This window comes from Streptomyces sp. NPDC046727 (assembly GCF_040645635.1).
GTDB lineage: Bacteria > Actinomycetota > Actinomycetes > Streptomycetales > Streptomycetaceae > Streptomyces.
In genome coordinates, this window is record NZ_JBEYYR010000007.1 from 55,789 (window position 1) to 112,965 (window position 57,177).

The 57,177-nt window shown below is 73.1% G+C and carries 50 protein-coding genes (2 of these 50 cut by a window edge); 14 read left to right on the plus strand and 36 right to left on the minus strand.

From position 1 onward, the window contains the following. The 4 genes from ABZ937_RS10720 to ABZ937_RS10735 all read left to right on the plus strand — a co-directional run. Positions 1–1,115, plus strand: the 3' portion of a protein-coding gene (locus tag ABZ937_RS10720) for an NAD(P)/FAD-dependent oxidoreductase (protein WP_361688750.1). Its footprint begins 73 nt before the window's first position; 1,115 of the gene's 1,188 nt are visible here — the last part of the coding sequence; its start codon lies off the left edge, out of view; its stop codon occupies positions 1,113–1,115. Between the two features lie 89 nt (positions 1,116–1,204). After that, entirely contained in the window at positions 1,205–3,424 is a 2,220-nt protein-coding gene (locus ABZ937_RS10725) for an acetate--CoA ligase family protein (RefSeq protein WP_361688753.1), read from the plus strand. Beyond that, on the plus strand, positions 3,421–4,206 hold the full coding sequence (locus tag ABZ937_RS10730) for an enoyl-CoA hydratase-related protein (RefSeq protein ID WP_361688756.1): 786 nt from the start codon (positions 3,421–3,423) through the stop codon (positions 4,204–4,206). The genes ABZ937_RS10725 and ABZ937_RS10730 overlap by 4 nt, the downstream gene beginning before the upstream one ends. A gap of 19 nt (positions 4,207–4,225) precedes the next feature. Beyond that, entirely contained in the window at positions 4,226–4,819 is a 594-nt protein-coding gene (locus ABZ937_RS10735; RefSeq protein WP_361688759.1) for a flavin reductase family protein, read from the plus strand. 4 nt (positions 4,820–4,823) lie between these two features. Here the strand turns inward: ABZ937_RS10735 and ABZ937_RS10740 are convergent, their stop codons facing one another. Both ABZ937_RS10740 and ABZ937_RS10745 read right to left on the minus strand, forming a co-directional pair. Continuing rightward, positions 4,824–5,936: a class I SAM-dependent methyltransferase gene (locus tag ABZ937_RS10740; RefSeq protein ID WP_361688762.1), complete on the minus strand. Its 1,113-nt coding sequence runs from the start codon at positions 5,934–5,936 to the stop codon at positions 4,824–4,826. Positions 5,937–6,034: 98 nt separating this feature from the next. Next, a complete protein-coding gene (locus ABZ937_RS10745) occupies positions 6,035–7,345 on the minus strand; it encodes an MFS transporter (protein ID WP_361688765.1) in 1,311 nt (436 codons plus the stop codon). 95 nt (positions 7,346–7,440) lie between these two features. On the opposite strand from ABZ937_RS10745, the gene ABZ937_RS10750 reads away from it, so the two are divergent. Beyond that, positions 7,441–8,466 (plus strand): helix-turn-helix domain-containing protein, encoded by a 1,026-nt coding sequence (locus tag ABZ937_RS10750; protein WP_361688768.1) that lies wholly within the window; start codon positions 7,441–7,443, stop codon positions 8,464–8,466. Here the strand turns inward: ABZ937_RS10750 and ABZ937_RS10755 are convergent. The 4 genes from ABZ937_RS10755 to ABZ937_RS10770 all read right to left on the minus strand — a co-directional run bounded on the left by ABZ937_RS10755 (position 8,368) and on the right by ABZ937_RS10770 (position 12,941). Further along, positions 8,368–9,633, minus strand: coding sequence for an MFS transporter (locus tag ABZ937_RS10755; RefSeq protein WP_361688771.1), 1,266 nt, complete (start codon positions 9,631–9,633; stop codon positions 8,368–8,370). The genes ABZ937_RS10750 and ABZ937_RS10755 overlap by 99 nt on opposite strands. A 100-nt stretch (positions 9,634–9,733) precedes the next feature. Beyond that, on the minus strand, positions 9,734–10,783 hold the full coding sequence (locus ABZ937_RS10760) for a Zn-dependent alcohol dehydrogenase (RefSeq protein WP_361688774.1): 1,050 nt from the start codon (positions 10,781–10,783) through the stop codon (positions 9,734–9,736). After that, positions 10,783–11,931 carry an acyl-CoA dehydrogenase family protein gene (locus ABZ937_RS10765; protein ID WP_361688777.1) on the minus strand — a complete coding sequence of 383 codons (1,149 nt, stop codon included), beginning with the start codon at positions 11,929–11,931 and terminating at the stop codon, positions 10,783–10,785. Before ABZ937_RS10765 ends, ABZ937_RS10760 begins: the two co-directional genes overlap by 1 nt. 98 nt (positions 11,932–12,029) lie before the next feature. Beyond that, positions 12,030–12,941 carry an SDR family NAD(P)-dependent oxidoreductase gene (locus tag ABZ937_RS10770; RefSeq protein WP_361688780.1) on the minus strand — a complete coding sequence of 304 codons (912 nt, stop codon included), beginning with the start codon at positions 12,939–12,941 and terminating at the stop codon, positions 12,030–12,032. An 86-nt stretch (positions 12,942–13,027) separates the two neighbouring features. Here ABZ937_RS10770 and ABZ937_RS10775 point away from each other — a divergent pair, with 86 nt between their 5' ends. Further along, entirely contained in the window at positions 13,028–13,954 is a 927-nt protein-coding gene (locus ABZ937_RS10775) for a cyclase family protein (RefSeq protein WP_361688783.1), read from the plus strand. A 251-nt stretch (positions 13,955–14,205) separates the two neighbouring features. Here ABZ937_RS10775 and ABZ937_RS10780 read toward each other — a convergent pair whose 3' ends face one another. The 5 genes from ABZ937_RS10780 to ABZ937_RS10800 form a co-directional block, all read right to left on the minus strand. Next, positions 14,206–14,679, minus strand: a complete 474-nt coding sequence (locus tag ABZ937_RS10780) for an ATP-binding protein (RefSeq protein WP_361689445.1) — start codon at positions 14,677–14,679, stop codon at positions 14,206–14,208. Between the two features lie 18 nt (positions 14,680–14,697). Then, the gene (locus tag ABZ937_RS10785) at positions 14,698–14,835 is read right to left on the minus strand and encodes a hypothetical protein (RefSeq protein ID WP_361688785.1); all 138 of its coding nucleotides are present in this window, start codon (positions 14,833–14,835) and stop codon (positions 14,698–14,700) included. Between the two features lie 397 nt (positions 14,836–15,232). Then, positions 15,233–16,099 carry an acyl-CoA dehydrogenase family protein gene (locus tag ABZ937_RS10790; RefSeq protein WP_361688788.1) on the minus strand — a complete coding sequence of 289 codons (867 nt, stop codon included), beginning with the start codon at positions 16,097–16,099 and terminating at the stop codon, positions 15,233–15,235. Between the two features lie 2 nt (positions 16,100–16,101). Continuing rightward, on the minus strand, positions 16,102–17,235 hold the full coding sequence (locus ABZ937_RS10795; RefSeq protein ID WP_361688791.1) for an acyl-CoA dehydrogenase family protein: 1,134 nt from the start codon (positions 17,233–17,235) through the stop codon (positions 16,102–16,104). Continuing rightward, complete coding sequence (locus tag ABZ937_RS10800; protein ID WP_361688794.1) at positions 17,235–18,431, minus strand: amidohydrolase family protein; 1,197 nt, start codon at positions 18,429–18,431, stop codon at positions 17,235–17,237. Before ABZ937_RS10800 ends, ABZ937_RS10795 begins: the two co-directional genes overlap by 1 nt. 102 nt (positions 18,432–18,533) lie before the next feature. On the opposite strand from ABZ937_RS10800, the gene ABZ937_RS10805 reads away from it, so the two are divergent. Beyond that, complete coding sequence (locus ABZ937_RS10805; protein WP_361688796.1) at positions 18,534–20,030, plus strand: AMP-binding protein; 1,497 nt, start codon at positions 18,534–18,536, stop codon at positions 20,028–20,030. A gap of 10 nt (positions 20,031–20,040) precedes the next feature. On the opposite strand, the gene ABZ937_RS10810 is transcribed toward ABZ937_RS10805, so the two are convergent. Beyond that, complete coding sequence (locus ABZ937_RS10810; protein WP_361688799.1) at positions 20,041–20,553, minus strand: EF-hand domain-containing protein; 513 nt, start codon at positions 20,551–20,553, stop codon at positions 20,041–20,043. A gap of 404 nt (positions 20,554–20,957) precedes the next feature. Continuing rightward, positions 20,958–21,347 (minus strand): STAS domain-containing protein, encoded by a 390-nt coding sequence (locus ABZ937_RS10815; protein WP_361688802.1) that lies wholly within the window; start codon positions 21,345–21,347, stop codon positions 20,958–20,960. A 341-nt stretch (positions 21,348–21,688) separates the two neighbouring features. Between ABZ937_RS10815 and ABZ937_RS10820 the strand changes: the two genes are divergently transcribed. Next, positions 21,689–22,246, plus strand: coding sequence for a sigma-70 family RNA polymerase sigma factor (locus ABZ937_RS10820; RefSeq protein WP_361688805.1), 558 nt, complete (start codon positions 21,689–21,691; stop codon positions 22,244–22,246). Beyond that, entirely contained in the window at positions 22,243–23,580 is a 1,338-nt protein-coding gene (locus tag ABZ937_RS10825; protein WP_361688808.1) for a zf-HC2 domain-containing protein, read from the plus strand. The genes ABZ937_RS10820 and ABZ937_RS10825 overlap by 4 nt, the downstream gene beginning before the upstream one ends. 18 nt (positions 23,581–23,598) lie before the next feature. Here ABZ937_RS10825 and purU read toward each other — a convergent pair whose 3' ends face one another. Further along, entirely contained in the window at positions 23,599–24,483 is an 885-nt protein-coding gene (gene purU, locus ABZ937_RS10830) for a formyltetrahydrofolate deformylase (protein ID WP_361688811.1), read from the minus strand. A 46-nt stretch (positions 24,484–24,529) separates the two neighbouring features. Further along, positions 24,530–25,030 (minus strand): hypothetical protein, encoded by a 501-nt coding sequence (locus ABZ937_RS10835; protein WP_361688814.1) that lies wholly within the window; start codon positions 25,028–25,030, stop codon positions 24,530–24,532. Positions 25,031–25,147: 117 nt separating this feature from the next. On the opposite strand from ABZ937_RS10835, the gene ABZ937_RS10840 reads away from it, so the two are divergent. After that, the gene (locus ABZ937_RS10840) at positions 25,148–26,473 is read left to right on the plus strand and encodes an ABC transporter substrate-binding protein (protein WP_361688817.1); all 1,326 of its coding nucleotides are present in this window, start codon (positions 25,148–25,150) and stop codon (positions 26,471–26,473) included. Positions 26,474–26,512: 39 nt separating this feature from the next. Here ABZ937_RS10840 and ABZ937_RS10845 read toward each other — a convergent pair whose 3' ends face one another. Beyond that, positions 26,513–28,144, minus strand: coding sequence for a hypothetical protein (locus tag ABZ937_RS10845; RefSeq protein WP_361688820.1), 1,632 nt, complete (start codon positions 28,142–28,144; stop codon positions 26,513–26,515). A gap of 200 nt (positions 28,145–28,344) precedes the next feature. Next, positions 28,345–29,730 carry a transcriptional regulator gene (locus tag ABZ937_RS10850; protein ID WP_361688823.1) on the minus strand — a complete coding sequence of 462 codons (1,386 nt, stop codon included), beginning with the start codon at positions 29,728–29,730 and terminating at the stop codon, positions 28,345–28,347. A gap of 286 nt (positions 29,731–30,016) precedes the next feature. Here ABZ937_RS10850 and ABZ937_RS10855 point away from each other — a divergent pair, with 286 nt between their 5' ends. Next, positions 30,017–30,682: a bifunctional DNA primase/polymerase gene (locus ABZ937_RS10855; protein WP_361688826.1), complete on the plus strand. Its 666-nt coding sequence runs from the start codon at positions 30,017–30,019 to the stop codon at positions 30,680–30,682. Positions 30,683–30,782: 100 nt separating this feature from the next. Here ABZ937_RS10855 and ABZ937_RS10860 read toward each other — a convergent pair whose 3' ends face one another. After that, positions 30,783–31,643, minus strand: coding sequence for an alpha/beta hydrolase (locus tag ABZ937_RS10860; RefSeq protein WP_361688829.1), 861 nt, complete (start codon positions 31,641–31,643; stop codon positions 30,783–30,785). 274 nt (positions 31,644–31,917) lie between these two features. Beyond that, the gene (locus ABZ937_RS10865; protein ID WP_225824498.1) at positions 31,918–32,610 is read right to left on the minus strand and encodes a metal-dependent transcriptional regulator; all 693 of its coding nucleotides are present in this window, start codon (positions 32,608–32,610) and stop codon (positions 31,918–31,920) included. 190 nt (positions 32,611–32,800) lie between these two features. Between ABZ937_RS10865 and ABZ937_RS10870 the strand changes: the two genes are divergently transcribed. Next, positions 32,801–33,556, plus strand: coding sequence for an SIS domain-containing protein (locus tag ABZ937_RS10870; protein ID WP_361688833.1), 756 nt, complete (start codon positions 32,801–32,803; stop codon positions 33,554–33,556). 20 nt (positions 33,557–33,576) lie between these two features. On the opposite strand, the gene ABZ937_RS10875 is transcribed toward ABZ937_RS10870, so the two are convergent. Both ABZ937_RS10875 and pdxH read right to left on the minus strand, forming a co-directional pair. Then, the gene (locus ABZ937_RS10875) at positions 33,577–34,989 is read right to left on the minus strand and encodes a PAS domain-containing protein (RefSeq protein WP_361688836.1); all 1,413 of its coding nucleotides are present in this window, start codon (positions 34,987–34,989) and stop codon (positions 33,577–33,579) included. 386 nt (positions 34,990–35,375) lie between these two features. Further along, positions 35,376–36,062 carry a pyridoxamine 5'-phosphate oxidase gene (gene pdxH / locus ABZ937_RS10880; protein WP_361688839.1) on the minus strand — a complete coding sequence of 229 codons (687 nt, stop codon included), beginning with the start codon at positions 36,060–36,062 and terminating at the stop codon, positions 35,376–35,378. 176 nt (positions 36,063–36,238) lie between these two features. On the opposite strand from pdxH, the gene ABZ937_RS10885 reads away from it, so the two are divergent. Next, positions 36,239–37,339, plus strand: coding sequence for a citrate synthase 2 (locus ABZ937_RS10885; RefSeq protein ID WP_361688842.1), 1,101 nt, complete (start codon positions 36,239–36,241; stop codon positions 37,337–37,339). A gap of 123 nt (positions 37,340–37,462) precedes the next feature. Here the strand turns inward: ABZ937_RS10885 and ABZ937_RS10890 are convergent, their stop codons facing one another. The 14 genes from ABZ937_RS10890 to ABZ937_RS10955 all read right to left on the minus strand — a co-directional run bounded on the left by ABZ937_RS10890 (position 37,463) and on the right by ABZ937_RS10955 (position 55,449). Next, complete coding sequence (locus ABZ937_RS10890; protein ID WP_361688845.1) at positions 37,463–38,488, minus strand: 2-oxoglutarate and iron-dependent oxygenase domain-containing protein; 1,026 nt, start codon at positions 38,486–38,488, stop codon at positions 37,463–37,465. Positions 38,489–38,731: 243 nt separating this feature from the next. Continuing rightward, positions 38,732–39,337 carry a TetR/AcrR family transcriptional regulator gene (locus ABZ937_RS10895; RefSeq protein WP_361688848.1) on the minus strand — a complete coding sequence of 202 codons (606 nt, stop codon included), beginning with the start codon at positions 39,335–39,337 and terminating at the stop codon, positions 38,732–38,734. Then, on the minus strand, positions 39,325–40,062 hold the full coding sequence (locus ABZ937_RS10900; RefSeq protein WP_361688850.1) for an enoyl-CoA hydratase family protein: 738 nt from the start codon (positions 40,060–40,062) through the stop codon (positions 39,325–39,327). Before ABZ937_RS10900 ends, ABZ937_RS10895 begins: the two co-directional genes overlap by 13 nt. Then, entirely contained in the window at positions 40,059–41,627 is a 1,569-nt protein-coding gene (locus ABZ937_RS10905) for a 4-coumarate--CoA ligase family protein (RefSeq protein WP_361688853.1), read from the minus strand. Before ABZ937_RS10905 ends, ABZ937_RS10900 begins: the two co-directional genes overlap by 4 nt. A 20-nt stretch (positions 41,628–41,647) precedes the next feature. After that, positions 41,648–42,808, minus strand: a complete 1,161-nt coding sequence (locus ABZ937_RS10910) for an acyl-CoA dehydrogenase family protein (protein WP_361688856.1) — start codon at positions 42,806–42,808, stop codon at positions 41,648–41,650. Between the two features lie 7 nt (positions 42,809–42,815). Continuing rightward, a complete protein-coding gene (locus ABZ937_RS10915) occupies positions 42,816–44,663 on the minus strand; it encodes a biotin carboxylase N-terminal domain-containing protein (RefSeq protein ID WP_361688858.1) in 1,848 nt (615 codons plus the stop codon). Between the two features lie 8 nt (positions 44,664–44,671). Beyond that, positions 44,672–46,270: a carboxyl transferase domain-containing protein gene (locus tag ABZ937_RS10920; protein ID WP_361688861.1), complete on the minus strand. Its 1,599-nt coding sequence runs from the start codon at positions 46,268–46,270 to the stop codon at positions 44,672–44,674. Continuing rightward, the gene (locus ABZ937_RS10925; RefSeq protein ID WP_361688864.1) at positions 46,267–47,952 is read right to left on the minus strand and encodes an acyclic terpene utilization AtuA family protein; all 1,686 of its coding nucleotides are present in this window, start codon (positions 47,950–47,952) and stop codon (positions 46,267–46,269) included. Before ABZ937_RS10925 ends, ABZ937_RS10920 begins: the two co-directional genes overlap by 4 nt. After that, positions 47,949–48,743 (minus strand): TIGR03084 family metal-binding protein, encoded by a 795-nt coding sequence (locus ABZ937_RS10930; protein ID WP_361688867.1) that lies wholly within the window; start codon positions 48,741–48,743, stop codon positions 47,949–47,951. Before ABZ937_RS10930 ends, ABZ937_RS10925 begins: the two co-directional genes overlap by 4 nt. Positions 48,744–48,851: 108 nt before the next feature. Next, on the minus strand, positions 48,852–49,046 hold the full coding sequence (locus tag ABZ937_RS10935) for a hypothetical protein (protein ID WP_361688870.1): 195 nt from the start codon (positions 49,044–49,046) through the stop codon (positions 48,852–48,854). Further along, positions 49,043–49,975 (minus strand): EamA family transporter, encoded by a 933-nt coding sequence (locus ABZ937_RS10940; protein ID WP_361688873.1) that lies wholly within the window; start codon positions 49,973–49,975, stop codon positions 49,043–49,045. Before ABZ937_RS10940 ends, ABZ937_RS10935 begins: the two co-directional genes overlap by 4 nt. A gap of 112 nt (positions 49,976–50,087) precedes the next feature. Further along, complete coding sequence (locus tag ABZ937_RS10945; protein ID WP_361688875.1) at positions 50,088–52,088, minus strand: ABC transporter ATP-binding protein; 2,001 nt, start codon at positions 52,086–52,088, stop codon at positions 50,088–50,090. 116 nt (positions 52,089–52,204) lie between these two features. Next, the gene (locus tag ABZ937_RS10950) at positions 52,205–52,336 is read right to left on the minus strand and encodes a hypothetical protein (protein WP_361688878.1); all 132 of its coding nucleotides are present in this window, start codon (positions 52,334–52,336) and stop codon (positions 52,205–52,207) included. A 191-nt stretch (positions 52,337–52,527) separates the two neighbouring features. Beyond that, positions 52,528–55,449, minus strand: coding sequence for an FAD-binding and (Fe-S)-binding domain-containing protein (locus ABZ937_RS10955; protein ID WP_361688881.1), 2,922 nt, complete (start codon positions 55,447–55,449; stop codon positions 52,528–52,530). A 156-nt stretch (positions 55,450–55,605) separates the two neighbouring features. On the opposite strand from ABZ937_RS10955, the gene serC reads away from it, so the two are divergent. Further along, the gene (gene serC / locus ABZ937_RS10960; RefSeq protein ID WP_361688884.1) at positions 55,606–56,724 is read left to right on the plus strand and encodes a phosphoserine transaminase; all 1,119 of its coding nucleotides are present in this window, start codon (positions 55,606–55,608) and stop codon (positions 56,722–56,724) included. Between the two features lie 108 nt (positions 56,725–56,832). Here serC and ABZ937_RS10965 read toward each other — a convergent pair whose 3' ends face one another. Beyond that, positions 56,833–57,177, minus strand: partial view of a WD40 repeat domain-containing protein gene (locus ABZ937_RS10965; protein WP_361688887.1) — the end only. It continues 636 nt past the right edge of the window; 345 of the gene's 981 nt are visible here — the last part of the coding sequence; its start codon lies beyond the right edge, outside the window; it ends in the stop codon at positions 56,833–56,835.

The window sequence follows — 57,177 nt, forward strand, 5'->3', positions numbered from 1 at the left end:
CCGGTCCGGGCGGCCTCGCCGCCGCCCACGCGCTGCGGGCGCGGGGCATACGGGCCGTGGTCCTGGAGAAGTCGGACCAGGTGGGCGCCTCCTGGCGCGGGCACTACGACCGGCTGCACCTGCACACCACCCGCCGGCTGTCCGCGCTGCCGGGCCTCCGCATGCCCCGGAGGTTCGGGCGCTGGGTGGCCCGGGACAACGTGGTGCGCTACCTGGAGAAGTACGCCGAGCACCATGAGCTGGAGATCGTCACCGGGGTGGAGGTGCACCGCGTCGAGCGGGCCGGGGACGGCACCGGGTGGCTGCTGCACGCCTCCGGCGGCCGGGAGCTGACCGGCAGCGCGGTGGTCGTCGCCACCGGCTTCAACCACACCCCGCGTCTGCCCGACTGGCCGGGCCGGGAGGGGTACGGCGGTGAGCTGCTGCACGCGGGCGACTACCGCAACGCCGAGCCGTACCGGGGCCGTGACGTGCTCGTCGTCGGGATCGGCAACACCGGCGCGGAGATCGCCGTGGACCTGGTGGAGGGCGGGGCCGCGCGGGTGCGACTGGCGGTGCGCACACCGCCGCACATCCTGCGCCGGTCGACCCTCGGCTGGGCCGCCCAGTACACGGGGGTGCTGGTGCGGCGGCTGCCGGTGGGACTCGTGGACCGGCTCGCCGGGCCGGTGGGCCGGCTCAGCACCCCGGACCTGTCCGCGCACGGGCTGCCGCGGCCGGACTCCGGCCTGTACAGCAGGGTGCAGCAGGGCGCGATCCCGGTGCAGGACGTCGGCCTGATCGACGCCGTGCGCACGGGGAAGGTGGAGATCGTGGCCGCCGTGGAGGCGTTCGAGGACGGCAAGGTGGCCCTCGCCGACGGCGGCCGGATCTCGCCCGACGCGGTGATCGCGGCGACCGGGTACGTCCGTGCGCTGGAGGGGCTCGTCGGGCATCTCGGGGTGCTGGACGGGCGCGGCAGACCGGTGGTGCACGGCGGCCGGACGCCCGCGCAGGCGCCCGGCCTGTACTTCACCGGGTTCACCAATCCCATCAGCGGGATGTTCCGGGAGCTGGCGATCGACGCGGGGAAGATCGCCCAGGCCGTGGCCCGGGGAATTCGCACCCATCGGTAACTTTGTCGTTCCGACCCGTTCCTGACGTTCCGTCAGTTCAGTAATCTGACAGAGCGTCAGTTGCTGTCTCACGGGAGGCGGGCGAAGCGATGCTCGGATCGACCCACGGCACCCTCACCACCGACGCCCGCCGGGCCCGGGTCATCGCCTGCGGCGAGCAGCGGCCCGGTCCCGCCGTCCACGACCGGGTGGCGGACCTCGACGTCAGCGGGCGCCCGCTGCACGCGGCCGTACCGGACCTGACCCGCTTCTTCCGGCCGGAGTCCGTCGCCGTGATCGGCGCCTCCGACACCGAGGGGCGGCCGGGCACCGGGATCACCCGGCAGCTGCTGGACTGGGCCGGGCGGGTCGGGGCGCGGGTGCATCCGGTGCACCCCACCCGCCCCTCGGTGTTCGGCCTGCCCTGCGCGGCCTCCGTCACCGCGCTGCCCGAGCAGGTCGATCTGGCCGTGCTGCTGGTGGCCGACCCGCTGCCGCTGATCGGGGAACTCGCCGAGGCGAAGGTGAAGTTCGCGGTCGCCTTCGCGTCCGGGTTCGCGGAGACCGGGGAGGCGGGCGCCGAGGCCCAGGAGCGGCTGGCCGAGGCGGTACGGCGCTCGGGGCTGCGGCTGCTGGGCCCGAACACCAACCTCAACGCCTTCGAACGCTTCCGGGACGACCTGTCCGGACCGGCCATCGCGCTGATCACGCAGTCCGGGCACCAGGGCCGGCCCGTCTTCGCCCTCCAGGAACTGGGCATCCGGCTGTCGCACTGGGCGCCCACCGGCAACGAGGCCGACCTGGAGACCGCCGACTTCCTCTCCTGGTTCGCCGAACAGCCCGAGGTCGGCGCCGTCGCCTGCTACGTGGAGGGCCTCAAGGACGGCCGCGCCTTCCTGCTGGCCGCCGACCGCGCCGCCCGCCGCAAGGTGCCGGTGGTCGCCGTGAAGGTGGGCCGGACCGAGGCCGGCGCCCGGACGGCCGCCTCGCACACCGGCAAGCTCACCGGCGCCGACGACGTGGTGGACGCGGCCATGCGGCAGTACGGCGTGATCCGCGTCGACGCCCTGGACGAACTCCAGGACACCGCCGCCCTGCTGGCGCGCGCCAGGGCCCCCCTGGCCGAGGGGGTGGTCGTCTACTCCATCTCGGGCGGCACGGGCGCGCATGTCGCCGACCTGGCCACCGGGGCGGGACTGCGGCTGCCGGAGCTGTCGCCGGACAAGCAGGCCGAGCTGCACCAGTGGATACCGGAGTACCTGAACGTGGCCAACCCGGTGGACAACGGCGGCCACCCGGTGGGCGACCGGCGCGGCCGGAAGATCATCGACGCGATCCTGGCCGACCCCGGGGTGGGCGCCCTGATCTGCCCGGTCACCGGCCCCTTCCCGCCGCTCAGCGACCGGCTCGTACGCGACCTGGTCGAGGCGGCGGAGGAGACGGACAAGCTGGTGTGCGTGGTGTGGGGCTCACCGGCCGGCACGGAGCCGGCGTACCGCGAGGTCCTGCTCGGCTCGTCCCGCGTGGCCACCTTCCGCACGGTCGGCAACTGTCTGAGCGCCGTCCGCGCCTGGCTGGACCACCACCGCTTCGTGACCGGCTACCGCTCCCCCTTCGACGAGGCCCCGCGCACCCCGTCCCCCTCCTTCCGCAAGGCCGAGGCCCTGATGCGGCCGGGCCGGCAGCTCAGCGAGCACGCGGCCAAGCAGCTGCTGCGGGCGTACGGCATCCGGGTGCCGCGCGAGCAGCTGGTGACCAGCGCGGCGGCGGCCGTCCGGGCGGCCGGGCAGGTGGGCTACCCGGTGGTGATGAAGGCGTCCGGCGCGCAGATCGCCCACAAGACCGAGCTGGGCCTGGTGAAGATCGGGCTGACCTCGGCGAGCCAGGTCCGGGACACGTACCGGGAGCTGACCGACATCGCCCGCTACGAGGGCGTCGGGCTGGACGGCGTCCTGGTATGCCAGATGGTCGAGCAGGGCGTGGAGATGGTGGTCGGCGTCACCCATGACGATCTCTTCGGCCCGACGGTGACGGTCGGACTCGGCGGGGTCCTGGTGGAGGTGCTGCACGACGCCGCGGTCCGTGTCCCGCCCTTCGGCGAGGACCAGGCCCGCGCCATGCTCACCGAACTCCGCGGCCGGGCCCTGCTGGACGGGGTCCGGGGCCGCCCGCCGGCGGACGTGGACGCGCTGGTGGAGGTGGTGCTGCGGGTGCAGCGCATGTCCCTGGAACTGGGCTCGCAGATCGCCGAGCTGGACATCAACCCGCTGCTGGTGCTGCCGAGGGGGCAGGGCGCGGTGGCCCTCGACGCGCTGGTGGTGTGCCGATGAGCGAGATCCGGCATGAGATCGGCGACCGGGTCCTGCGGGTGACCCTGGACCGTCCCGAGTCCCTGAACGCGCTGACCCCGGCCATGCGCGACCACCTCGTCGACCTGCTGACGGAGGCCTCCGCGGACCCGGACGTCCGGGCGGTGCTCCTCACGGGCACCGGCCGGGGCTTCTGCGCGGGAGCGGACCTGCGGGGCGGGGCCGGCTCCGGCGACCGGGTGCCCGGTGACGTGGCCCGGGTGCTGCGCCTGGGCGCACAGCGCCTGATCGCGGCCGTACTTGACTGCGAGAAGCCGGTCCTGGCCGCGGTGAACGGCACGGCGGCCGGTCTCGGCGCCCACCTCGCCCTCGCCTGCGACCTGGTCCTGGCCGCCGAATCCGCCCGCTTCATCGAGGTGTTCGTCCGCCGCGGCCTGGTCCCGGACGCCGCCGGTGCCTATCTGCTCCCCCGCCTGACCGGTCTTCAGCGGGCCAAGGAACTGCTGTTCTTCGGCGACGCGCTGCCGGCACCGGAGGCGGAACGGCTGGGCCTGGTCAACCGGGTCGTCCCCGATGCCGAACTCGACAGGACGGCCCGCGCGTGGGCCCTCCGCCTGGCCTCCGCCCCGACCAGAGCCCTCGCCCTGACCAAGAACCTGCTGAACACCTCCCTCGACACCGACCGCGCCGCCGCCTTCGCCGCGGAGGCCTGGGCCCAGGAGATCAACATGACGACCGAGGACGCCCGGGAGGGCCTGCGGGCGTTCGCGGAACGCAGGGACCCGGATTTCCGGGGCCGATGACGGGGAGGATGAGACCGTGATGGGACACGCGGGTGCGGCGGCCGCCGCCGTTCGGTATCTGGGGACCAGGGCCGTGGATCCGCTGCCACGGCCGGAGTTGCGGTGTGTCCGGGAGGATGAGCCGGCGCCGGTGGGGCAGGCGGACTTCCGGCGGGTGCTGGGGAGCTTCGCGACCGGCGTCACGGTGATCACCGCGCCGGCCGCCGACGGAGAGCCCGGTCCCGCCGGGTTCGCCTGTCAGTCCTTCTCCTCCCTCTCCCTCGAACCGCCCCTCGTCTGCTTCATGGTGGGCCGTACGTCCACGACCTGGCCGCGCATCGCCCGCGCCGGCGTCTTCTGCGTCAACGTGCTCAGCGCCGGCCAGGAGGAGCTGTGCCGGGCCTTCGCGGTGAGCGGCGCGGACAAGTTCGCGGGGGTGGACCACGACGCCGCGCCCGTCTCCGGATCGCCACGGCTCGCCGGCGCCGCCGCCTGGATCGACTGCACCGTCCACGCCGTGCACACCGGGGGCGACCACCTCATCGTCGTGGGCCGGGTGGACGCCCTCGGTGCGGACGGGCCGCAGGAACCGCTGCTGTTCCATCGGGGGCGGTTCGGCCGGCCGGCCGGGTGAGCCGTCAGCGCGGGGCCAGGCGCCACAGGGACGTGGTCTCCGCCGCGCGGGCCGCGTGGAGCGGGTCGGCCGGGTCGGTCGCCCGTGGGTGGCGGGGGCGGGTGTCCGTGCGGCCGGTGATCCGCAGGCCCGCCGCCCCGATCGCCGTCAGCAGGGCGGCCCTGGTCCGCAGGCCCAGGTGTTCGGCCAGGTCGGAGAGGATCAGCCAGCCTTCGCCGGCCGGCTCCAGATGGTCCGGGAGACCCGACAGGAAGGCGTGCAGCATCCTGCCGCCGGGGTCGTACACGCCCTGCTCCAGCGTGGAGGCGGGGCGGCCCGGGAGCCACGGCGGGTTGCAGACGACCAGGGAGGCCCGGCCGGGCGGGAAGAGGTCCGGGCCGGTGATCGTGATCCGGTCGGCCAGGCTCAGGCTGCGCACGGTGTCCCGGGCGCAGGCGCGGGCCCGGGCGCTGATGTCCGTCCCCACCACGCGGCGCACTCCGCGCCGGGCCAGCACCGCCGCGAGGACGCCGGTCCCGGTGCCCAGGTCGAAGGCCGTGGCGTCGCCGGGGAGCGGTGTCCGTGCCACCAGGTCGACGTACTCGCCCCGTACGGGGGTGAAGACGCCGTAGTGCGGGTGGATGCGGGCGCCGCCCAGGGCGGGGACCGTGACGCCCCTCTCGCGCCACTGGTGGGCGCCCAGGACGCCCAGCAGCTCGCGGAGGGGGACCAGGAGCGGGCCGGTGGGCGGGCCGTAGGCGGCTGTGCAGGCGGCGCGGACGTCCGGGGCGCGGCGCAGCCGCAGGGTGTGGTCCGGGTCCAGCAGGACGACGAGCCTGCCGAGCACCCGGGCGCGGTGTGCGCGGAAGCGGTGGTGGAGGCGGAAGGTCTCGGCGGGGGTGGCGGCCGGCGCGGGTGCCTTGCGGTCGATACGGCGTTCCAGGGCGCGCAGCAGCTGGCGGGCGCCCTGGTAGTCGCCCCGCCACAGCAGCCCGGTGCCTTCGCAGGCGAGCCGGTGGGCCGTGGCGGCGCGGACGCGGTCGTCGGCGACGGCCAGGCGGCGGGGTGCGGGCAGTCCGCTCTCAGAGTGCCAGGGGGCGGGCAGGGGGAAGTTCGTGGTCCGGTCGGTCGTCGACACGGTGGTCTCCTCGGGGTGATCCGTCGTGGGCGGGCACGAGGAGCACGTCGAAGAGGACCAGGCCGAGTGTCATGAACTTCCCTTTCCGCGGTGGTGGTTCAGGATACGGCGGGGGCGAGGGCGGCCGGGCCGGTGCGCCGGATGACCAGGGACATCAGGGCCGCCGCCGCGCACAGCGTGCCGGAGGCGTACCAGACGACGTCGTACGACCCGAAGACGTCCCGGGCGACGCCGCCGAGGTAGGCGACGAGGGCCGCGCCGACCTGGTGGGCGGCGAGCACCCAGCCGAAGACGATCGCGCTGTCCTCGCCGTACTGCCGGCGGCACAGGGCCAGGGTGGGCGGGACGGTGGCGACCCAGTCGAGGCCGTAGAAGACGATGAAGAAGATCATCGGCGGGTGGACGGCGGGGCCCAGCAGCATCGGCAGGAAGAGCAGGGAGAGGCCGCGCAGGGCGTAGTAGACGGCGAGCAGCCGGCGCGGTTCGAAGCGGTCGGTGAACCAGCCGGAGGCGATCGTGCCGACGACGTCGAACACGCCGATCACCGCGAGCAGCGAGGCCGCCGTCGTCACGGGCATGCCGTGGTCGTGCTCGGCGGGCACGAAGTGGGTCTGGACCAGGCCGTTCGTGGAGGCGCCGCAGATCGCGAAGGTGCCGGCGAGCAGCCAGAAGGTGCCCGAGCGGACGGAGGACGACAGGACGGTCAGCGTGCGGCGGGCGGCGCCGGTGACCGGGGGCGGCTTGGGTACGAACTCGGCGGCGCCGTACGGCTTCACGCCCACGTCCGCCGGGTGGTCGCGCAGCAGGAGCCAGACGAAGGGGACCACGGCCAGCGCGGCCAGGGCGACCGTGACCGCCGCGGGACGCCAGTGGTGGTGCTCGACGATCCAGGACAGCAGCGGCAGGAAGATCAGCTGGCCGGAGGCGGAGGCCGCGGTGAGGATGCCGCTGACCAGGCCGCGCCGCTCGGTGAACCAGCGGTTGGTGACCGTCGCGGCGAAGGCCAGCGCCATGGAACCGGTGCCCAGCCCCACCAGCAGACCCCAGCACAGCAGCAGCTGCCAGGCCGCCGTCATCCACACGGTCAGGCCGGAGCCGAGCGCGATCACGGTGAGCGCGACGGCGACCACCCGGCGGATGCCGAAGCGGTCCATCAGCGCGGCGGCGAAGGGCGCGGTCAGGCCGTAGAGCGCGAGGTTGATGGAGACGGCCGCGCCGATCGTGCCCCGCGACCAGCCGAAGTCCTGGTGCAGCGGGTCGATGAGCAGTCCGGGCAGGGAACGGAAGGCCGCCGCGCCGGTGATCGTCACGAAGGTGACGGCGGCGACGAACCAGGCACGGTGCACGCGCCCGCCGCGCCGGGCGGGCGGGGCCTGATCGGGGGCTGGGGCGGGTCTTGTCTGAGTCACGTCACCCACCTTCCGTTGTGCGCCCCCGCGCATCGAGTGGCCCGGGGGACAGCCTTCGCTATGATCGGGCCACCGCTGACGCATAGGATCTGGCCATGACGAGCGCAGGGGAATTCCGGCCGCACCGCGTCGCCGTCCTCGCCCTGGACGGCCTGCTGCCCTTCGAGCTGGGCATCCCGCACCGGATCTTCGGCCGGCCGCGGGACGCGCGGAACCGCCACCTGTACGAGGTCGTGACCTGCTCGATCCGGCCGCCCGGCCCGGTCGAGACGGACGCCGACTTCGCCGTGTACGTCGCACACGGCCCGGAGACGCTGGCCACGGCCGACACGGTGATCGTCCCGGCCTCGTACGAGCTGGGCCCGGTCTACGAGGAGGGCCGGCTCACCGACGAGCTGGCCGCCGCCCTCGCCCACATCCGCCCCGGCACCCGGCTCGCCGCCATCTGCACCGGCGGTTACGTCCTCGCCGCCGCCGGCCTGCTGGACGGCCGCCCGGCGACCACGCACTGGGTGGACGCCGAGCGCTTCCAGCGGATCTTCCCGAAGGTCAGGGTGGACGCGGACGTGCTGTTCATCGACGACGGGGACGTGCTGACCTCGGCGGGCGTGGCCGCCGGGATCGACCTGTGCCTGCACATGGTCCGCCGCGACTTCGGCACGGCGATCGCCAACGAGATCGCCCGGATGACGGTCGTACCCCCGCACCGCGACGGCGGCCAGGCCCAGTACATCCACCGCCCGGTCCCCGACCCCCAGCTGGCCACGACGACCGCCGCCCGCGCCTGGGCGCTCGGCAGGCTGCACGAGCCGATCCAGCTGCGGGACATGGCCGAGCAGGAGGCCATGTCGGTGCGCACCTTCACCCGCCGCTTCCGCGAGGAGGTCGGCGTCAGCCCCGGCCAGTGGCTCACCCAGCAGCGCGTGGAGCGCGCCCGGCACCTGCTGGAGTCCACCGATCTGCCGATGGACCGGGTCGCCCGGGAGTCGGGCTTCGGGACGGCCCAGTCGATGCGGCAGCACCTACAGGCTGCGCTCGGGGTCACGCCCACCGCGTACCGGAGGACCTTCCGGGCCGGCGGCGGTGCCGAGCGGCACGGGGGTGTCGGCGTCCTGCGCTGACCGGCCGGCGCGTATCTCCCCCCACCGGACGACCGACGTCAGCAGCAGGGTCAGCGCCACCCCGGCCAGGATCGCCGTCGACGGCGCGGTGAGCGGCAGCAGGACGCCCGCGAGGGAGCCCGTCGCCGCGTAACCGGCGCCTACGGCCGCGTACATCACCGAGTAGCCGGCGGCCAGGGCGTGCGGCGGGAGCACCTCGCGCAGCGACAGGTTGCGGGTGAGCATCGCACCCGACTGGAGCAGCCCGGCCAGGCCCAGCGCCACCGCGATGCCCGGCGCGGCGGGTATCAGGGCGACCATCGCCACCGCGGCCGACATCGCCACCAGCAGGACCAGGCTGCGGGTGCCGAGCCGCCCCGGCCAGGACCGCAGGCCGTACAGGAACGCGCCGACGGCGGAGGCCACCGACATCACGGTGAGCAGCGGGCCCGCCCAGCCGACGCCGATGCCGCGCTGCTCCAGCAGGGCGGGCAGGACGAGTTCGGCGAGGGCCAGCAGCGACAGACTCGCCGCGCCCGTGACGTACACCGGCCAGGCTCGGGCCAGCACGCGCAGCTTCGACGCGCCCTGCCCCTGCTGCCCGTCGTGCTCGTCCGCCGCCCAGCCGGCCGGCAGGAACCACAGGCCCACGACGGACGACGCCATCAGGGCGGCTTCTAGCAGCAGGGGGAGGCGCGGGTCGGCACCGAGGGCGAGGCCGGTGACGGCGGCCGGGGAGACGGCCCAGACGCCGAACGTGAGCATCGACTCGACGGACAGCGCCTGGGCCGCCGCGCGCCCCGGGACCAGGGAGGTGAGCAGCGTGCGCAGCCCGCCGGGCACGGCGGCGGGACCGGCCCCGGCGAGGAAGGCGAACGCGGCGAGTATCGCGGCGGGCGCGTCCGGGAACGCGCCGAGGCCCGTGAAACCGGCGGTGCCCGCGGCGAGACCGGCCGCCAGGTGCGGACGGGCCCGTGCGGGGTCCAGGCGCATGCCGAGCACGGGCGCGCCGATGATCTCGCCGATGACATAGGCGGCTGCGAGAGCCGCGCCCAGGGAGTAGCCGCCGGGACGCTCACGGACCAGGAAGACCAGGGCCAGCGGGGCCATGGCCACCGGCATCCGGGCGCCGACGGCCACCAGGGCCCAGGCCAGGACCCGCCGGGAGACGACATCGCGGTAGCTCATGTCTCGACGGTAGGGCGCACCACCGACAACCGCCGACCCCATTTCCCGAGCCTGCGGACAACTCCGCCCGCACCCACGGCCGTCGCCGCCTGACACCGGCTCAGAACGTGAGCACCGCCCGTGCCACCCGTCCCGCCTCCGCGTCCGCCCGGGCCTTCTCGAAGTCCTCCACCGGATAGGCCGCCGTCACCAACTCGTCGAGCAGCAGGCGGCCCTGGCGGTACAGCTCGGCGTACAGGGCGATGTCCCGCTGGGGGCGCGAGGAGCCGTAGCGGCAGCCGAGGATCGACTTGTCCAGGTAGAGGGAGGAGACCAGGAAGGACGCCTCGGCCGTGGCCGGGGGCACGCCGAGCAGGATCGCCTGGCCCCGGCGGTCGAGCAGGTCGACGGCCTGGCGGATCAGCTCCACCCGCCCGACGCACTCGAACACGTGGTCGGCGCCGGTCGGCAGCAGGTCCCGTACCCCCTCCGTCGACGTCAGGAACTCGGTCGCGCCGAACTGCCGGGCCACCGTCTCCTTCGCCGGATTGGCGTCCACGGCCACGACGGCGAGCGCTCCCGCGAGCCGCGCGCCCTGGAGGACGTTCAGCCCGATCCCGCCCGTGCCGATGACGACCACGCTGTCCCCTCGGTCCACCCGCGCCCGGTTCAGGACCGCGCCGACCCCGGTGAGCACCCCGCACCCGATCAGCGCGGCGGACGTCAGCGGGATGTCGGCGGGGATCCGTACCGCCTGCACGGCCTTGACGACCGTGCGTTCCGCGAAGGCCGAGTTGGCGGCGAACTGGTGCACCGGGTCCGCCCCCCGGGTGAACGGCTTCCCCGGGCGCCCGATCGCCTGCCGGCACATCGTCGGCCGGCCCCGGTCGCACTCCGCGCACGTACCGCAGTTGGCGAGCGTGGACAGGGCCACATGGTCGCCGGGGGCGACATGGGTGACGCCCGCGCCGACCGCCTCCACGACCCCGGCACCCTCATGGCCGAGGACCACCGGCACCGGGAACGGGATGGTGCCGTCCACCACCGAAAGATCGCTGTGGCACAGCCCGGCCGCCGCGACCGCGACCAGCACCTCGCCGGGACCCGGTGCCCGGACCGCCAGGTCGTCGACGACCCTCACCTGCTTGCCGTCGAACACCACACCCCGCATCACACGGCCCCCTTCGGCTCTCCCGGCAGACCGAGCACACGCTCGGCGATGATCGTGCGCTGGATCTGGTCCGAGCCGCCGTAGACGGTGTCGGCCCGGGTGAACAGGAACAGGTGCTGGGCCGCGTCGATCTCGTACGGCGACGAGGCCGACCAGTCCGCGGGCCCCACGGCCGCCCTCGCCCCTCTGACCTGGACGGCCAGTTCGCCCAGCCGCTGGTGCCAGTTCGCCCACAGCAGCTTGGCCACGCTGGGCGCGCCCGGGTCGCCGGTGCCGCCGAGGGTGCGCAGGGCGTTCCAGCGCATGGCGCGCAGCTCGGCCCACTGCTCGACGAGCCGGGCGCGCAGGACCGGGTCGCGTACGGCACCGTTCTCCACGGCCGCTTCCACGACCCCGGCCAGCTCCGCGGCGAACCCGATCTGCTGGGCCAGCGTGGACACCCCGCGCTCGAAGCCGAGCAGGCTCATCGCCACCCGCCAGCCGTTCCCCTCTCCCCCGACGACGTGCTCCACGCGCGCGCGTGCCCCGTCGAAGAAGACCTCGTTGAAGTCGCTCGTGCCGGTCAGCTGCCGGATGGGCCGCACCTCGATCCGGCCGGGCTGGTCCATGGGGACGAGGAGGAAGCTGAGGCCGTGATGGCGGCGGGAGGCGGGGTCGGTCCGGGCCAGCACGAAGCACCAGTCGGCCTCATGGGCGAGCGAGGTCCAGATCTTCTGCCCGCTGATCCGGTAGTACGCCCCCTCGCGCACCGCGGCGGTGCGTACGCCGGCCAGGTCCGACCCCGCGCCCGGCTCGCTGTACCCCTGGCACCACAGCTCCTCGCCGGCCGCGACCGCCGGCAGGAACCGCCGCTTCTGCTCCTCCGTCCCGTGAGCGATGAGGGTGGGAGCGAGCAGCTTCTCCCCGATGTGCCCGCAGCGCGGGGGCGCGGCCGACCGGGCGTACTCCTCGGCCCACACGACCTGTTGGGTGAGTGTCCCCGTGCGGTTGCCGAATCCCGACTCCGCCCAGCCGAGCCCGATCCACCCTGCTTCACCGAGGGTGCGTTCCCAAGTGCGCCGGTCCACGGTCGGATCGGCCTCGGTTGCGAGCCAAGCGCGAATCTCGGTACGGAAGTCCTCGTCCTCCTGGCTGAACCCGAAATCCATAAAGCCCCCTCAGCTTGAGCGCCCCGACGGGGCGCGGGGAACTGCGCGAGAAACCAGGACGAGCCCGCAGCCGCCCGACCACAACGCGCCCCGAGTTATCAGGCGTTCGGCCGAGAAGAAGCCCGCGCCGCCTCTTCCATCGCCAAGAGCTGGGACAGCATCGGCATCGGATCCACCCCTACCGTCCCCGGCAGAAGCTCCGCGATCCGCTCCGGCGTCCAGGGCCCCTCCCCGTACACCGAACGGAGTTCCCTCGGCTGGGCCCACACCGCGATCTTCGGCCCGGCGACCGTGTACACCTGTCCGGTGACGCCCTGCGCCGCAGCCCGCTCGGACAGCAGGTACACCACCAGCGCGGCCACGTCCTCCGGCTCGCCGATCTCCGCCAGCCGCATGGGCACGTTCGCGGACATGCGCGTACGCGCCACCGGGGCCACCGCGTTCGCGGTCACCCCGTACTTGTGCAGGCCGAGCGCCGCGCTGCGCACGAGCGAGATGATCCCGCCCTTCGCCGCGCTGTAGTTGGCCTGGGAGACGGAGCCCTGGTGGTTGCCGCTGGTGAAGCCGACCAGGGTCCCCGACCGCTGCCCGCGCATCACCGCGGAGGCCGCCCGGAACACCGTGAAGGTGCCCTTCAGGTGGGTGGCGACCACCGGGTCCCACTCCTCCTCGGTCATGTTGAACAGCATCCGCTCCCGCAGGATGCCCGCGACGCACACGACGCCGTCGACACGGCCGTAGGACTCCACCGCCGTGTCCACGACCCGCTGCCCGCCCGCCATGGTGGAGATGTCGTCGGCGACCGCGACGGCCTCGCCGCCCGCCGCCTCGATCTCCTTGACGACGGCCTCGGCGACCTCGCTGGTGGGCGAGGCGCCGTCCACCGCCACGCCGTAGTCGTTGACGACGACCTTCGCCCCCTCGGCCGCCGCGGCCAGCGCGACCGCCCGTCCGATCCCGCGCCCGGCACCCGTCACGGCGACGACCTTGCCTGCCAAGAAGTTCCCCACGCCCGGCCCCTTCCCGCGGTTTCTGACGGCCCGTTAGATTTTATGGCGCGCCGGACGCACGGACACAAGCCCCGGGGAGGCACCGGATGACACTGCCGGAGGAGTTCCACGAGATCGCGGGGCGCGTGAACAACTGGGGGCGCTGGGGCGCCGACGACGAGATCGGCACGCTGAACCTGATCACCGACGACGTCGTACGCGCGGCAGCCGCCGAGGTCCGCACCGGCCGCCGCGTACCCCTCGCCCTCCCGCTGCGGCAGGACGGTGTGCAGACCGGCGTGATCCCGGGCCGGGTCAATCCGCTGCACGCGATGGTGCAGCTCAACCAGGAGCTGTTCGGTCCGGGCACGGTGGCGTGCAGCGACGACTCCGTGACCATGGGGCTGCAGGCCGGCACCCACTGGGACGCGCTGACCCATGTCTCGCACTCCGGGAGGCTCTACAACGGCCGCCCGGCGCACACGGTCACCGCGCACGGCGGCGCCGAGTTCAGCGGCATCGACAAGGTGCCGCACCTCGTCTCGCGCGGGGTACTGCTGGATGTGGCACGCGCGCATGGCGTGGACCGACTGGAGGGCGGGCACGCCGTCACGCCGGAGGATCTGGCGACGGCCGAGGAGTTCGGCCGGGTGCGCGTGCGGGCCGGGGACGTCGTGCTCGTGCGGACCGGGCAGGTGCAGGTGTATCTGGCCGGGGACAAGCACGGGTACGGCTATCCGTCGCCGGGTCTGTCCGTCCGTACGCCGGAGTGGTTCCACGCGCGCGATGTGGCCGCGGTCGCGAACGACACGCTCACTTTTGAGATCTTTCCGCCCGAGATCGACAATCTGTGGTTGCCCGTGCACGCCCTGGACCTGGTGGAGATGGGGATGCTGCAGGGCCAGAACTGGAATCTCGAAGAGTTGTCCACAGCCTGTGGAGAAACGGGACGGTACGCGTTCCTGCTGTCGGCGATGCCCGAGCCGTTCGTCGGCGCGACGGGAACACCGGTGGCACCGGTGGCGATTCTGTGAACGGCGGCGACAGCACCGCGGATGGCGGCGCGCCTCCCCCCACCGTCACGCGCGCCGCCACCCGGTACGACCCACACTCGACGAGGACCGCCGAAGGCCGGGCCCTCGCCGTCCCCTCGCGGCGAATCGTCGCCCACCAGCCTGATCAGCCGCCCAGGGGACGTCAACGCCGGTGCGGGCACCTGTGGTGACATCGCGTTCGCGGCACCCGCGCACGGGCGCATCCCCCGGCGCACTGCCGCTTGGGGCCGCTACACCGCTTCGTAGGCGAGATCCTCGTACGCGGACCGTCCGCCCCCGTACGCCATCGCCGCGCTCTCCTGGGACGGTGAACAGCGGTCCAGCTCGCACCAGATGCTCTTGCCGGCGCCTTCGGGACTCCAGCCCCAGCGGTCGGCGAGGCAGTCCACGAGGGCCAGGCCGCGGCCGCCGGTGGCGTCACGGCCGGCGCAGCGGGGCACGGGGGCGCGGGAGCTGGTGTCGGCCACCTCCACCCGGACCGTGGCCGACGGGCCGTCCTCGGCCGCCGGGCCCGGCAGACACAGCCGCAGCACGGCCGGCCGGCGGGTGTGCACCACGGCGTTGGTCACCAGCTCGGAGACGAGCAGGATCAGGGTCTCGGCCAGGGGCTCGTCGGCCGTTATCCCCGACCCGGCGAGCCGCGCGCGGGCCCATCTCCTGGCCCGCCCCACCTCCGCGGGGTCGGGCCGGATCTCCAGCTGCACTTGAAGCACCTGCACCGCTCACACCATCCGAACCGGCGGACACATGGCCCCGAGCCATCCGCGCGCCGCGGCGTCAGCCGCGGCGGCGATCGCGACGAGGGCCACGATCGTAGCCATTTTCTGCATGGCCAGAACAACGGCCAGAGCAAGGGTCACGGACTGTGACTCCCTTGCGAGACAGCATGGTTGACGTACAGTCACCCCAACAAGCGCTTCGGGCATATTCCCGCGCGAAGGAGTACGCGTAAGGCATACTGTGCGACGCTTGCGCCGGGGAGTCGAACAGGCGGGGGCAACGGCCCTGAACGCCCCGCGAGCAGCGGCGCGCACCGCGCGACCCGGCGCCGCCCCAGGGGCATTGCCGGCTCGGCTCGTACGCGCGGCCACTCGCATCCCACACAAGGTACCGGAGCGGGCACCCGACTCCGGGCCGTGACGAGTCCCGCGAAGGACACAACCCGGTATCGACGCTCCGTGACTCCGGTACGCCACGATCCGCGACATCGTGGGCCATGGCTTTCCGGGCGGCGCAGTCCGGGGCGCCCCCGGCGGCTCAGCCGGCCAGCGTGGAGGCGAGCAGTTCCTCACTCTGCGTGCTCCCCCCGGCGCGCTGAGCGCGCACCCAGGCGCGTTTCAGGTGCAGATGCACGTCCGCCTCCCAGGTGAACCCCATCCCGCCGTGCACCTGGAGGCAGTCGCGGGCCCCCTGCACTGCGGCCTCGTCGGCGAGCAGCCGGGCGGCCGCGATGTCGGCGGGGTCGGCCGTGACGGCGGCGGCGTAGACGGCGGCGCGGGCGGTCTCGGCCCGCACCAGCACGTCCGCGCACAGCTGCTGGACGGCCTGGAAGGCGCCGATCGGCCGCCCGAACTGCTCGCGGGTCCGGGCGTGTTGCGCGGCCAGCTCGCACACCCGTCCCGCTGTGCCCAGTTGTTCGGCGGCGGTGAGGAGCACGGCCTCCGGAACCGGGTCGCCGGCGGCGGGCGCCCGGTGCAGCGGGGTGAGCGGGTCCACCGACCGCAGCGGCACGGCACCGGCGGCGTCCCCGTGTACGACGTCCGCCGCGTCCAGCCACTCCACCAGCTCCCCGTCGACGGCCGCCACGACCGTCTCCCCGCGCGCCGCGCCGGGCACGCCGCCGGCCGCGAGGTGCGTGGCCACGAGTGGCCCGGGCAGCAGGGCCCGCCCTGCCTCCTCGAAGACCAGTACGGCCTCGGGCAGGCCCAGTCCGACCCCGCCGTCCGCCTCGGGCAGCCGCAGCGCGAAGAACCCGGCCTCCCCGAGGGTCCGCCACAGCGCCCGGTCGAGCCGCCCCGGCGCGTCGACGGCCGCGCGCAGCGCCTCCCGCCCGAAGCACCGCTCCAGCAGCTCCCGGACACCTGTGCGCAAAGCCCGTTGATCATCGGTGAGTTGGAACCGCACGGTCACCTCCCCCTCGGCAGGCCGAGGATCCGCTCGGCCACGATGCCGCGCTGGATCTGCGAGGTCCCGGCGGCGATGGTGTACGACAGGGAGGACAGCCGGTCGAGCGTCCAGGGCCGGTCCAGATCGAGGCTGTCGGGGCCGAGGACCTCGGCGGCGGTGTCGTACAGCTCCTGCCGGGCGTGCGAGTAGCGGAGCTTGAAGACCGAGCCGCCGACGCCCGGCACCCCGCCGCTCGCCTCCGCCGCGCTCACGTTCCACTGGGTCAGCCGCCACAGCGCACGGAACTCGGCGTCCATCCGCCCGAGCCGCCGGCGCAGCACGGGGTCGTCCCAGCGCCCGTTCTCCCGGGCCGCGTCCGCGAGTTGGCGAAGGACGCGCCGGCAGGCGACGACCTCGCCGACGAAGGCGGTGCCGCGTTCGAAGGAGAGGGTGACCATGGTGACGCGCCAGCCGTCGTTCTCCTCCCCCACCCGGTTGGCGACCGGCACCCGCACCTCGTCGAGGAACACCTCGGCGAACTCCGCCGACCCGGCGAGCGTGCGCAGCGGCCGTACGGTGATGCCCCCGGCGTCCATCGGCAGGGCGAGCCAGGTGATGCCCCGGTGCCTGGGCGCGTCCGGGTCGGTGCGGACCAGCAGTTCGCACCAGTCGGCGACTTCGGCGTGCGAGGTCCAGATCTTGGACCCGGTCACCACGTAGGTGTCGCCGTCCCTCCGCGCGCGGGTGCGCAGCGACGCGAGGTCGGAGCCGGCGTCCGGTTCGCTGAACCCCTGGCACCACACCTGCTCGCCGCGCAGGATCGGCGGCAGCCAGCGTGCCCGCTGCTCGGCGGTGCCCTCGGCGGCGATGGTGGGCCCGGCGTGCAGCAGCCCGACGAAGTTGGCGCCGACATAGGGGGCGCCCGCCTTCTCGGTCTCCTCCAGGAAGATCAGCCGCAGGGTCGGGGAGGCGTCCCAGTGGACGCCGGCGTACCCGGCGTCGTACAGCATCCGCTGCCAGCCGAGGTCGTAGGCGCGGCGGCCGGGCCAGTCGTCGGGCGACGGCCTGGCCGGCAGGGTGGGCAGCGCCTTGGCGAGCCACTCGCGCAGCCGGGCCCGGAACTCCTCCTCCTCGGGCGTGTACGAGAGGTCCATCAGTCGTCGAGGTCCAGGCCGAGCATGCGGATGGCGTTGCCCCGCATCAGCTTGTGCACCGTCTCGTCGTCCAGGCCCTTCACATGGTCGAGGGCGACCTCCTTGGTGTGCGGGAAGGTCGAGTCGACGTGCGGGTAGTCGGTCTCGAAGGTGGCGTTGTCACGGCCGACGACGTCCAAGGACGCGACCCCGTGCTTGTCGCGGAAGAAGCAGCAGAAGATCTGCCGGTAGTAGTACGTCGACGGCGGCTCGGGGATCAGGTCCCTGACCCCGCCCCAGGCCCGGTGCTCCTCCCAGACGTCGTCGGCGCGTTCCAGGGCGTACGGGATCCAGCCCATCTGGCCCTCCGAGTACGCGAGGGTGAGCCGCGGGAAGCGCACCAGGACCCCGCTGAAGAGGTAGTCCATCATCGAGGCCATCGCGTTGTTGAAGCTCAGGGACGCCTGGACGGCGGGCGGTGCGTCCGGGGAGGCGGCGGGCATCTGGGAGCTGCTGCCGATGTGCATGTTGACGACGGTCCCCGTCTCCTGGCACACCGCGAAGAACGGGTCCCAGTACCCGGAGTGGATGGACGGCAGCCCGAGATGGGTGGGGATCTCCGAGAAGGTCACCGCCCGCACCCCGCGCGCCGCGTTCCGCCGGATCTCGGCGACGGCCAGCTCCACGTCCCACAGCGGGATGAGACACAGCGGGATCAGCCGCCCCCCGCTGTCCCCGCACCACTCCTCCACCATCCAGTCGTTGTAGGCGCGCACACAGGCGAGGGCGACCTCCTTGTCGTGGGCCTCGGAGAAGGTCTGACCGCAGAAGCGCGGGAAGGTCGGGAAGCAGAGGCTGGCCTCGACGTGGTTGAGGTCCATGTCCTCCAGCCGGGCCTTGGGGTCCCAGCATCCGCGCCGCATCTGCTCCCGGGTGATGCCCTCCAGGGTCATCTCGTCCCGGTCGAAGCCGACGGCGGCGATGTTCCGCTTGTACGGGAACTTCAGGTCCTCGTAGATCCACCAGTCGGTCGGCGGACCCTGCGGGTCCATGGTGATCTGGTACTTCCCGCCGACGTACGCCAGCTCCCCGATCCCGGCGGTCAGCGGCCTGGGCCCGCGGTCCCGGTACTTGGCGGGCAGCCAGGTCTCGAAGAGGTGGGCGGGCTCGATCACGTGGTCGTCGACGCTGACGATGCGGGGCAGTTCGGTAGCCATGAGGTCCCCTCCGCCGGACTGGCGCTTACCCGGATGGACTTATCTGATGGTCCGTCAGATAGCATGTCACCTGACGAGTCGTCAGCCAAGCAGGGGGCACCCGTGAGCGAGACCCCGCACACCCTGAGCTCCGCCCGCACACTGTGGGAGCTGGTCACCCGCCGCGCCGCCGTCACTCCCGACCGCCCCGTCCTCCTCCAGGCCGACCGCCGGCTGACCTTCGGCGAACTGCGCACACGCGCCGAACGCGTCGCGGCGGGCCTGTACGGCATGGGCGTGCGCCCCGGCACGGTGGTCGCCTGGCAGCTGCCCACTCGCATCGAGACCGCCCTGCTGTCCTTCGCCCTGGCCCGCCTGGGCGCCGTACAGTCCCCGGTGATCCCCTTCTACCGGGACCGGGAGGTCGGCTTCGCGCTGCGCGAGTCGAAGGCGGAGTTCTTCGCCGTACCGGGCGTCTGGCGCGGACACGACCACACGGAGATGGCGCACCGCCTCGGCGCCAAGGGCGTCTTCGAGGCGTACGACAGCCTCCCCGACGGCGATCCGTCCGTACTCCCCCCGCCGCCCGCCGAGGGCGCCTCGGTCCGCTGGATCTACTGGACCTCGGGCACCACGTCCGACCCCAAGGGCGTGCTGCACACCGACCGCTCCCTGATAGCGGGCGGCTCCTGCCTGGCGCACGCGCTCCGCCTCACGCCGGAGGACGTCGGCTCGATGGCCTTCCCCTACGCCCATATAGCCGGCCCCGACTACACGGTGATGCTCCTGCTCTACGGCTTCCCCGCGGTGATGTTCGAGCATTTCGCACTGCCGGAGGCGCTCGCGGAGTACCGGCGGCACGGGGTGACGGTGGCGGGCGGCTCCACGGCGTTCTACTCCATGTTCCTGGCCGAGCAGCGCGGGCAGCCGGACGAGAAGGTGATCCCCTCCCTGCGGCTCCTCGCGGGCGGCGGCGCCCCCAAGCCGCCCGAGCTGTACCACGCGGTGGTCCGCGAGATGGGCGTCCAGCTCACCCACGGCTACGGCATGACCGAGGTCCCGATGATCACGATGGGAGATCCGCGGGACACCCCGGAGAACCTGGCGACGACCGAGGGCCGCCCCCCGGCCGCCATGGAGATCCGGATCGTGGACGGCGAGGTACGCCTCCGCGGCGAGGCCGTCTGCCAGGGCTATCTGGACCCCGCCCAGACGGCCGCGGCCTTCGACCCCGACGGCTTCCTGCGCACCGGCGACCTCGGACGGTTGACGGAGTCCGGCCATCTGGTCCTCACCGGCCGCCTCAAGGACGTGATCATCCGCAAGGGCGAGAACATCTCCGCCAAGGAGATCGAGGACCTGCTGGCCGCGCATCCGGCGGTGGCGGACGTGGCGGTGATCGGCCTTCCGGACCCCGAACGCGGCGAACTGGTCTGCGCGGTGGTCGAACAGCCGTCAGGCTGCACGGCGTTGACCCTCCCGGAACTCGTGTCCTACCTCCGGGCGGAAGGACTGTCCGTGCACAAGCTGCCGGAGCGGCTCGAGGTGGTGGACGCCCTTCCACGGAACGACACCCTGCGGAAGGTGCTGAAGTACAGGTTGCGGGAGCGGTTCGGGTGAGTGACGCCTGCTACTCCGGCACGGTGAAGTACCGCGCGAACGCCGGTACGATCTCCCGCTCGTCGACCTCTCCGTCACCGTCGGTGTCGAGGGCGGTGGCCGCCGCCTCGGCGAGGTCGGCCGGTACGCGCAGGGCGCGCAGCACGCGGGCGGCGCCGGACACGGTGATCCGGCCGTCGGCGTCCGTGTCGGCCAGCGCCAGGGCCGCGTGCAGGAAGGGGCGGGCGATCTCGGCGAAGCGGTCGGGGTTGTCGCGCAGCCGCTTGACCGCGCCGGTGACGAACTCCTCGCGGGTGATGCGCTGGTCGCCGTCCCGGTCCGCGATGCCGGCCATGCCCTGCCAGAACGCCTCCGCGCCGACGTACAGCGCCTGCCCCTTGTCGGAGCGGGCGGTCACGGCGAACTCGGCGAGCAGCGCCTTGGCCGCCGCGCTGAAGTCCTCGCGGTCGATCCAGCCGTTGCCGTCCTGGTCGAAGGTGGCGAACCGGGCGGCGATCCTGCGTTCGTACTCGGTGCTGACCATGTCTCTTCGGGCCGCCTTACGTGAGGGTCGTACGTGGGGTTGACCTGGAGGGGAGGGTACGACGCGGGTGGCCGTCGGACGACGGAAACCCGGCGGTTGTGCCAAGACCGGGGGAATTCTGCGACAACTGTGTGGCCACATCGCGAAGTCGCAACACCCGCACGAGCAGAGCCGGAGTTCCGATCGGAGCCGGCCACGCGGGCAGGGGAGGCGGAGCCGGCCGGTCGGACGGAGCCCGCCACTCACGCGGAACCCACCGCCCAAGCGGAATCGACCGCTCAGGCGGAGTTGGTTGATCAGGCGCAGCCCGCCGCCCAGGCGCAGCCCGCCGCCCAGGCGGAGTTGGCCGGTCAGGCCCAGCCCGCCGCCCAGGCGGAGTTGGCCACTCCGGCCGCGTCGGGCTGTCAGGCGGAGAGGGGGCCCGCCTCGGCGGTCGTCGGGTCGTCCGTCGTCGCGGAGTCGAGGTCGGGGCGGACGTCGAAGAGACGGCGGACGCCGAGCGCGCCGAGGACGCGGTTGACGTGCGAGCCGTCGTCGGCGCCCCGGTCCGGAAGGATCAGCCGCAGCCGGCCCTGGCAGGAGCGGATCAGCCGGCGGGCGGCGATGAGGACGCCGACCCCGCTGGAATCGCAGAAGAACACGTCGGAGAGGTCGACGACGAGCCTGTGGTGGCCCGCGGCGACGACGTCGTGCACCCGTTGGCGCAGCACCGGCGAGGTCATCAGGTCCAGCTCTCCGGACACCCGGAGCACGGCCCACTCGCCCTGTTCGACACCGGTCACGTTGAATGCCACGGCCCTGCCCCTCCGCTCGCCGGATCTCCCGGAACCGCCCGGAAACGGAAGCAGTTCCTACGTTTCTCTTCGCGCGGCTGCCCAGCGGCCGTTCCCTGAAACGTGACGCGGCAAACGGCGACTGATCAATAGGGGGCTTGTTTTGGTCATTGCCGATCCTGTTCGATCGGAGATGCGCGCACCTCGCGTGAAGGTTATGTGAAGAGGGCACTATCACCTGCGGCCCTCCAGGGGGCGCACATTGACGCAACGGGGCGTGCACTGTCAGACGTGGCGACTACATTCGAGTGGGCAGGACCGACAGGCTGGACGGGCCGGACACGGCGAGGGGAGGGGACCGCATGGCCAGGAGGGACGCACCGCCCCGCTGGGACCGCAAGATGCAACAGCGGCTCGCCCGCGGCGAGGCAGCCGCCCTCGGCGAGCTGTACGACCGGTTCGCCTCCCTCGTGCACAGCCTCGCCCACCGCGTCCTCGGCGACGAGGAGGCCGCCGACACCGTGACCCGCGAGGTCTTCGCCCACGTCTGGGAGCACCCCGAGATCTACGACCCCAAGCAGGGCCCGCTGCGCTCCTGGATCGCCGCGGTCACCCACCGGGTCGCCGTGCAGCGGCTGCGCGACCGGGAGGAGCTGGAGCAGCCCCGGCCCGAGGAGCGGGAGAGCACGGTCCGCCGCGCCTCGGTCGCCGCCCGCGCCGACTACATCGTCCACTCCATGCCGGCCCCGCTGCGCGCCGCCCTGGACCTGGCCTACTTCCAGCGCCGTGACTACCGCCAGACCGCGGCCGACCTCGGCGTCACCGAGGACGAGGCCCGCCGCCGGCTCCGCCTCGGCCTCCAACTGCTCTCCACCGCCCACGACACCGGCACACCGCCGGGATACCGGGGTGCGGTGTGAGCGGGACGGGCCGGTTCGAGGAACACGACGAACACGACGGAGGCAACGCCGGCGGACGCGGGGGTGGTTCGGGGGACGTCCCGGGTGGTGCCGGCGGACACGACCCGACCCCGATGCCGCGCATACCCACGCCCCGCGCCTCCGTGGAGGACAGTGGGCTTCCGCTGCCCGACCTCGCCGACCTGGGGGACCCCGCACCCGTGCCGCCCGACCTGTCGCACGACGTCCTGAAGTCGCTGCTCGGCGCCTGGGCGCTGGCCGCCTGCTCCGCGGCGGAGACGGCGGCCGTGGAGCAGCACCTGGGCGGCTGCGGCCCGTGCGCCGACGAGGCCCGCCGGCTGCGCGAGGCGGTCGGCCTGCTGCACCAGCCGGAGAGCCTCGACCTGGATCCCGGGCTGCGCACCCGCGTCCTGGAGAACTGCCTGAACCGCCGCCCGCCGCGCATCCCGCTGCCCGGCTGGGCCGCGCCGTACGACGCCGAGACCGCGCGTCTTGACGCGCTGCTGCAGGACTTCGGGGACGCGGAGTGGCATGCGCCGGTCCGGCTGCGGTGGTTCGAGGCCGACGCCCCGACGAACCGTCGTACGACCGTCGCCGGGGTGATCGCGCACCTGCTGTCGGTGGACGGGCTGGTCGCCGCGGCGCTCGGTCTGGAGGACCCGCTGGCCGAGGTCGCCGATGCGGCGGCGGAGGGCGCCACGGGCCCGGCCGGCCGCACGGAGGCGTACTGGCGGGCCTCGCACTTCCCGCCGAACCGCTCGGTGCGGGGGCCCTGGCGGGAGCAGAGCCACGGCCTGGTGCGGACGGTGTCCTTCACCGGGAGCCACGCGGGCAGACTCACGGTGTCGTACGACGACTTCGCGCTGCCGCTGCACGACGCGATGCTGGACCGCGCCTTCGAGTGCTGGGTGCACGCGGAGGACATCGCGGAGGCGGTGGACTATCCGTACGAGCCGCCGGCGCCGCGGCATCTCAACCGGATGATCGACCTGGCGGCCCGGCTGCTGCCCACGGCACTCGCCGAGCGCCGCCGCGCGGGACTGTCCGAGCCGGGCCGCCGGACCCCGCACCTGGTCCCGGCCGGCGCGCCCGGCCGCAGCCTGCGGCTGGAGATCGAGGGCGCGGCCGGCGGCGAGTGGCTGATCCCGCTGGACTCACCGGCGGCGGTGGGCTCCGCCGACTTCGAGGTGGCCCATGTGGCCCTGGACGGCGTGGAGTTCTGCAGGCTGGCCGCGGGCCATGTGTCGCCGCAGGACGCGGCGGTGGGCCAGGACGGCGACCGCCAGGCGATCAGGGACGTGCTGTACGCGGCGGCGAGTCTGAGCCGGATGTAGGCACCGCCTTGAGGCCTGTCAGGCGAAGACCACGGTCCGGCGGCCGTTCAGCAGAATGCGCCGCTCCGCATGCCACTTCACCGCCCGCGCCAGCGCCTGGCACTCCACATCGCGGCCGACGGCCACCAGCTGGTCCGGCGTCACACCGTGCCCGACCCGCTCGACCTCCTGCTCGATGATCGGCCCCTCGTCCAGGTCCGCGGTGACGTAGTGCGCCGTCGCCCCGATCAGCTTCACACCCCGCGCATGCGCCTGGTGGTACGGCTTCGCGCCCTTGAAGCTCGGCAGGAACGAGTGGTGGATGTTGATGATCCGGCCGCTGAGCCGCTTGCACAGGTCGTCCGAGAGGACCTGCATGTAGCGGGCGAGGACGACCAGTTCGACGTTCTCCTCGCGGACGATCTCCAGCAGCTTTGCCTCGGCCTCGGACTTGGTGTCCTTCGTGACCGGAATGTGGTGGAAGGGAATGTTGTAGGAGCCCACCAGCTCCTCGAAGTCGGTGTGGTTCGACACCACGCCCACGATCTCGACCGGCAGCGCGCCGATCCGCGCCCGGAACAGCAGGTCGTTCAGGCAGTGCCCGAACTTGCTGACCATCAGCAGGATGCGCATCTTCTCGTCGGCCCGGTTGATCTGCCAGTCCATGTGGAAGGAGTCACCGACCGCGGCGAAGCTCGCCCGCAGCTTGTCCACGGTCGCCGGCGCGTCGGCCGAGAAGTGGACCCGCATGAAGAACAGTCCCGTGTCGTGGTCGCCGAACTGCTGGCTGTCCTCGATGTTGCAGCCGGTCATGAACAGATAGCTGGACACGGCGTGCACGATGCCCTGCTTGTCCGGGCAGGAGAGCGTGAGGACGTACTGATCGGCCGGCGCGGCGGCGGAAGAGGCGGACTGCTCAGTCATGCACTACAGGGTCCCATACCGGCCGGGCCGCGGGGGCCTCCGTCCGCTACGCGGACCGCGTCAGGATCCGCAGCACGTCCAGGCTCTTCGGCGGCGCGTCCGGGTCCTCCCCGTCGCTCGCCGACATCCGGACGTGCGCGTCCCGCGCCGCCCGCACCGCTTCCGGCCAGCCGGCGTGCTCCAGGTACGCGGCGACCGGCGCGTCCGGGCCGACCTGGTGCATGATCCGCAGCACCCGCAGCACGGCGGTGTCGACGAGCGCCGCCTCCTGCGAGTCCCGGAATATGGTGCCGACGTACTTCTCGGCCGACCAGTTGTCCAGCCAGGTGTCCTCGACCAGCCGGTACACGGCGTCCGTCACGTCGCCGTAGCCGTCCACGCCGGCCAGCCAGACGTCCCGCTGGAACCCGGGATCGGAGAGCATGTGCAGCGCCGAGCGCACGTTGCTGCGCCACCGCCACCACGGCATGTCGTTGAGGGGCATGCCGCCCATGGTGGAGGAGCGGCGGCCGCGACGGGAAGTGTTCTCCGAACCTTGCACGGTCATCGATCGTACGTTCTTCGCCCCACGGGTCTCACTGGCCCCCGTAATTCACCTGGACGTCACCCTTCGTTGACCAAGGATCACTCCCCGGTTAGCAGTGTGAGGGAATCGTGCATGTGCATGACCGGCAGGCGACGCACCCGTACCACCTCTCTTCCCGCTCTCCCCCGCCCCGTCAGAGCCACGGCCCTCGCGGCAGGCGCCGTGGCCCTCTGTGCGTCGCTCACCGCCGCATGCGGGGTCATCCCCGGTGCCACGGGGGGCTCCGGGGATGACCCGATCAAGGTGATGACCTGGGCCCCGCAGGACACCGACGCGACCAACAAGCCCGGCATGCCCGCGATGGCCCGCGCCTACGCGCGGTGGATCAACTCCCAGGGCGGCATCAACGGCCGCAAGCTCGAGGTGCTGACCTGCAACGACCACAACGACAGCGTGGGCGCCGCGAAGTGCGCCCGGCGCGCGGCGGCCGAGAACGTGGTCGCGGTCGTCGGCTCGTACAGCCAGTTCGGCGACTCCTACCTCGCCCCGCTGGAGGGCGCCGGCATCCCCTACATAGGCGGCTACGGCGTCACCAACGACGAGTTCACCGGCGCCATGTCCTACCCGGTCAACGGCGGCCAGCCCGCCCTCCTGGCCGGCCTCGGCAAGGCCCTCGCGGCCAGCTGCGGCAACATCTCCCTGGTCCGCCCCGACAGCATCGCCGGCGACGAGCTGCCCGCGATGCTCGACTCCGGCCTCAAGGCGGGCCGGCACGCGGACGCCGGCGACCAGCTCGCCGCCGAGGACGCCACCGAGTACGGCGGCCAGGCCGAGCAGGCGCTGCGCTACGCGACCAAGGACGTGACCAGGAAGGGCTGTGTGGTGCCCGCGCTCGGGGACCGCACGGACACCTTCATGGACTCCTTCCGCCGGACCCGCGAGAGCTACCCGGCCGTGCGCACCGCGACCGTCCTCGGCAGCGTCGACCAGACCGTGATCAACGCCACAGGCGGGGCGGGCGGGCCGTACGAGGGGGCGTACATCACCGGCTGGTACCCGGTCGCCTCCGACTCCCGCTGGGACCCGATGAAGAAGGTGATCAACGAGGAGGCCTTCGGCGACAACCGCATCGACCCCGCGGACGCCGGCGTGCAGACCACGTGGATCGCCTACACCGTGCTCAGGGCCGTCCTGGAGAAGATCGGCGACGGCGAGGTCAGCTCCGACACCGTGCGGCGCACCCTCAACGACGGCCTGCGGGTCTCCACCGGCGGCCTCACCCCGACCCTGCACTGGCCCTACGAGGGCAAGCTCTCCGCGGTCGGCTTCCCCCGGCTGGTCAACGCCGACGTGACCCTTCAGGTGGTCGAGGGCGGCAAGCTGGTCGCGGCCCGCAAGGGCATCGGCGGCACCAACGGCATCGCCGACATGACCTCCACCCTGGAGAACGCGGACGTGCCGTGACGGACCCCGGCGCCGGGGTCCGTCAGCGCCGACGGCTGATCACAGCTGGGTGGGCTGGCGCTGGGTCAGGCCGTACTTCGTCGCGATCGCGTTCCACAGCGCCGCCGCCTTCGTCTTCTGCGCGCTGGCGGTGCCGCTCTCCCGGTTGCCGGCCTGGGTCTCCCCGGTGGTCCGGGCGTGCCCCTTGTGGCAGACCTTGCGGTTCTTGGCCTGGCCGGCCCAGGCCGCGTAGTGGTTGTCGGCCGCGGCGGACGCCTGCCAGGCCTTGGTCAGCGCGGCCGTCAGATCGGCGTTGCCCGGCAGCTTGTCCACGGACAGCTTGCCGAGCCGGGTGACCAGCTCGCCGCGCTGCCCCGCCGCGTCCCGCAGGTTGGCGGCGGCCTGGTCGAGGTTGTCGCACCGCTTGACGTCGGCCACCGCCTGGATCACCGAGGCCCGGCTGCTGCCGCTGTCCGCGAGCAGCTTGTCCAGCTCGACCGCCTGCGCCCGGGCGGGGTCGGCGCTGGGCGAGGCGGAGTCCTGGCCGGCCGGGGACGCGGCGGCGACCGTCTTGTCGTCACCGCCCTGGTCCTTGCCGCCCCCGCTGCTGAGCAGCGCGCCGGCGCCGACGCCGAGCACGACGATGCCCACGCCGATGGCGGCGATCAGCGGCACCCGCGACCGTCCGCCGCGCCGCCCGCCGTCGTCGTACTCCCGGTCGTCGTACGACGGCTGCGCCGGGTGGTACGACGACTGCGCCGGGCCGGGGTGGGCGTCCGGCTGCTGGACGCGCGGGAGCTGCTGGGTGGAGCCGGCCGGGCCGCCGTCGCCCGCCGGGCCGCCGCGGAAGAGGTTGTCGAACTCGGCGGGCGGCTGCCGGTCCGCCCCCTGCCCCTGGGCCTGGGCGGAGTAGGGCGGTATGTACTGCGTGGCCTCCGCGTCGGAGTGCGCGGGCGCCGCCTGCCGGGGCACCTGGCCGAGGTAGCGGGTCTCCTCGCCGCCCGACTCCGGCGGCAGCGCGCCGGGCGTCACCGGCGGCATGTACTGGGTGGCCGCCTCGTGCACGGAGGCCGCGGGAGCGGCGGCGACCGGCGGTATGTACTGGGTCGCGCCCTCGTCCACGGGCGCGGCGGGACCGGCGGGGACCGGCGGTATGTACTGGGTCGCGCCGTCCGCCGTCGGGGGCAGCGGGGCGCCCGTGGCCGGGTACGCGTCCGGCACGGCGGGCGGGAGCGGCGCGGCGGGCTGCGCAGGGTACTGCTGCTGGTGCTGCTGATAGGGGTCCGGTGCGCCGTACGCGGGCTGCTGCGCCGCGCCGTAGCCGCCGGGAGCCATGGGCTGGCCACCGTAGGACGGCGCCTCACCGCCGTAGCCGGGGGCCTGGCCGCCGTACGACGGGGCCGGGGCGCCCTCCGGGGGCAGCGGGCCCGGGCTCGCGGCGGGCGGCGACTGCTCGCCGGGGCCGCCGGGCGCGCCCCACTGCGGGGCCGCCGCCGGGTAGCCCTGACCCTGCTGCGGCGCCTGCTGCTCGGGGCCCCAGGAACCGCCCCAGGCCCGCCCGCCGGCCGGGCCGGCGGGCGCGGGCGTCCCGGTCATGCCCGGCAGCAGGGGCTCGCCTCCGTCGGAGGGCAGCACGATGCCTTCGTGCGCGGGCCGCGCCGAGGGCTCCTCGCCCTGTCCACTCTGCGTCACCGGGACTCCTACGAATGGGGGACCTTGTGAATTGTCGGCTCACGCTACCGGGTCCCCCGAGCCGCGTGCCACGCAGCTCAGGCCGCGATCCCCTTCCCTGTGACAGCGGTAACAGATCCTTTCCGCGATGCGGAGTCCATGCCGCCCGGCGCACGCCGGGTGCCGTTTCCCGCCCGTTCACGCCCCCGCCGGGGCGGTGTTCACGCGGCCTGCTGGAGATCGAGGCGCGCCCCGAACTCCCTTACCACCGCTTCGTCCCGGAACGGCTCCAGGCGCTGCTGGAGATCGTCCAGATACTCGGCGCCCCGGTTGGAGCGGAGTGTCTCCAGCAACTCCACCGCTTTGAGGCCGGTGTTGCAGGCCTGCTCGATCTCGCGCTGCTGCACCTGGGCCGTGGCGAGCAGCACATAGCCGATGGCGCGCCGGCGGGCCCGGGACTCGGGGTGCCCGGCCAGCGACTGCTCGGCGTACCGCGCCGCCTGCTCGGCCTGGCCGAGGTCGCGGTGGCAGTGCGCCAACTCGTCGGCGAGATAGGCCTCGTCGAAGTGCGCGATCCACACCGGGTCGTCCCCGGCAAGGCCGTCCGCCTGCTCCATCGCCGTGACCGCCCGCCCGCCGGCCGTCTGCGCCGCGCGCGCGTCCCCGAGCAGGGCGTGCCCGCGCGCCTCGGCGGCGTGGAACATCGCCTCCACGCGCGGGGTCACATGCCCGCGCGCCCCCTCCTGCGCCGCCCGCGCCAGCTGGGCGATCTCGCGCGGGTTCCCGAGCTGCGCGGCGAGATGGCTCATGGACGCGGCGAGGACGTAACCGCCGTACCCGCGGTCCCCGGCGGCCTGCGCGAGCCGCAGCGACTGGATGTAGTACCGCTGGGCCAGGCCCGGTTGGCCGGTGTCCACGGCCATGTACCCGGCCAGCTCGGTCAACCGGGCGACAGCGGCGAAGAGTTCCCGGCCGACCGCCTCCCGGTACGAGCCCGCGAGCAGCCCGGAGACGACGCTGTTGAGGTAGTGCACGACGACCGGGCGGACATGCCCGCTGCCGTACTGGTGGTCCAGGTCCGTCAGCGCCTGGGTCATGGACCGTACGGCGGCCACGTCGGCCTGGCCCACGCGCGGGCCCGCCTGCCGGGCCACCTGGGCGTCCGGCGCGGAGATCAGCCAGTCCCGGCTGGGCTCGACCAGCGCGGAGGCGGCGACGGAGGAGCCGGACAGGAAGTCCCGGCGCCCCACGTCGCTGCGCCACAGCTCGCAGACCTGCTCGATGGCCCCCAGTACCGTCGGCGAGAACTGGAGACCGACTCCCGATGCGAGGTTCTTGCCGTTGGCCATGCCGATCTCGTCGATCGTGACCGTACGGCCGAGCTTGCGCCCGAGCGCCTCCGCGATGATCGCCGGGGCCCGGCCCCGCGGCTGCTGACCGCGCAGCCAGCGGGCCACGGACGTCTTGTCGTAGCGCAGGTCGAGGCCGTGCTCGGCCCCGCACATGTTGACCCGCCGGGCCAGCCCGGCGTTCGAGCACCCCGCTTCCTGGATGAGTGCCTGCAGCCGTTCGTTCGGCTGCCTCGCCACGAGAGGCCTTGCGGCCATGTGCTACCCCCTGCGTTGCGTTCCCCTGGAGCGTGTTGCGACCCTCCGGAGCGTGAAGATCCGGCCGGGAAGATCACTGCCCAGCTGACATACCGTCAATGCGCGACATGTGCGGTTTGCCGGGGTAAAGACGCATGCTCCCCCACCCCTGGCTACCCAGTCCACGCCCCGCTTCCTCCCGCGCGCCCCCGGTCATGCACCCATGCGCCCCGACTGCGGAATCGATGCTCCTCCCCCGCGCGCGCTACAGCCGTAACTCCAGGTGGGTGCGGGAGTTGAGTGGAGCGTGGAAGAGACGATCGCGGGCGCCCAGGACACGAAGATTGCCGGTCACATTCCGCAGCAGCGCGGGGAATCGCTGCTGGAGACGGCCGTACGGTATGCCGAGGAACGGCACTGGGACGTGTTCCCGGGCACCTGGCTGGAAGCCGTCGACGGGATGCAGCGCTGCTCGTGCGGCGACGCCTCCTGCCCTGCGCCGGGTGCGCACCCCACGCGCCCCGACTGGGCGACCCAGGCGACCGGCAGCGCGACCGTCGCGCGCCGGATGTGGCAGAAGCAGCCGACGGCGTCGATCCTGCTGCCCACGGGGCGGACCTTCGACGCGCTGACCGTCCCGGAGAGCGCGGGGTTCCTGGCGCTCGCCCGGATGGAGCGGATGGAGCTGACGCTCGGGCCGGTCACGCTGACCCCGGACCGGCGCATGCACTTCTTCGTGCTCCCGGGGGCGTCCGCGAAGGTGCCGGAGCTGGTGCGCAAGATCGGCTGGTCGCTGTCGTCACTGGACCTGGTGGCGCTCGGCGAGGGCGCGTACGTGGCGGCACCGCCCACACGGTTCGGATCCCGGGGCGCCGTCCAGTGGGCCTGCCGGCCCACCCCGGCAAACCGCTGGCTGCCGGACGCGGAGGAACTGATCTCCCCCCTGGCCTACGCGTGCGGCCGGGACCGTTAGCAGTTCCCCGCGCCCCTTCAGGGGTGCGGGGAACTGCGCGAGAAACCCACCACGACCCGCACCCGCCGACGAGACGGCAACCCGGCAGACGAATGGGCGCTCAATCCCGCCGCAGCGAATCAAGGAACGGCGAGACAGCGGCCCGCCAAGCCACCGGCAGGTCATAGTGGGCGAGGTGACCCGCGTCCGGCACCTCCGCATAGACCCCGTTCGGCAGGACCCGGACCATCTCCTGGGCCTCGGCGCGGCCCAGTTCGCCGTCGAGGCCGCGGACGACCAGCGCGGGGCATCTGACCTGGGCCAGCTCCTCCCAGTGGGCGTCGTAGACCCATGTCTCGCGGGAGCTGAGCATCTGCTCGGGCTCGAAGACCGGCCGCCAGCCGTCGTCCCCCTCGTGCATCACCTCGGCGTAGAAGGACCCGCGCGCCGGGTTGGGCCGCTCCGCCCAGGGGTCGTCCTCGCCGAACCACTTGTGGACGTCGGCCAGGCTGGCGAAGGGGACGGGCCAGGAGCGGAACCACTCGGCCCACTCGCGCTGCGAGGCCGCGCCGAGCGCGGAGGCCCGCATGTCGCAGATGATCAGACCGCGCACCAGATCCGGGCGCTTGGCGGCGAGCTGCCAGGCGGTCAGCGCGCCCATGGCGTGGCCGATGAGGAGGGCGGGGGCGAGCCCGAGCTGTTCGACGGCGGCCTCGGCGTCCTCGACGTAGGCCTCGCGGGTGTACGCGGCCCGTGGGGGTTTGTCGCTCTGACCATGGCCGCGCTGGTCGAGCGCTACGGCGCGGAAGCGCCCGGCGAGCCAGCGGGCCGTCGCCGCCCAGTGAGAGGCGCGGCCCATCAGCCCGTGCAGTAACAACACGCCCGGAGCGCCGGGCTCCGCCTCCGGTTTCGGAGAGTCGGCGAACTCCCAGGCGGCCAGGCGCACCCCGCCCGCTCCCGTCACATCGATACGCCGTGCCATCGGCCTGGCACCCCCCAGCTCCGCCTGCCTCGTCGTCAGCTGCCTCAGGTTATCGAATGCCTATTCGAAAATTCTGTCTCCGCGGACAACACCCCTCATTCGAGTGACACCTCTCAAGGAATGATCGCCGCAGCCAAGGGGATCTCTTCTGGCGGGAGGCGGACCGCTCGGGGAAAAACGGTCCGAGGGGGATGACCCTGGGAGCTCGGGGCTCCGGGTCAGCACAGGGGAGGACAGGCCCCGGCGCCGCACGGCGCCGGGGCCCTCTCCTGTCTCAGCGCTTGGCGACGAACACGTGGGAGGCGACGTCCGCCTCCAGCTCGGCGGCCTCGCCGCCGCTGCCCACCAGCACCCCGCCGGGCGACTCCGTCACGCTCACCACCGAACCTGGCTGCACACCCGCCCGGCGCAGCGTGTACATCAGCTGCGCGTCCGTCTGGATCGGCTCGCCGATACGGCGGACGACGACCGTCTTGCCGTCCGTGCCCGGGTCCAGGTCGGCCAGCGAGACCATGCCCTCGTCCAGGAACGGGTCCGCGCCGTCCTTCTCGCCCAGCTCCTCCAGGCCCGGGATGGGGTTGCCGTACGGCGACTCGGTCGGGTGCCGCAGCAGCTCCAGCACGCGCCGCTCGACGGCCTCGCTCATCACGTGCTCCCAGCGGCACGCCTCCGCGTGCACCTGCTCCCACTCCAGCCCGATCACGTCCACGAGCAGACATTCGGCCAGGCGGTGCTTGCGCATCACGCGCGTCGCCAGCCGGCGGCCCTCGTCCGTCAGCTCCAGGTGACGGTCGCTGGCCACGGACACCAGACCGTCGCGCTCCATCCGCGCCACCGTCTGGCTCACCGTCGGCCCGCTCTGGTCCAGCCGCTCCGCGATGCGGGCGCGCATGGGGACGACGCCTTCCTCTTCGAGTTCGAGGATGGTGCGGAGATACATCTCCGTGGTGTCGATCAGTCCGGACATACGTGCCCCTCGATTACCTCTGCCGGCAGCCCGGCGCGTGCGCTGGCCCTGCAACCAATTCTGCCGTACCCCACTGACAAGCGGGCGGTACCGGGAAAACGGGAGCCCACTCGGCTGCGGGCCGTATTGACACCGCGCTGGTCCAGACCGCACGGTGATCCGCGACACAGACGCTGCGAAGGGGCACCGCATGAGCGACGGCACGCCTGCCGACCTGTTCTTCGACGCCGCCATCGGCCTGCTGCAACGGGCCCGCGACGAGGAGGCCGCGGCGATCACCGCGGCCGGCACCCTGCTCGCCGACACCGTCGCGGCCGGCGGCCGCCTGTTCGCCTTCGGCGCCGGACACTCCTCGCTCGCCGCCCAGGATGTCGTCTACCGGGCCGGCGGCCTGGCCCTGATGAACCTGCTCGCCGTCCCCGGCGTCGTCGGCGTCGACGTCACCCCGGCCACGCTCGGCTCCGCCCTCGAACGAGTCGACGGCCTCGCGAGCGCCGTCCTCGACACCTCCCCGCTCCGCGCCGGCGACGCCCTCGTGATCATCTCCCTCTCCGGACGCAACGCCCTGCCCGTCGAGATGGCCGTGGGCGCCCGCGCCCTCGGCGTCAAGGTCATCGGCGTGACCTCGGTGGCGTACGCCTCGCAGACGACGTCCCGGCACGCCTCCGGCACCTTCCTCAAGGACCACTGCGACATCGTCCTCGACTCGAAGATCGCCGTCGGCGACGCCGAACTCACCCTGGACACCATCCCGGCGCCCTTCGCCCCCGCCTCCACGGTCGTCACCGCGGCCCTGATGCAGGCCGTCATGGCGACCACCGCCGCCACCCTCGCCGACCGCGGCATCGAGCCGCCGCTGCTGCGCTCCGGCAACGTCGACGGCGGACACGACTGGAACCGCCGGGTGATGACGGAGTACGGCGACCGGATCTTCTACCGCAGCTGACGGCACCGCCGCGGCCGGCCCTACCGCGCCTCCTCGCCCGGCCGCCCCCGCACCGCCTCCGCCAGGTCCAGGGCCGCCGCGATCCGCACGGCCACGTCCTCCGCGTAGGCCGTGTCGGACCGCTCGAAGCGGCTGCGGCCGGCGTCGCGCAGGAAGGTCACCACGCCCAGCGTCCGCCCCCGGCTGCGCAGGACCGCGCACAGCGCGTGCACCGCGTCGCCGGGCCACTGCCGCTCCAACGCCCACTCCCGCGCCCGCTCGGCCGGGACCGACCCGGCGTCCGCGCGCACGGCCCCGGCCCGCTCCACGCACTGCAGCGCCGGGTGCCCCTCCGAGTAGCGCGCGGGCAGCCCGGCCGCGCCCGTGAGCACGCTCGGCCCCGGCGCCCCTGCGGGCGTGGCGGCGAGCCGTACCAGCCGGACCGGACCCGGGGCCTGCTCGCCGTCCGCGCGCGGGGCGCCCGCCACCCGGTCGATGAGCGCGTGGTCGGCGAAGCCGGCGAGCGCGAAGTCCAGGTGGACGGTGGCCGCCTCGGCCGGGTCCTCGCACTCGGCGGCGGCCCGCGCCGCCCGGTGCAGCTGATTCGTCCGGAACCGCAGCAGGGACGCCTCCTGCTCGACCTGCTTGGCCTCCGTGACGTCCTGGAACAGCCAGCCCACCCCGAGCGGCACCGGCTCCTCCGCGAGCGGCGAGGCCAACCGCACGAACCCGCTCCGCCAGCAGCGCCGCTTCTCGCCCTCCGCCGTACGCAGCGCCACCCACATCTCTGCGGGCGCGGGCGGCGCGCCCTCGGCCAGGACGTGCGTCAGCGCGGCCTCCAGCTCCTCCACGCCCTGCGCGAGCAGGTCACCGAGCGGCCGGCCCAGGACGGACGTGCGCCCGACGCCCAGCGCCCGCGCCGCGTGCGCGTTCACGACGGCGGGCCGCAGATCGGCGTCGACGACCACGACACCCCAGGAGGCGTCCTCGAACAGCGCCTCGCTCAGCGCGATCGACCGCTCCAGATCGATCTGCGCGTGCACCTCGCTGAACGCGCAGTACACCCCCGCGGGCTTCCCCTCGGGCCCGCGCACGGCGGCGGACTGGGTCCGTACGAGCACCCGCCCGCCGTCCTTGGTGACCAGCGCGAACTCGTGCACCTGCCGGCCCGGCGCGTGCATCGCCGACATCAGCCGGGCCTGCACCTCCTCGGCGTCGGCGCTGCGCACCGCCCATCCGGCGAACCCGTGCCGCCCGACGGCCTCGGCGGCCGTCCACCCGAGGATCCGCTCGGCCTCCCGGTTCCAGTGGGTCACCACCCCGTCGGCGTCGAAGGCGCACAGGGCCGCGTCCATCCCGTCCAGCAGCGCGGCGAGCAGGTCGGAGCCGCCGGACTCACCGGGCTCGTCCGGCCCCAGTTCATCAGTGGTCCCACTCCGCCGCGAAGCACTCACCTGGACCCCCTGGAGGCTGCGTCCGCGCGCACACGGCACTCGGTTCGCTCACTGGCCTGCACTCAGACCCTCATTCAACTGGAACGTGACACAGCCCACATCCTGTTCCCGCAAGAAAAAGAGTTGAGCGCGCTCCGGCGGCTTCTTAGGGTGTGGAGTACACGAGAAGGGAGGTGGTTCGGCAGATGTATGGAAACCGGACGCGTGAGGTGGCTGCGGGCTAGCGGCCCGTCACCACGCCATGTGCGGTGCCGGACCAGCGCGCGACAGCAGCGTGCAGCCGGCCCTATCCCACAGCAGTCACCCGACCCGCGGGCTGCCGGTACGTCCGGCCGGCTCCTCCTTGAGGAACCCAGCCCGCGGGTCGTCTGCGTTTTCCGGGGCCGTCACGGGCTGAGGCGCTCGACCCTCCAGGTGCCGTTCGGCTGGGCGACGTAGCGCAGGCGGTCGTGGAGGCGGTTGACCCGGCCCTGCCAGAACTCGATCGTCTCGGGGGCGATGCGGAAGCCGCCCCAGTGCGGGGGGACCGGGACCTGTTCGTCCTCGGGGTAGCGGGCCTCGAGTGCGGCGTAGGCCGTGTCGAGTTCGGTGCGGGAGGCGATCACCGTGGACTGGGCACTGGCCCAGGCGCCCAGCTGGGAGCCGTGCGGGCGGGTGCGGAAGTAGGCGGCGGTCTCGTCGCGGCCGGTGCGCCGGGCGGTGCCCGTGACGATGACCTGACGGGCCAGCGGGTGCCAGGGGAAGAGCAGCGAGACGTGCGGGTTCTCCGCCAGGTCACGGGCCTTGCGGGAGCCGTAGTTGGTGTAGAAGACGAAGCCGTCGGTGTCGTACTGCTTCATCAGGACCGTGCGTGAGCTGGGGCGGCCGGTCGCGTCCGCCGTGGAGACGACCATCGCGTTGGGCTCGTAGAGCGTGCCGTGCAGGGCCGCCCGGGCGGCGTCCTCGAACCAGCGGGCGAACTGGTCCATCGGATGGGTGGCGAGGTCCTCTTCGGCGAGTCCCTCGGCCCGGTACTGCTTGCGCATGGCGGCGGGATCGAGGACGGGATCCAGGAGCGGGTCGCGGTCGGTCACGCGGTCATCTTGCCGTATCGAACGGGTATGGCACTCAGTGTCGTGCGGTCTCCCCAACCGTGGCACCGGGGGTTATCGTGCTGCTCCCTTTACGGTCGGGTCCACCACGGGTGACCACCGGCAGATCAGGGCATCACCGGGGTGACCGCCGCCCACACATCATGAGGAGCCGCCTGATGTCCGATTTCGTACCCGGGCTCGAAGGAGTCGTCGCGTTCGAGACGGAGATCGCCGAACCGGACAAGGAGGGCGGCGCCCTGCGCTACCGGGGCGTCGACATCGAGGATCTGGTCGGGCACGTCTCGTTCGGGAACGTGTGGGGGCTGCTGGTCGACGGCGCCTTCAACCCCGGCCTGCCGCCCGCCGAGCCGTTCCCGATCCCCGTCCACTCCGGTGACATCCGCGTGGACGTCCAGTCGGCGCTCGCCATGCTCGCCCCCGTCTGGGGACTGCGTCCGCTGCTCGACATCGACGCGGGGCAGGCCCGCGACGACCTGGCGCGGGCCGCCGTCATGGCCCTGTCGTACGTCGCCCAGTCCGCGCGCGGGCAGGGGCTGCCGATGGTGCCGCAGCGGGAGATCGACAAGGCGAACTCGGTGGTGGAGCGGTTCATGATCCGGTGGCGCGGGGAGCCGGATCCCAAGCATGTCGCGGCCGTGGACGCCTACTGGACGTCCGCCGCCGAGCACGGCATGAACGCGTCCACGTTCACGGCGCGGGTCATCGCCTCCACCGGCGCCGACGTCGCCGCCGCGCTCTCGGGTGCGGTCGGCGCGATGTCCGGGCCGCTGCACGGCGGTGCGCCGTCCCGGGTGCTCGGGATGATCGAGGAGATCGAGCGGACGGGGGACGCGGAGGCGTACGTCCGGCGGACGCTGGACCGGGGTGAGCGGCTGATGGGGTTCGGGCACCGGGTGTACCGGGCCGAGGATCCGCGGGCGCGGGTGCTGCGGCGTACGGCGCGTGAGCTGGGCGCTCCGCGGTTCGAGGTCGCGGAGGCGCTGGAGAAGGCCGCGCTGGAGGAGCTGCACAACCGGCGGCCGGACCGGGTGCTGGCCACCAACGTGGAGTTCTGGGCGGCGATCATGCTCGACTTCGCCGAGGTGCCGGCGCACATGTTCACTTCCATGTTCACGTGTGCCCGTACGGCTGGGTGGTCGGCGCACATTCTCGAGCAGAAGCGGACGGGGCGGTTGGTGCGGCCCTCTGCCCGGTATGTGGGGCCGGGGGCGCGGCGGCCGGAGGACATCGAGGGGTACGGGGACATCGCCCACTGAGAGGGGTGGCCGGGGCGCGTGGGCGGCTGCGGGTCGTCCGTGGTTGCTCGCGCCCACGCGGCGGAGCCGCATATCGGATGCAGCCCCGCGCCCCTGAAAAAACGGCCCTTCGGGCCAGTTTTCTCACGCCGCTGCCAGCAAGTCCCTGTGATGCCTCTCCGCCACCAGCGGGTGGGCCCTCAGTTTGCCCTTGAGTTCGTTGTAGCCGTACTCGGCGTACAGGGGGTTCGTCGGGTCCGTCGTGATGCCGGGGGCCTTCGACGCGTGCGGGAAGGGCAGGGGGGCCACCTTCGCGTCCAGGCGCGGGTTGTAGAAGAACGGGACCGAGAAGCGTTCGGTGGCGCCGGGCGGGCTGACGACCCGGTGGTTGGTGGCGAGGAGGTAGCCGTTGGTGGCCACCTCCAGCAGTTCGCCGAGGTTGACGACGAACGCGCCCTCGATGGGCGGTACCTCGTGGAAGCGGCCGTCCTCGCGCTGGACCTGGAGGCCGCCGACCGTGTCCTGGAGGAGCAGGGTCAGGAAGCCGTAGTCCTTGTGGGCGCCGACGCCCTGGTCGGTGCCGTCGGCCGCGCTGCCGGGGTAGCGGACGAGCTTGAGGTGCGGGTGGGCCCGGTCGCCGAAGACGGGGTCGTAGAAGTCGGCCGGGGCGCCGATGGCGGTGAGGAGTTCGTGCAGGAGGCGCTGGGCCACTGCGCTGAGCTTGTCGATCCAGGCGAGGGCGGCCGTGCGGAGTTCGGGGAGGGCGGCCGGCCACTGGTTGGGTCCCTGGAGCCACCAGTACGGGGGCTCGCCGGGGCCGGGGATCCGGGCGGGGCGTTCGGCGCCTATGTCGAGCTGGTCGCGCCAGTCGCGGGCGCCGCCGGTGCGTTCGTCGCCGGTGCGGGTGTAGCCGCGGAAGTGCGGGGAGCCCACGTTGTCCAGGGCGAGCCGGTCGGCCTCGGGAAGGGCGAAGAAGGCGCGCATGGCGGTGAGCAGCGCGTCGGTCTCGGCGGGGGTCACACCGTGTCCGACGAGCTGGAAGAAGCCGACGTCATGGGCGGCGCTGTGCAGCTGGGCGTGGAGCAGGGCCCGGGCCTCGGGGCCGCGGTCGGCGGCCGACAGGTCGATGATCGGGAGCTGGTGGTACGACGTCGCTTTGTGCGTGGTCATAGTGCGTCCGCAGGGTGTACGGGGCACGGGTGGCCGCCGAGGGGTAGGAGCGGCCCCCGGTGCCGGAAAAGGGAAGAAAAGGGAGATACAGGGGGCTGGTCAGGCGGAGAAGCGCCGACAGCCCATGCTCGTGACGCGCACGTAGTCCACGTGGCGGCGGCGGACGAGCATCGGAAGCATGGGCCCAAGAGTAACGCGCCCCCGCGACTGCTCCCTCGCGGCCACTCTCCAGCGGTCGTTGCCTCAGCGCAGGGTTTCGTCCAGCAGGGCCGCCCACTGCGTGACGACCCGGTCGCGGCGGGCGGTGTCGTCGGTGAGGAGGTTGGCGAGGCCGAGGCCGCGGGCCATGTCCAGGAAGCCCTGGACGGTTTCGCGGACGCCGGGGCGGGACTCGTCGGCGCCGAGGAGGTCGACGGCGATGCGGTGGGTCTCGCGGCCCACGCGGGCCTCCAGCTCGGTCACGCGCGGCCGCAGCTGCTCCTCGTTGGAGGCGGCGACCCACAGGTGCAGGGCGGCGCGGAAGAGCGGGCCGGTGTAGAGGTCGACGACGGCGGCGACGACGGCCCGGCGGTCGGCGGCGCCGTCCGGGAACAGGGCCCGCAGGGCGAGGGAGCGTTCCTCGGAGACGTACTCGACGGCGGCGGTGAAGAGGTCTTCCCGGGTCGGGAAGTGGTGCTGGGCGGCGCCGCGGGAGACGCCGGCGCGCTCGGCGACGACGGCGACCGTGGAGCCTGCCCAGCCGTGCTCGGCGAGGCAGGCCACCGCGGCTTCCAGGAGCCGCTGCCGGGTGGCCCGGCTGCGGTCCTGTTTGGGCACGCGCTCCCGGTCCGTCGTACTCACACCACCCATGCCGCATCACGTCTTTCCAGGAAGGCCGTCATCCCCTCCCTGGCCTGACCGGAGGAGAACAGCCGGGCCGAGAGCGCGGTCAGCTCCGCCGCGTCCCGGTCGAATGTCTCCAGCACCCTAGCCGTGAGCAGCCGTTTCGTCTCGGCCAGGGCCTGCGGGGCGGAGCGGCGCAGGCCGTCCAGGACGGGGGCGAGGGCGTCGTCGACGTCGTCCGCCGTCGCCGTCAGCAGGCCGAGGCGTACGGCCTCGGCCGCGTCGAAGCGTTCGCCGGTGAGGTAGTAGCGGGCGAGGGCGCGGGGGTCGGTGCGCGGGATCACCGGGAGGGAGATCACCGCGGGGGCCACCCCGATGCGTACCTCGGTGAAGGCGAAGTCGGCCGTGCGGGAGGCGGCGGCGATGTCGCAGGCGGCGAGCAGGCCGAGGCCGCCGGCCCGGACGTGCCCGGTGATCCGGGCGACGACCGGTTTGGGCAGTTCCACGAGCTGCCGGAGCAGGGCCACCAGGGTGTCCGGGTCGGGCGGGTCGCGCAGGTCCGCGCCGGCGCAGAAAGTGGTGCCGGTGTGGGTGAGGACGACCGCCCGTACGTCGGGGTCCTTGCCGCAGTCGGCCAGGGCCTGGGCGAGGTCGGACACCAGGGCCGCCGAGAGGGCGTTGCGGGTGTCGGTGGCGTCCAGGCTGAGGGTTTCCACGGCACGCGCGCGGGTGCGCCCGATGAGTTCGCTCACGTGTGCTCCCTGAGCTGCCGGCGCAGGATCTTTCCGGAGGCGGCGCGGGGGACGGTGTCGATGAAGGTGATCCGGCGGACGCGTTTGTAGGGGGCGACGCGTTCGGCGACGTAGAGCAGGATGTCGTTCTCGGCGAGGTCGCCGGCGCCCGGATGGCGGACGACGAAGGCGTGCGGGACCTCGTTGCCCTCCTCGTTGTAGGTGCCTATGACGGCGGCGTCGGCGATGCCGGGGTGGGTGACCAGGAGGGCCTCCAGTTCGGCGGGGGCGACCTGGAAGCCCTTGTACTTGATGAGTTCCTTCACCCGGTCGACCACGAAGAGCCAGCCGCCGTCGTCGACGTACCCGACGTCCCCGGTGTGCAGCCAGCCGTCGGGGTCGATCATGTCGGCGGTGGCTTCGGGGCGGCCGAGGTAGCCCTTCATCACCTGGGGGCCGCGGATCAGGATCTCGCCGGACTCGCCGGTGCCGAGGTCCTTGCCGGGGTCGTCCAGGGAGACGATCCGCATCTCGGTGCCGGCGATGAGCTTGCCGACCGTGCCGGCGGGGGCCTCGCGCAGCTGGTCGATGGGGACGACGTGGGTGCCGGGGGACAGTTCCGTCATGCCGTACGCCTGGCCGATCGGGGGCAGGCCCAGGCGCTCGGAGCAGGCGGCGGCGAGCTGGGCGTCCAGCGGGGCGGCGGCGCTGACGACGAACCTCAGCGAGGACAGGTCGTAGCGGGCGACCGCCGGGTGCTTGGCGAGGGCGAGGACGATCGGCGGGGCGACGTACAGGCCGGTGATGCGGTGGTTCTCGATGGCGGCGAGGAAGGTCTCCAGGTCGAAGCGCGGGAGGACGACGACCGTGGCGCCGTTGCCCAGGGACACGTTCATCAGGGCGGTGAGGCCGTAGATGTGGAAGAACGGCAGGACGGCGAGGATGCGGTCGCCGGGGGCGGCCGGGAGGACGGGCCCCAGCTGGGCGAGGTTGGTGGCGATCTGCCGGTGGGTGAGCATGACGCCCTTGGGGACGCCGGTGGTGCCGGAGGAGTACGGCAGCGCGGCGACGTCCTCGGCCGGGTCGATGTCGATCAGCGGTTCGGGGGCGGTGGTGGCGAGCATGTCGATCAGCGAGCGGTGCCCCGGCGCGCTGTCGCACACGAAGATCTCCTGTACGCCGCCGGCGAGTTCGGCCGCCCGGCGGGCGGTCTCCAGCAGCGGGGAGACGGTGACGATCCAGCGGGCCCCGCTGTCGGCGAGCTGCTTGGCGAACTCCTCGGCGGTGGCGAGCGGGTGCGCGGTGGTCACGGAGGCGCCCGCGCGCGTGGCCGCGTAGAAGGCCGTCGGGAAGGCGATCGAGTTGGGGCTGTGCAGGGCGAGGACGTCGCCCTTGCGGACGCCCGCGTCCGCGAAGGCGGCGGCGAGGCGCCGGTGGAACCGGTCCACCTGCTCGTACGTGAGGGTGGTGCCGTCCGTGCCGTCGATGAGCGCCGGCCGGTCCCCGAAGTCGGCGGCACGGCCCAGGACGGCCTCGTGGATGGGGAGTTCTACGGGCGGGACATCTGCGTACTCGCTGCGGAACACGGTTCCTCCAGTGCGGTCGCCTAGTACGACTTGGGCAGGCCTAGCGTCTGATGGGAGACGTAGTTGAGAATCATCTCCCGGCTCACTGGAGCAATACGAGCCACTCGCGCGGCAGTTATCAAGGAGGCCAGGCCGAATTCGCGTGTGAGACCGTTGCCGCCGAGGGTGTGCACGGCCTGGTCGACGGCCTTCACACAGGCCTCCCCCGCCGCGTACTTGGCCATGTTGGCGGCCTCGCCCGCGCCGGCGTCGTCGCCTGCGTCGTAGAGGTGCGCCGCCTTCTGCATCATCAGCCGGGCCAGTTCGAGGTCGATGTGGGCCTGTGCCAGGGGGTGCGCGATGGCCTGGTGGGCGCCGATGGGGGCCTTCCAGACCGTGCGGTCGCGGGCGTACTCGACGGCCCTGGAGAGCGCGTAGCGGCCCATGCCGATGGCGAACGCGGCCGTCATGATCCGCTCGGGGTTGAGTCCGGCGAACAGCTGGAGCAGGCCGGCGTCCTCGTCGCCGACGAGCGCGTCGGCGGGCAGCCGTACGTCGTCCAGGGTCAGCTCGAACTGCTTCTCGGCGGCGTTGAGTTCCATGTCGAGGGGCCGCTTCTGGAAGCCTTCGGCGTCCGTCGGGACGATGAACAGGCAGGGCTTGAGGGTGCCGGTGCGGGCGTCCTCGGTGCGGCCGACGATCAGGACGGCGTAGGCGATGTCGACACCGGAGATGAACACCTTGCGGCCGGTGAGGAGCCAGTCAGTGCCGTCGCGCCGGGCCGTGGTGGTGATGCGGTGGCTGTTGGAGCCGGCGTCGGGTTCGGTGATGCCGAAGGCCATGAGACGGGTGCCGTCGGCGAGGGCGGGCAGCCACTGCCGCTTCTGATCCTCGGTGCCGAAGCGGGAGATCACCGTGCCGCAGATGGCGGGCGAGACGACGAGCATGAGGAGCGGGGAGCCCGCGGCGCCCAGTTCTTCGAGGACGATGGCGAGTTCGGCGATGCCGCCGCCTCCACCGCCGTGCTCCTCGGGCAGGTTGACGCCGAGGTAGCCCAGCTTCCCCGCCTCCGACCAGAGTTCGGTGGGGGGTTTGCCCTCGGCGATGGTGCGGGTGAGGTAGTCGCGGCCGTAGCGCTTGCCGAGCGCGGCCACCGCGGCTCGTAGGGCCTTGTGCTCTTCGGATTCGATGACGGCGGTCATGGGGCTCCTAGGAAGAGGTTTCCTGCACTACTGCCAGCAACATGCCCGGCTCCACCTGCTGTCCCGGCTCGGCGTGCAGGGCGGTGAGCGTGCCGGCTGTCGGCGCCGAGATCTGGTGCTGCATCTTCATCGCCTCCAGCCATATGAGGCCTTGACCCGCCCGGACCGTTGCCCCTTCCGTCAGGCCGTCGGCGACGCGTACGACCGTGCCGGGCATCGGGGCCACCAGGGAACCCGGGGCGAGCTGGGCCGCCGGGTCGGGGAAGCGGGGCAGGGCGGTGAGGCGGGTGGTGTTGACGTGGACCTGGTCGCCGTAGCGCGCGACCTCGAACTTGCGCCGCACTCCGTCCACTTCGAGGACGACGAGACGCGCGTCGGCGTGCACGATCCGCACCCCGTCCGCCACGAGCCCCTCCCTCGTGTGCCGGTACCGGACCTCGTGCACCTCCCCCGCGCTCTCGTACCGCTTCACCTGCGGCTGCGAGGGAACGTTGCGCCAGCCGCCGAAGCGGGACCGGCCGTGGGCGTCGGCGAGGGCGGCGGCCAGGGGAGCGTGGGGGTCGGGTGCGGGCTCGGTCAGTTCGTGGAGGTGGCGGTCGTAGAAGCCGGTGTCCGTGCGGGCGGACGTGAACTCCTCGTGCCGCAGGGAGCGCACGAGCAGGTCCCGGTTGGTGACCGGGCCGTGCAGCGCGGCGGACTCCAGCGCGCCGGCGAGTCTGCGGATCGCCTCCGCGCGCGTGGGGGCGTGCGCGACGACCTTGGCGAGCATCGGGTCGTAGTGGACGCCGATGGTGTCGCCGTCGGTGTAGCCGGTGTCCAGACGGACGCCCGGCGGTACGGCCAGGCGGTGCAGGGTGCCGGTCTGGGGGGCCCAGCCGTGGGCGGGGTCCTCGGCGTAGAGGCGGGCCTCGATCGCGTGTCCACGCGCGCGTGGGGGCTCTTTTCCGAGGGCGTGTCCCTCGGCGATCCGGATCTGTTCGGCGACCAGGTCGATACCGAAGACCGCCTCGGTGACGGGGTGCTCGACCTGGAGCCGGGTGTTCATCTCCAGGAAGTGCGCGCGGCCGTCGGCGACCAGGAACTCGACCGTGCCCGCGCCGACGTACGAGACGGCACGGGCGGCACGTACGGACAGCGCGCGCAGCTCGTTCGCGAGCCCCTCGGTCAGTCCGGGCGCCGGGGCCTCCTCGACGACCTTCTGGTGGCGGCGCTGGAGGGAGCAGTCGCGGGTGCCGAGCGGCCAGACGGTGCCGTGGGTGTCGGCGAGGATCTGCACCTCCACATGGCGGCCGTGTGCGAGGTACGGCTCCACGAAGACCTCGCCGTCACCGAAGGCGCTCGCGGCCTCGGCGCGCGCGCCCTCCAGCGCGGCCTGCAGCTCGTCCAGGCGGCGCACGATCCGCATCCCGCGCCCCCCGCCGCCCGCAGCCGCCTTCACCAGGACCGGCAGATCGGCCTCGGTCACCTCACCCAGCGGCTCGATGCCCATCAGCCGCTTGGCGCGGGTCTTGGACGCCATGGCCTCGATGGCCTCCGGGGGCGGACCGATCCAGACCAGGCCGGCGTCGGCGACCGCGCGGGCGAAGCCGGCGCTCTCGGAGAGGAAGCCGTAGCCCGGGTGCACGGCATCGGCGCCGGACGCCAGGGCCGCCTTCACGATCAGGTCGCCCCGCAGGTACGTATCCGCGGGCGCCGCGCCCGGCAGCCGTACCGCCGTGTCGGCCACGCGCGCGTGCAGCGCGTTCTCGTCGGCGTCGGAGTGCACCGCGACCGTCCGGATTCCCAGCTCACGGCAGGTGCGGAAGATGCGGCAGGCGATCTCGCCCCGATTGGCGACGAGCACACTCGAAATCACGTGATCCCTCACATCCGGAAGACGCCGAAGCCGCCGCGCGCGCCCTCGTAGGGCGCGGTGTGGAGGGCGGAGAGGCACAGGCCGAGAACGGTGCGGGTGTCGCGCGGGTCGATGACGCCGTCGTCGTACAGCCGCCCGGACAGGAACAGGGGCAGCGACTCGGACTCGATCTGCTGCTCCACCATCGCGCGCAGGGCCGCGTCCGCGTCCTCGTCGTACGGCTGCCCCTTCGCCGCCGCCGACTGCCGGGCGACGATCGAGAGCACGCCGGCGAGCTGCTGCGGGCCCATGACGGCGGACTTGGCGCTGGGCCAGGCGAACAGGAAGCGGGGGTCGTAGGCCCGGCCGCACATGCCGTAGTGCCCGGCGCCGTACGAGGCGCCCATGAGGACCGACAGGTGCGGGACCCTGCTGTTGCTCACCGCGTTGATCATCATCGCGCCGTGCTTGATGATCCCGCCCTGCTCGTACTCCTTGCCGACCATGTAGCCGGTGGTGTTGTGCAGGAAGAGCAGCGGGATGTCGCGCTGGTTGGCGAGCTGGATGAACTGGGCGGCCTTCTGCGACTCCGCGCTGAACAGGACGCCCTGCGCGTTCGCCAGGATGCCGACGGGGTAGCCGTGCAGGCTCGCCCAGCCGGTGACAAGGCTCGTGCCGTACAGCGGCTTGAACTCGTCGAAGTCGGAGCCGTCCACGATCCGGGCGATCACCTCGCGCGGGTCGAAGGGGGTCCTGAGGTCGCCGGGGACGATGCCGAGCAGCTCGTCCGGGTCGTACTTGGGCGGCTCGGCAGGGGCGGGGTCCGGGTACGCCTTGCGATGGCCCAGCCGGGCCACGACGCGGCGGGCCTGGCGCAGGGCGTCCCGCTCGTCGACGGCGAAGTAGTCGGCGAGGCCCGACACGCGCGCGTGCATCTCGGCGCCGCCCAGCGACTCGTCGTCGCTCTCCTCGCCGGTCGCCATCTTCACCAGCGGCGGCCCGCCGAGGAACACCTTCGCCCGCTCCTTGACCATGATCACGTGGTCGGACATGCCGGGGATGTAGGCGCCGCCGGCGGTGGAGTTGCCGAAGACGACGGCGATGGTCGGGATGCCGGCGGCGGAGAGCCGGGTCAGGTCGCGGAAGATCGCCCCGCCCGGGATGAAGATCTCCTTCTGGGACGGCAGGTCGGCGCCGCCCGACTCCACCAGGCTGATGCAGGGCAGCCGGTTGGCGAGGGCGATGTCGTTGGCGCGCAGGGCCTTTTTCAGACTCCAGGGGTTGCTGGCGCCGCCGCGTACGGTCGGATCGTTGGCGGTGATCAGGCACTCCACGCCCTCGACCACGCCGATGCCGGTGACGAGGGAGGCGCCGACCGGGTAGTCGCTGCCCCAGGCGGCCAGCGGGGACAGCTCCAGGAACGGGGTGTCGGGGTCCAGCAGCAGCTCGATGCGCTCGCGGGCGAGCAGCTTGCCGCGTCCGCGGTGCCGGGCGACGTACTTCTCGCCGCCGCCCGCGAGCGCCTTGGCGTGCTCGGTCTCCAGCTCGGCGAGCTTGGCGAGCATGGTCTCGCGGTGGGCCCGGTAGTCGGGGCCGGTGGGGTCGACAGCGGTCTGCAGAACCGTCACAGCAGGGTCTCCGGGATGTCCAGGTGGCGGGAGCGCAGCCATTCGCCGAGGGCCTTGGCCTGCGGGTCGAAGCGGTGCTGGGCGGCGACGCCGGCACCGAGGATGCCCTCGACGGTGAAGTTGAGGGCGTGCAGGTTCGGCAGCACGTGCCGGGTGACGGGCAGCTCCCGCGTCTCGGGCAGCAGCTGCCGGAACCTTTCGGTGGTCAGCGTGTGCGCGAGCCACCGCCAGGCGTCGTCGGTGCGGGCCCAGACACCGACGTTGGCGTTCCCGCCCTTGTCGCCGCTGCGGGCCCCGGCGACCAGACCGAGGGGAGCCCGGCGGGTCGGACCGGGCGGGAGGGGTTCGGGGAGCGGCGGGGCCGGTACGGCGTCCAGGGGCTGCGTGTGCTGGGGCGGCGACACGGGGATACGGCGTCCGTCGTGGAGGACGGCCCTATGGTCTACGCCCCCATGGGGCACGTACACATCCTCGAACACCCCATAAGGGGCGCCCTTTCCGGGTGGGGACAGCACATGGAAGCCCGGGTAGCTGGCGAGTGCCAGTTCCACGGCGGCCCCGCTCAACGCCCGCCCGACCACCTGCTGGTCCGGGTCCCGTACGACGAGCCGCAGCAGCGCGCTGGCCGTCTCCTCGGTGTCCGCGTCGGCCCGGTCGGTCCGCACCAGGTCCCAACGGACCTCCTGCGGCGGCGACTTCGCGAGCGCGGCGTCGAGCTGCTCGCGCACCAGGGCCGCCTTGGCCTCGATGTCGAGCCCGGTGAGGACGAAGACGACCTCGTTGCGGAAGCCGCCGAGCCGGCTCCGTCCGACCTTGAGCGTGGGCGGCGGCGCCTCGCCGCGCACCCCCTCGATCCGCACCCGGTCCGGCCCGTCCTGGCTCAGCCGTACGGTGTCCAGCCGGGCGGTGACGTCGGGTCCGGCGTACCGGGCGCCGCCGGTCTCGTACAGCAGCTGCGCGGTGACCGTGCCCACGTCCACGAAGCCGCCGGTGCCGGGGTGCTTGGTGACGACGCAGCTGCCGTCGGCGTGGATCTCGGCGAGCGGGAAGCCGGGCCGGCGTACGTCACCCTCCCCGAAGAACGCGTAGTTCCCGCCGGTCGCCTGGGTGCCGCACTCCAGCACATGCCCGGCGACAACGGCACCGGCGAGGCGGTCGTACGTCCCCGGGTCGTCCGGCCGCCAGCCGAAGTGGGCGGCGGCGGGCCCGGTGACGAGTGCCGCGTCGGTCACCCGGCCGGTGACGACGACGTCGGCGCCGGCCCGCAGGCACTCGGCGATGCCGAAGCCGCCGAGGTAGGCGTGGGCGGCGAGGGTGCCGGGGTGCGCGGCGGTCAGGTCGTCGCCCTCGACGTGCGCGACCCGGACCGGGATCCCGAGCCGGTCCGCCGACTGCCGTACCGCGTCGGCGAGTCCGGACGGGTTCAGGCCGCCCGCGTTGGTGACGATCCGTACCCCCCGTTCGCGGGCGAGGCCGAGGCAGTCCTCCAGCTGGCGCGGGAAGGTGCGGGCGTATCCGGCGCCGGGGTCCTTCAGCCGGTCGCGGCCGAGGATGAGCATGGTGAGTTCGGCGAGGTAGTCACCGGTGAGGACGTCGACCTCGCCGCCGGTGAGCATCTCGCGCAGGGCGTCCGCGCGATCGCCGTAGAAGCCGGAGAAGTTGCCGATGCGGAGCGGCTTCACCGGGCGGTCCCCTTCGGCGGGCGGCCGGCTCCGGGCGGCCCCGCGAAGACCTGGGCGATGTCGAGCCAGCGGTCGGCGTCCGGGCCCACGGCCGTCAGGGCGAGGTCGGTGCGGTGGGCTCGCTGGGTGACCAGGAGACAGAAGTCGAGGGCGGGGCCGGTGACGCGCTGGGCGGCGCCCTCGGGCCCGTACGCCCACAACTCGCCCGACGGCGCGGTCAGTTCCACGCGGAACTCTTCGGCCGGCGGGGTGAGTCCGTGCACCCCGTAGGCGAAGTCGCGGGTCCGCACCCCGAGCCGGGCCACATGCCGGAGCCGGTCGGTGGGTGGTCGCACCACACCCAGGGCGTCGGCGACATCCCGCGCATGGGCCCAGGTCTCCATGAGCCGGGCCGTGGCCATGGAGGCGGCGGCCATGGGCGGGCCGTACCAGGGGAAACGGGCGCCGGGCGGTGCCTCGCGCAGGGCCTCGGCGAGGGCGGTGCGCCCGGAACGCCAGGCCGCCAGCAGTTCGGCGGGCGGGAGCGCCGCGCCCTCTTCGGCCCCCTCGTCCACGAACGTGTCGAAGGCAGCGAGGGCCTTCTCGACGAGCGCCTGGAAGGCGTCGGTGTCGGTGACGGCCAGCAGCGCCGAGCGGTCGGTCCAGGCGAGGTGCGCGATCTGGTGGGCGACGGTCCAGCCGGGCGCGGGGGTGGGCAGGGCCCATTGCTCCGGGCTCAACTCGGCCACGAGCAGGTCGAGTTCATCGCTCTCGGCGCGCAGGTCCTCGATGACGGGCGTCGGGTCGGCCATGGGGGGAGCATGGCAGTGGGGGTAGAAACAATCAAGCATGCTTGCATGAATTTGGCCGCCACGGATACCGGCTCGACGGTCGGCCGGCCCCTTTGCGGTGCCCGGCGGTCAGCCCGCTGCGATCGGCGGGTACACGGGCTCCCACCGGGCCGCCCGTACCGCCGCCCCGATGTCGGCCGGGGCACCGGTCCGGGCGATGCCCTCGTCCAGCGCCGTGCGGGCCACCGCCACGGCGACCGCCTCCGAGGTGGCGCGCAGGTCGCGGCTCGGCGGGAACCGCGGCCACCGGGGAGCAGGACTCACTGCCCCTCGGCCGGGAGCGGCGGCATCGTGTCCCGGCCCACCTGGGTCCGTACCGCGCCGATGCTCGCCGCGATGACCAGGGCGATCGCCGCGGCCTCCGTGACGGACAGGGACTGGCCGAGGATCAGGAAGCCGGCCGTGGCCGCGATCGCCGGTTCCAGGCTCATCAGGACGGCGAAGGTGGAGGCGGGCAGCCGGCGCAGGGCCAGGAGTTCGAGGGTGTAGGGCAGCACCGAGGAGAGCAGGGCCACCGCCGAGCCGAGGGCGATGGTGGTGGGGTTTAGCAGCCGGGTGCCGGACTCGGCGATGCCGATGGGGAGGAAGAGCAGGGCCGCGACCGCCATGGCCAAGGCCAGGCCGTCGGCCTGCGGGAAGCGGCGGCCCGTGCGGGCGCTGAAGATGATGTAGGCCGCCCACATGGCGCCGGCCCCCAGGGCGAATGCGACACCGATGGGGTCCAGAGCGCTGAAGCCTCCGCCGCCGAGCAGGAAGACGCCCGCGAGGGCGAGGCCCGCCCAGAGCGCGTTGATCGCGCGGCGGGAGGCCAGGACGGACAGGGCCAGCGGGCCCAGGACTTCGAGGGTGACCGCGGTGCCGAGCGGGATGCGGTCGACGGCCTCGTAGAACAGGCCGTTCATCGCGGCCATGGTGGCGCCGAAGACGAGCACGGTGCCCCAGTCGGCGCGGGAGTGGCCGTGGAGGCGCGGGCGGCAGACCAGGAGGAGGACGATCGCCGCCGCGAGCAGCCGCAGGGTCACCACGCCGAGCGCGCCCGCCCGGGGCATCAGGGTCACGGCCAGGGCGCCGCCGAACTGCACCGAGATGCCGCCGGCCAGCACCAGCCCGACGGGACCGAACGAGCGGAGGCGGCTGTGCCCTGGGAAGGGGGTGACCGGGGTGGGTGTCGTGGTGCTGCGGGTGGCGGTCACGGGCGGTCCTGGTGCTTGATCGAGTTCGTTCATCGCGATGTACTACGGAGTCCAGGGTAATGGACTTCGTCAGGGGCGTGAACCCCTCACGCAACTGTCCCGCATGCTGGCATCAGATGCCCGGCCAGGCCTCCTCGTCACGGAACAGGGGGCGGCCGTCGGGCAGGGACGAGGGCACGTTCCCGTACGCCCCATAGTCGGCCTGGGGCCAGGCGCCCGCGGGGGCGCACACCTCGTACCCATACCCGTACTCGTGTGGCTGCGGCTGGGCCGGCGGCTCCTCCCACAGCGGCATGCGCAGCTCGCCGGTGTCCAGGACCGCGTTGTTCTGCGAGCGGTGCAGCCGGGCGTAGGCACCGCCGCGCGCGAGGAGCTCGTCGTGCCGGCCGGTCTCCACGATGCGGCCGCGGTCCACGACGAGGACGCGGTCGGCGTCGGGGGCGAGGTTGAGGTCGTGCGTGATCATGATCGTCGTACGGCCGGCCATCAGGCGGCGCAGGGGTTTGACGACGCGGCGGGCGGCCATCGCGTCCAGGCCGGTGGTCGGTTCGTCCAGGACCAGGACGGGTGCGTCGCGCAGGAGGGCGCGGGCGATGGCCAGGCGCTGGAGCTGGCCGCCGGAGAGCCGGGCCGAGTGGGGGTCGACCCGGGTGTCGTAGCCGTCGGGCAGCTTGAGGATGAAGTCGTGGGCGTCGGCGGCCCTCGCCGCTTCCTCGATCGCCTGGCCGCTGGCGCCGGGCCGGCCGCAGGCGATGTTGGCGCGCACGGTGTCGTGCAGCACCAGGGTCTCCTGCGGGAGCAGGGTGACGTACTCGCGCAGCCGGGCCAGCGGGATGTCCCGCAGGGGCACACCGTCCAGGCGGACGTCTCCGGAGTCCGGGTCGTAGAAGCGCAGCAGCAGCTTGGACACCGTGGACTTGCCGGCGCCGCTCGGACCGGTGACGATCACCAGCTCGCCGGGGCTGACGGTGAAGGAGAGGCCTTCCAGGGCGGTCCTGTCGGCGCCGGGGTAGCGGAAGGAGACGTCCCGGACCTCGACCGTGCCGTCCGGGCGGCCGGCGTCGGAGGGGTGCCGCGGATCGGTGACCGAGGGGCGGACGTCCAGGATCTCGATGAGCCGTTCCGCGCCCGCGGTGGCCGCGGTGATCGTGAGGCCGAGCTGGGCGAGGCCGCGGACGGGCGGGTAGAGGTAGCCGAGGAAGGCGGCGAAGGCGAGGAGCTGGCCCAGGGTCATCCGGCCGGTGGAGATCTCCCAGGCGCCGATGCCGATCACGGCGAGCACGCAGATCGTCTCGATGACCTGGACGAGCTGCTCGTACGCCTCGTTCAGGCGGGTGGAGCGGACGGAGGCACGGAACCAGGCGCCGGCCTCCTCGTGCAGCCGGCGGCGCTCGGCGTCCCGGCGGTCGTACGCCTGGGTGAGCACGATGTTCCCCAGCGACTCCTCCACCACCGAGGTGATCGCGCCGTCGGCGACCCGGCCCTCGCGGGAGACGTCCTTGATGGAGCCGGAGAAGCGGCGGGCGGCCAGCCAGAACAGGGGCGCGAGGACGAAGGTGGCGGCGGCCAGGTCCCAGCGCAGCCAGAACGCGGCGACGGCGTAGAAGAGGGCGGAGAAGGCGGCGGAGGCGGCACCGACCAGCCCGGACACGACCATCGTCTCGATGGCCTCCACGTCGCTGGTCAGCCGGGACAACAGGTCGCCCTGGCGGTGCCGTTGGAAGAAGTGCGGCGGCAACTGCTGCACATGGTCGAAGACATGCTCGCGCAGACGCATCACGAACCGCTCGGTGGCCCACGCGGCCAGCGAGTTGCCCGCGTAGGCGACGAGGGCGCCGACCACCGCGATCGCCAGCCACTTCACGGCCGGAGCCCAGAACGCGGCCAGCGATCCCTTCTGCAGGGCGTGGTCGGTGAGATCGCTGAACAACAGGATGGCCTCGGTCTCGGCGAGCGCGGCGAGCACCGTGCACAGCCAGACCAGCAACAGCCAGCGGCGCAGCCCTCTGGTCAGCGGCCAGAAACGACGGAACGCGGTGCGGGCCGGAATGGTCGGGGCGTCCGCGTATTCGACGTCCGCATATTCGGCGTCCACGCCGTCATCGATACCCATTCACATCCCCTCCGGAATTCTCTGCACGTTCTTTTCGCCGCCCCGTCGGAATTCTGGCGAGCTACGAGAAAAGGGGCCGACGGTGCACCATCGACCCCTTTCGGCTCAGCGTCGGATCAGCGGTCCTGGCCGGGCAGCGGCTTGGGCAGCGGCTTCGGCGCGTGCTTCTTCGGCTTCGGCTTCGGCGGCGGCGGGAGCTGCTTCGTCTTGGGCTTGGGGGGCAGCGGGGCAAGCTTCTTGAAGCTCATTTCCGTCTCCTGATGTCGCACTTTTCTGATGGGGTTGAATTCCGCGTCCGGAACCCGACAACGAAGAAGCTACACGCTTCTCGTCGCCCCGAACGGCAAAAATGGCAAAGGAGCGCTGTGAATCCCCTGGGAAAAGCTGGGTGTTGTTCGGCGAACCTGAGAATGCCCCAAGTACCGTCACCTCACCCTGGTCACCGGGCATCTCCCTCGGACGCGTCCAGGGCCTGCGCCAGTACCTCCGCCAGGTGCCGGCCCCGGATCCCGGCGAGTTGCTCCAGCTGGGTACGGCAGGAGAAGCCGTCGGCCAGGACCACGGTGTGGTCGGGCGCCTGCCGGACCGACGGCAGGAGTTGCTCCTCCGCGCAGCTCCGGGAGACCTCGAAGTGGCCCTTCTCGAAGCCGAAGTTGCCGGCCAGTCCGCAGCAGCCGCCGCTCAGTTCGCCGGTGAGGCCCGCGGCGGCGCGCAGCCGGCGGTCGGGGGTGTCACCGAGCACCGCGTGCTGGTGGCAGTGGGTCTGGCCGGCGACCGGGCGGTCCACGGCGGGTGGACTCCAGTGCGGGGCGTGCCGCTCCAGGGCCTCGGCGAAGGTGTGGACCGCGGCGGACAGCCGGGCCGCGCGGGGGTCGTCGGGCAGGAGTTCCGGGAGGTCGCCGCGCAGGGCCGCGGCGCAGCTCGGTTCCAGGACGACGACCGGGACCCCCGCCCGCAGCACCGGTTCCATCAGGTCCAGGGTGCGGCGCAGGACCGTACGGGCGCGGTCCAGCTGGCCGGTGGAGAGGTAGGTGAGGCCGCAGCAGACCCGGGCCCGGCGGGCCGTGAGCAGCACGGCCGCCGTCCTCCTCCTCCCGCCGTCCGTCCTGCCGTCCGCGAGGGTTCCGCGGCCCGGCAGCAGCGTGGGCGGGAGGGCCACCCGCAGCCCGGCGGCCTCCAGCACCCGCACGGCGGCCCGGCCGACGGACGGGGACAGGTGCTCCGTGAAGGTGTCCGGCCACAGGACGACCAGGCCGCCGGCGCCCTCGGCCGGCACGCCCCCGGCCGCCCGCGCCGGCTTTCGCCCGCGCCACCACCCCGTGAACGTCCGTGTCGCCAGCCCGGGGATCTCCCGCTCCGGAGCGATCCCGGCCAGCCGCTTGCCGAGGCTCGCCAACGGCCGTACCGACGCGAGGGCGTTGAGCAGCGCAGCCGTGCGCGTGCGGGCCGTCCAGCGGAGCCACTCCGGGAGCCGGCCCATGGTGTGGTGGGCGGCTGGGCGGCGGCGGCTGGCGTAGTGGTGGTGCAGGAACTCCGCCTTGTAGGTGGCCATGTCGACGCCGACCGGGCAGTCCGAGCGGCAGCCCTTGCAGGACAGGCAGAGGTCGAGGGCGTCCCGGACCTCCGTGGACCGCCAGCCGTCGGTGATCAGCTCGCCCGCCAGCATCTCGTGCAGCAGCCGGGCCCGGCCGCGCGTGGAGTGCTCCTCCTCGCCGGTCGCCCGGAAGGACGGGCACATCACGGCCGGGCCGGACACCGTCGTCGTACGGCACTTGGCCACGCCCACGCAGCGGCGGACGGCCGCCGTGAAGTCGCCGTCGTCCGCCGGGTAGCCGAAGGCCACGTCGACCGGGCGGCGGGGCAGGACCGAGAAGCGGAGGTTCTCGTCCAGCCGCGCGGGGCGGACCAGCATGCCGGGGTTGAGGAGGTCGTCGGGGTCCCAGAGCGCCTTCGCCCGCTCGAAGAGCCTCACCGTCTCCTCGCCGTACATCCGCGGCAGCAGTTCCGCGCGGGCCTGGCCGTCGCCGTGCTCCCCGGACAGGGAGCCGCCGTGGGCCACCACCAGGTCGGCCAGTTCCTCGGAGAAGCGGCGGAAGCGGCCGATGCCGGCCTCGGTGAGCAGGTCGAAGTCGATGCGGACGTGGATGCAGCCGTCGCCGAAGTGGCCGTACGGCGTGCCGCGCAGGCCGTGGGCCGACAGGAGTGCGCGGAAGTCGCGCAGATAGCCGCCGAGCCGGGCGGGCGGCACCGCGCAGTCCTCCCAGCCCGGCCAGGCCTCGGTGCCGTCGGGCATCCGGGTGGCCGTGCCGCTGGCGTCCTCCCGGATCCGCCACAGCGCGCGCTGGGCCGCCGTGTCCGTCACCACCAGGGAGGCGACGACATCGGCCGCGCGGACCATCTCCTCAGCCCGCGCGCGTGCCTCCGCCGGCGTCCGGCCGCCGGTCTCCACGAACAGCCAGGCGCCTCCCGCGGGCAGCCCGGCGCCGGCCGGCACCAGGTCGGCGGCCATGCCCTCCACCGTGAGCGGCCGCAGCGGCAGCAGGCCCGCGGCGGCCTCGGCGGCGGCGCTCTCGTCGGCGTACGCCAGCACGGCCAGGGCACGCGCGCGGGGGGCCTCGACCAGGCGGACCACGGCCTCGGTGAGGATGCCGAGGGTGCCCTCGGAGCCGCAGAAGGAGCGGGCGACGTCCGCGCCCTTCTCGGGGAGCAGCGCGTCCAGCGCGTACCCGGAGATGCGGCGGGGCAGGTCCGGGAAGCCCGTGCGCAGCCGGGCCAGTTCGCTCTCCGCCAGCTCGCGCAGCCCGTCCGGGGCGCCCGCCCAGTCAGGCCCGAGCCGCAGCCGCTGCCCGCGCGCGGTGACGACGGACAGCTCCCGCACGCTGTCCGCGGTCGTGCCCCAGGCGACCGAGTGGGAGCCGCACGCGTTGTTGCCGATCATCCCGCCGAGCGTGCACCTGCTGTGCGTGGAGGGGTCCGGGCCGAAGCGGAGTCCGTGCGGGGCGGCGGCCTCCTGGAGGCGGTCGAGCACGAGACCGGGCTGCACGACGGCCGTACGGCTGCCGGGGTCCAGCTCCAGCAGGCCGGTCATGTGCCGGGTGAAGTCCAGCACCACACCGGTGCCGGTCGCCTGCCCGGCGATCGACGTGCCCCCGCCGCGCGCCACCACCGGCACCCCGCGCGCCCGGCACACCTCCAGCGCGGCGGCCACGTCGTCGGCGTCTCTGGGGGCCACGACCCCCAGGGGGACCCGCCGGTAGTTAGACGCGTCCATGGTGACCAGCGCCCGGGCGGTGGCATCGAAGCCGACCTCGCCGCGGACGGCCCCACGCAGTTCCGCCTCAAGGCCCGAGAGATCCGTCATGCGTCCAGGATGCATCCGATCACGCACAGTCACCGAGACTTTTCCACAGCCCCGCTCGTATCGTCGTACGACATCACAAGTCCGCGACCCGGTGATCTCGTCTCATCGAACGGACACGTCTCCACCTCGCTTTCCGCCACCGGCTAACCTCGTCCCGTGGCCGACATCCAGATTCCCGCTGACATCAAGCCCGCCGACGGACGATTCGGCGCGGGCCCCTCCAAGGTGCGCACCGAGGCGCTGGACGCCCTCGCCGCCACCGGTACGTCCCTGCTGGGCACCTCCCACCGTCAGGCGCCGGTCAAGAACCTGGTCGGCAAGGTCCGCGAGGGCATCTCCGAGCTGTTCTCCCTCCCCGAGGGCTACGAGGTCATCCTGGGCAACGGCGGCTCCACCGCCTTCTGGGACATCGCCACCCACGGCCTGATCGAGAACAAGTCGCAGCACCTGAACTTCGGCGAGTTCTCCTCCAAGTTCGCCAAGGCCGCGAAGCTCGCCCCCTGGCTGGCCGAGCCGACCGTCATCGCCTCCGACCCCGGCACCCACCCCCAGGCGCGGGCCGAGGCCGGCGTCGACGTCTACGCCTTCACGCACAACGAGACCTCCACCGGTGTGGCCATGCCGATCAAGCGGGTCGAAGGGGCCGACGAGGGCGCGCTGGTCCTGGTCGACGCCACCTCCGGCGCGGGCGGCCTCCCGGTCGACATCGCCGAGACCGACGTCTACTACTTCGCCCCGCAGAAGTCCTTCGCCTCCGACGGCGGCCTGTGGATCGGTGTCTTCTCCCCGGCCGCGATCGAGCGCGCCGAGCGGATCCACGCGTCCGGCCGCCACGTCCCGGAGTTCTTCTCGCTCCCGACCGCGATCGACAACTCCCGCAAGAACCAGACGTACAACACCCCGGCCCTCGCCACCCTCTTCCTGCTCAACGAGCAGCTGGAGTGGCTCAACGGCCAGGGCGGCCTCGCCTGGTCCACGGCCCGCACGAAGGACTCCTCGACCCGCCTGTACAGCTGGGCGGACGAGGCCAAGTACGCCACCCCGTTCGTCACCGACCCGGCCAAGCGCTCGCAGGTCATCGGCACGATCGACTTCTCCGACGAGATCGACGCCGCCGCCGTCGCCAAGGTGCTGCGCGCCAACGGCATCGTGGACACCGAGCCGTACCGCAAGCTCGGCCGCAACCAGCTGCGCGTCGCGATGTTCCCGGCGATCGACCCGGCGGACGTCGAGGCGCTCACGAAGTGCATCGACTACGTGATCGAGAAGCTCTGACTTCTCGAGTACGACGACGAAGGGCGCCCGGTGAGGAACACCGGGCGCCCTTCGTCAGTAGAAGGCGGACGAGTACCGCCGAGTTCTGCCGCACCCGGTACGGCCGGTTCATCCACCGCGCCGCAGCCACCGCAACCCGAACAGCGCCGCCACGCCGACCGCGACGATCACGGCGCCCACCTTGAGGCTCGGGACGCCGCCGCCCTTGCCGTCCGCCGAGCGGGAACTCCCGCTCGCCGAGGGCGACTTCGCGGCGGGCCGGTCAGGGGCGTCGAGCGCCTGTACGGAACTGCTCGCGCCCTCGCTGCCGAACATCAGCCTGGTGCCGTCGGCGGAGTACGACACGGACTCGCCCTGCCCCTGCAACGGCACCTCAAGACGCCCCTTGCGCTTGATCCGGCCGCCGTTCCAGTCGTAGTAGATGCCGCCGAAGTAGCCGCGCACGGCGAGCTG

Bases quoted from the DNA above. Each gene is read 5' to 3' on its own strand.
- ABZ937_RS10725 (WP_361688753.1), top strand. From the start codon at position 1,205: ATGCTCGGATCGACCCACGGCACCCTCACCACCGACGCCCGCCGGGCC.
- ABZ937_RS10730 (WP_361688756.1), top strand. From the start codon at position 3,421: ATGAGCGAGATCCGGCATGAGATCGGCGACCGGGTCCTGCGGGTGACC.
- ABZ937_RS10735 (WP_361688759.1), top strand. From the start codon at position 4,226: ATGGGACACGCGGGTGCGGCGGCCGCCGCCGTTCGGTATCTGGGGACC.
- ABZ937_RS10750 (WP_361688768.1), top strand. From the start codon at position 7,441: ATGACGAGCGCAGGGGAATTCCGGCCGCACCGCGTCGCCGTCCTCGCC.
- ABZ937_RS10755 (WP_361688771.1), bottom strand. From the start codon at position 9,633: ATGAGCTACCGCGATGTCGTCTCCCGGCGGGTCCTGGCCTGGGCCCTG.
- ABZ937_RS10760 (WP_361688774.1), bottom strand. From the start codon at position 10,783: ATGCGGGGTGTGGTGTTCGACGGCAAGCAGGTGAGGGTCGTCGACGAC.
- ABZ937_RS10765 (WP_361688777.1), bottom strand. From the start codon at position 11,931: ATGGATTTCGGGTTCAGCCAGGAGGACGAGGACTTCCGTACCGAGATT.
- ABZ937_RS10775 (WP_361688783.1), top strand. From the start codon at position 13,028: ATGACACTGCCGGAGGAGTTCCACGAGATCGCGGGGCGCGTGAACAAC.
- ABZ937_RS10795 (WP_361688791.1), bottom strand. From the start codon at position 17,235: ATGGACCTCTCGTACACGCCCGAGGAGGAGGAGTTCCGGGCCCGGCTG.
- ABZ937_RS10800 (WP_361688794.1), bottom strand. From the start codon at position 18,431: ATGGCTACCGAACTGCCCCGCATCGTCAGCGTCGACGACCACGTGATC.
- ABZ937_RS10810 (WP_361688799.1), bottom strand. From the start codon at position 20,553: ATGGTCAGCACCGAGTACGAACGCAGGATCGCCGCCCGGTTCGCCACC.
- ABZ937_RS10820 (WP_361688805.1), top strand. From the start codon at position 21,689: ATGGCCAGGAGGGACGCACCGCCCCGCTGGGACCGCAAGATGCAACAG.
- purU (WP_361688811.1), bottom strand. From the start codon at position 24,483: ATGACTGAGCAGTCCGCCTCTTCCGCCGCCGCGCCGGCCGATCAGTAC.
- ABZ937_RS10835 (WP_361688814.1), bottom strand. From the start codon at position 25,030: ATGACCGTGCAAGGTTCGGAGAACACTTCCCGTCGCGGCCGCCGCTCC.
- ABZ937_RS10840 (WP_361688817.1), top strand. From the start codon at position 25,148: ATGACCGGCAGGCGACGCACCCGTACCACCTCTCTTCCCGCTCTCCCC.
- ABZ937_RS10850 (WP_361688823.1), bottom strand. From the start codon at position 29,730: ATGGCCGCAAGGCCTCTCGTGGCGAGGCAGCCGAACGAACGGCTGCAG.
- ABZ937_RS10860 (WP_361688829.1), bottom strand. From the start codon at position 31,643: ATGGCACGGCGTATCGATGTGACGGGAGCGGGCGGGGTGCGCCTGGCC.
- ABZ937_RS10865 (WP_225824498.1), bottom strand. From the start codon at position 32,610: ATGTCCGGACTGATCGACACCACGGAGATGTATCTCCGCACCATCCTC.
- ABZ937_RS10870 (WP_361688833.1), top strand. From the start codon at position 32,801: ATGAGCGACGGCACGCCTGCCGACCTGTTCTTCGACGCCGCCATCGGC.
- ABZ937_RS10885 (WP_361688842.1), top strand. From the start codon at position 36,239: ATGTCCGATTTCGTACCCGGGCTCGAAGGAGTCGTCGCGTTCGAGACG.
- ABZ937_RS10890 (WP_361688845.1), bottom strand. From the start codon at position 38,488: ATGACCACGCACAAAGCGACGTCGTACCACCAGCTCCCGATCATCGAC.
- ABZ937_RS10895 (WP_361688848.1), bottom strand. From the start codon at position 39,337: ATGGGTGGTGTGAGTACGACGGACCGGGAGCGCGTGCCCAAACAGGAC.
- ABZ937_RS10910 (WP_361688856.1), bottom strand. From the start codon at position 42,808: ATGACCGCCGTCATCGAATCCGAAGAGCACAAGGCCCTACGAGCCGCG.
- ABZ937_RS10930 (WP_361688867.1), bottom strand. From the start codon at position 48,743: ATGGCCGACCCGACGCCCGTCATCGAGGACCTGCGCGCCGAGAGCGAT.
- ABZ937_RS10945 (WP_361688875.1), bottom strand. From the start codon at position 52,088: ATGGGTATCGATGACGGCGTGGACGCCGAATATGCGGACGTCGAATAC.
- ABZ937_RS10950 (WP_361688878.1), bottom strand. From the start codon at position 52,336: ATGAGCTTCAAGAAGCTTGCCCCGCTGCCCCCCAAGCCCAAGACGAAG.
- ABZ937_RS10955 (WP_361688881.1), bottom strand. From the start codon at position 55,449: ATGACGGATCTCTCGGGCCTTGAGGCGGAACTGCGTGGGGCCGTCCGC.